The 57,671-nt window shown below is 51.1% G+C and carries 41 protein-coding genes and 1 pseudogene (2 of these 42 running past the window's edge); 7 read left to right on the top strand and 35 right to left on the bottom strand.

Annotated elements, in window-relative coordinates; all coding sequences use genetic code 11:
• The 5 genes from HBA55_RS23260 to HBA55_RS23240 all read right to left on the bottom strand — a co-directional run.
• Window positions 1-2,303, bottom strand: the 5' portion of a protein-coding gene (locus HBA55_RS23260; protein WP_206019939.1) for a TonB-dependent receptor. The gene continues 757 nt to the left of window position 1, outside the view; 2,303 of the gene's 3,060 nt are visible here — the first part of the coding sequence; the start codon lies at window positions 2,301-2,303; its stop codon lies off the left edge, out of view.
• Between the two features lie 52 nt (window positions 2,304-2,355).
• Window positions 2,356-4,512 (bottom strand): polysaccharide lyase 6 family protein, encoded by a 2,157-nt coding sequence (locus HBA55_RS23255; protein WP_206019938.1) that lies wholly within the window; start codon window positions 4,510-4,512, stop codon window positions 2,356-2,358.
• A 288-nt stretch (window positions 4,513-4,800) separates the two neighbouring features.
• Window positions 4,801-5,553: an SDR family NAD(P)-dependent oxidoreductase gene (locus tag HBA55_RS23250; RefSeq protein WP_166996293.1), complete on the bottom strand. Its 753-nt coding sequence runs from the start codon at window positions 5,551-5,553 to the stop codon at window positions 4,801-4,803.
• Between the two features lie 123 nt (window positions 5,554-5,676).
• Complete coding sequence (locus tag HBA55_RS23245; RefSeq protein ID WP_240946234.1) at window positions 5,677-8,619, bottom strand: TonB-dependent receptor; 2,943 nt, start codon at window positions 8,617-8,619, stop codon at window positions 5,677-5,679.
• Window positions 8,620-9,110: 491 nt separating this feature from the next.
• The gene (locus HBA55_RS23240; RefSeq protein WP_166996291.1) at window positions 9,111-9,896 is read right to left on the bottom strand and encodes a FadR/GntR family transcriptional regulator; all 786 of its coding nucleotides are present in this window, start codon (window positions 9,894-9,896) and stop codon (window positions 9,111-9,113) included.
• Window positions 9,897-10,088: 192 nt separating this feature from the next.
• On the opposite strand from HBA55_RS23240, the gene HBA55_RS23235 reads away from it, so the two are divergent.
• Window positions 10,089-13,541, top strand: a complete 3,453-nt coding sequence (locus HBA55_RS23235) for a TonB-dependent receptor domain-containing protein (RefSeq protein ID WP_166996289.1) — start codon at window positions 10,089-10,091, stop codon at window positions 13,539-13,541.
• A 39-nt stretch (window positions 13,542-13,580) separates the two neighbouring features.
• Here the strand turns inward: HBA55_RS23235 and HBA55_RS23230 are convergent, their stop codons facing one another.
• Window positions 13,581-14,588 (bottom strand): AraC family transcriptional regulator, encoded by a 1,008-nt coding sequence (locus HBA55_RS23230; RefSeq protein ID WP_166996277.1) that lies wholly within the window; start codon window positions 14,586-14,588, stop codon window positions 13,581-13,583.
• A gap of 226 nt (window positions 14,589-14,814) precedes the next feature.
• On the opposite strand from HBA55_RS23230, the gene HBA55_RS23225 reads away from it, so the two are divergent.
• Both HBA55_RS23225 and HBA55_RS23220 read left to right on the top strand, forming a co-directional pair.
• Window positions 14,815-15,783 carry an NAD(P)H-dependent flavin oxidoreductase gene (locus HBA55_RS23225; RefSeq protein WP_166996275.1) on the top strand — a complete coding sequence of 323 codons (969 nt, stop codon included), beginning with the start codon at window positions 14,815-14,817 and terminating at the stop codon, window positions 15,781-15,783.
• A 169-nt stretch (window positions 15,784-15,952) separates the two neighbouring features.
• Window positions 15,953-17,098, top strand: a complete 1,146-nt coding sequence (locus HBA55_RS23220) for a GGDEF domain-containing protein (RefSeq protein WP_166996273.1) — start codon at window positions 15,953-15,955, stop codon at window positions 17,096-17,098.
• A 52-nt stretch (window positions 17,099-17,150) separates the two neighbouring features.
• Here HBA55_RS23220 and HBA55_RS23215 read toward each other — a convergent pair whose 3' ends face one another.
• The 4 genes from HBA55_RS23215 to HBA55_RS23200 form a co-directional block, all read right to left on the bottom strand.
• Window positions 17,151-19,442 carry a TonB-dependent receptor gene (locus HBA55_RS23215; RefSeq protein ID WP_166996271.1) on the bottom strand — a complete coding sequence of 764 codons (2,292 nt, stop codon included), beginning with the start codon at window positions 19,440-19,442 and terminating at the stop codon, window positions 17,151-17,153.
• Window positions 19,443-19,512: 70 nt separating this feature from the next.
• Window positions 19,513-20,922, bottom strand: a complete 1,410-nt coding sequence (locus HBA55_RS23210; protein ID WP_166996269.1) for an aldehyde dehydrogenase family protein — start codon at window positions 20,920-20,922, stop codon at window positions 19,513-19,515.
• A 31-nt stretch (window positions 20,923-20,953) separates the two neighbouring features.
• Window positions 20,954-21,838: an MBL fold metallo-hydrolase gene (locus HBA55_RS23205; RefSeq protein ID WP_166996267.1), complete on the bottom strand. Its 885-nt coding sequence runs from the start codon at window positions 21,836-21,838 to the stop codon at window positions 20,954-20,956.
• Between the two features lie 20 nt (window positions 21,839-21,858).
• The gene (locus HBA55_RS23200) at window positions 21,859-22,734 is read right to left on the bottom strand and encodes an NAD(P)H-binding protein (protein WP_166996265.1); all 876 of its coding nucleotides are present in this window, start codon (window positions 22,732-22,734) and stop codon (window positions 21,859-21,861) included.
• A gap of 451 nt (window positions 22,735-23,185) precedes the next feature.
• On the opposite strand from HBA55_RS23200, the gene HBA55_RS23195 reads away from it, so the two are divergent.
• Complete coding sequence (locus HBA55_RS23195) at window positions 23,186-24,154, top strand: helix-turn-helix domain-containing protein (RefSeq protein ID WP_166996264.1); 969 nt, start codon at window positions 23,186-23,188, stop codon at window positions 24,152-24,154.
• A gap of 163 nt (window positions 24,155-24,317) precedes the next feature.
• Here HBA55_RS23195 and HBA55_RS23190 read toward each other — a convergent pair whose 3' ends face one another.
• The 4 genes from HBA55_RS23190 to HBA55_RS23175 form a co-directional block, all read right to left on the bottom strand.
• Window positions 24,318-24,782 carry an outer membrane beta-barrel protein gene (locus tag HBA55_RS23190; RefSeq protein WP_166996260.1) on the bottom strand — a complete coding sequence of 155 codons (465 nt, stop codon included), beginning with the start codon at window positions 24,780-24,782 and terminating at the stop codon, window positions 24,318-24,320.
• Window positions 24,783-25,512: 730 nt separating this feature from the next.
• Window positions 25,513-26,142, bottom strand: a complete 630-nt coding sequence (gene rhtB / locus HBA55_RS23185; protein WP_166996258.1) for a homoserine/homoserine lactone efflux protein — start codon at window positions 26,140-26,142, stop codon at window positions 25,513-25,515.
• Window positions 26,143-26,214: 72 nt separating this feature from the next.
• Window positions 26,215-26,463 carry a hypothetical protein gene (locus HBA55_RS23180; protein ID WP_166996256.1) on the bottom strand — a complete coding sequence of 83 codons (249 nt, stop codon included), beginning with the start codon at window positions 26,461-26,463 and terminating at the stop codon, window positions 26,215-26,217.
• Window positions 26,456-27,481 (bottom strand): AraC family transcriptional regulator, encoded by a 1,026-nt coding sequence (locus tag HBA55_RS23175; protein ID WP_166996254.1) that lies wholly within the window; start codon window positions 27,479-27,481, stop codon window positions 26,456-26,458. Before HBA55_RS23175 ends, HBA55_RS23180 begins: the two co-directional genes overlap by 8 nt.
• Before the next feature lie 179 nt (window positions 27,482-27,660).
• On the opposite strand from HBA55_RS23175, the gene HBA55_RS23170 reads away from it, so the two are divergent.
• The 3 genes from HBA55_RS23170 (at window position 27,661) to HBA55_RS23160 (ending at window position 32,158) form a co-directional block, all read left to right on the top strand.
• The gene (locus tag HBA55_RS23170; protein WP_166996252.1) at window positions 27,661-29,976 is read left to right on the top strand and encodes a TonB-dependent receptor; all 2,316 of its coding nucleotides are present in this window, start codon (window positions 27,661-27,663) and stop codon (window positions 29,974-29,976) included.
• 83 nt (window positions 29,977-30,059) lie between these two features.
• Window positions 30,060-31,247 carry a M24 family metallopeptidase gene (locus HBA55_RS23165; RefSeq protein ID WP_166996250.1) on the top strand — a complete coding sequence of 396 codons (1,188 nt, stop codon included), beginning with the start codon at window positions 30,060-30,062 and terminating at the stop codon, window positions 31,245-31,247.
• Window positions 31,248-31,705: 458 nt separating this feature from the next.
• Window positions 31,706-32,158, top strand: coding sequence for a DMT family transporter (locus HBA55_RS23160; protein ID WP_166996248.1), 453 nt, complete (start codon window positions 31,706-31,708; stop codon window positions 32,156-32,158).
• A gap of 89 nt (window positions 32,159-32,247) precedes the next feature.
• On the opposite strand, the pseudogene HBA55_RS38325 reads toward HBA55_RS23160, so the two are convergent.
• The 21 genes and pseudogenes from HBA55_RS38325 to HBA55_RS23060 all read right to left on the bottom strand — a co-directional run.
• Window positions 32,248-32,655 (bottom strand): annotated as a pseudogene (locus HBA55_RS38325) (GFA family protein); the annotation flags it as partial.
• Window positions 32,656-32,863: 208 nt separating this feature from the next.
• Window positions 32,864-34,186 (bottom strand): FMN-binding glutamate synthase family protein, encoded by a 1,323-nt coding sequence (locus tag HBA55_RS23155; RefSeq protein WP_166996246.1) that lies wholly within the window; start codon window positions 34,184-34,186, stop codon window positions 32,864-32,866.
• An 18-nt stretch (window positions 34,187-34,204) separates the two neighbouring features.
• Entirely contained in the window at window positions 34,205-34,885 is a 681-nt protein-coding gene (locus tag HBA55_RS23150) for a GltB/FmdC/FwdC-like GXGXG domain-containing protein (protein WP_166996244.1), read from the bottom strand.
• 58 nt (window positions 34,886-34,943) lie between these two features.
• Window positions 34,944-35,843: a class II glutamine amidotransferase gene (locus HBA55_RS23145; RefSeq protein ID WP_166996242.1), complete on the bottom strand. Its 900-nt coding sequence runs from the start codon at window positions 35,841-35,843 to the stop codon at window positions 34,944-34,946.
• Between the two features lie 17 nt (window positions 35,844-35,860).
• Complete coding sequence (glnT, locus tag HBA55_RS23140; protein WP_166996240.1) at window positions 35,861-37,192, bottom strand: type III glutamate--ammonia ligase; 1,332 nt, start codon at window positions 37,190-37,192, stop codon at window positions 35,861-35,863.
• Window positions 37,193-37,211: 19 nt separating this feature from the next.
• Window positions 37,212-37,619 (bottom strand): RidA family protein, encoded by a 408-nt coding sequence (locus tag HBA55_RS23135; protein ID WP_166996238.1) that lies wholly within the window; start codon window positions 37,617-37,619, stop codon window positions 37,212-37,214.
• A gap of 36 nt (window positions 37,620-37,655) precedes the next feature.
• The gene (locus tag HBA55_RS23130; RefSeq protein WP_166996236.1) at window positions 37,656-38,090 is read right to left on the bottom strand and encodes a VOC family protein; all 435 of its coding nucleotides are present in this window, start codon (window positions 38,088-38,090) and stop codon (window positions 37,656-37,658) included.
• Window positions 38,091-38,093: 3 nt separating this feature from the next.
• Window positions 38,094-38,408, bottom strand: coding sequence for a non-heme iron oxygenase ferredoxin subunit (locus tag HBA55_RS23125; RefSeq protein WP_206019937.1), 315 nt, complete (start codon window positions 38,406-38,408; stop codon window positions 38,094-38,096).
• A gap of 72 nt (window positions 38,409-38,480) precedes the next feature.
• The gene (locus HBA55_RS23120; protein ID WP_166996234.1) at window positions 38,481-39,773 is read right to left on the bottom strand and encodes an amidase family protein; all 1,293 of its coding nucleotides are present in this window, start codon (window positions 39,771-39,773) and stop codon (window positions 38,481-38,483) included.
• A 59-nt stretch (window positions 39,774-39,832) separates the two neighbouring features.
• On the bottom strand, window positions 39,833-40,849 hold the full coding sequence (locus HBA55_RS23115) for an alpha/beta fold hydrolase (protein WP_166996232.1): 1,017 nt from the start codon (window positions 40,847-40,849) through the stop codon (window positions 39,833-39,835).
• Between the two features lie 69 nt (window positions 40,850-40,918).
• Complete coding sequence (locus HBA55_RS23110; protein ID WP_166996230.1) at window positions 40,919-42,136, bottom strand: NAD(P)/FAD-dependent oxidoreductase; 1,218 nt, start codon at window positions 42,134-42,136, stop codon at window positions 40,919-40,921.
• A 44-nt stretch (window positions 42,137-42,180) separates the two neighbouring features.
• On the bottom strand, window positions 42,181-43,233 hold the full coding sequence (locus tag HBA55_RS23105) for a 2,5-dihydroxypyridine 5,6-dioxygenase NicX family protein (RefSeq protein WP_166996228.1): 1,053 nt from the start codon (window positions 43,231-43,233) through the stop codon (window positions 42,181-42,183).
• An 84-nt stretch (window positions 43,234-43,317) separates the two neighbouring features.
• Window positions 43,318-44,466 (bottom strand): aromatic ring-hydroxylating oxygenase subunit alpha, encoded by a 1,149-nt coding sequence (locus HBA55_RS23100; RefSeq protein WP_166996226.1) that lies wholly within the window; start codon window positions 44,464-44,466, stop codon window positions 43,318-43,320.
• Window positions 44,467-44,501: 35 nt separating this feature from the next.
• Window positions 44,502-45,260, bottom strand: a complete 759-nt coding sequence (locus tag HBA55_RS23095; RefSeq protein ID WP_166996224.1) for a maleate cis-trans isomerase family protein — start codon at window positions 45,258-45,260, stop codon at window positions 44,502-44,504.
• Between the two features lie 49 nt (window positions 45,261-45,309).
• On the bottom strand, window positions 45,310-47,877 hold the full coding sequence (locus HBA55_RS23090) for a TonB-dependent receptor (protein WP_240946247.1): 2,568 nt from the start codon (window positions 47,875-47,877) through the stop codon (window positions 45,310-45,312).
• Window positions 47,878-48,155: 278 nt separating this feature from the next.
• Complete coding sequence (locus HBA55_RS23085) at window positions 48,156-49,259, bottom strand: NADH:flavin oxidoreductase (RefSeq protein ID WP_166996220.1); 1,104 nt, start codon at window positions 49,257-49,259, stop codon at window positions 48,156-48,158.
• A gap of 503 nt (window positions 49,260-49,762) precedes the next feature.
• Window positions 49,763-52,594: a TonB-dependent receptor gene (locus HBA55_RS23080; protein WP_166996218.1), complete on the bottom strand. Its 2,832-nt coding sequence runs from the start codon at window positions 52,592-52,594 to the stop codon at window positions 49,763-49,765.
• Window positions 52,595-52,668: 74 nt separating this feature from the next.
• The gene (locus HBA55_RS23075; RefSeq protein WP_166996216.1) at window positions 52,669-53,727 is read right to left on the bottom strand and encodes a FecR family protein; all 1,059 of its coding nucleotides are present in this window, start codon (window positions 53,725-53,727) and stop codon (window positions 52,669-52,671) included.
• A 2-nt stretch (window positions 53,728-53,729) separates the two neighbouring features.
• Window positions 53,730-54,317, bottom strand: a complete 588-nt coding sequence (locus HBA55_RS23070; protein WP_166996214.1) for an RNA polymerase sigma factor — start codon at window positions 54,315-54,317, stop codon at window positions 53,730-53,732.
• 213 nt (window positions 54,318-54,530) lie between these two features.
• Window positions 54,531-55,223 (bottom strand): sarcosine oxidase subunit gamma, encoded by a 693-nt coding sequence (locus HBA55_RS23065; protein ID WP_206019936.1) that lies wholly within the window; start codon window positions 55,221-55,223, stop codon window positions 54,531-54,533.
• 18 nt (window positions 55,224-55,241) lie between these two features.
• On the bottom strand, window positions 55,242-57,671 hold the 3' portion of the coding sequence (locus tag HBA55_RS23060) for a 2Fe-2S iron-sulfur cluster-binding protein (RefSeq protein WP_166996212.1). Its footprint extends 507 nt past the window's final position; 2,430 of the gene's 2,937 nt are visible here — the last part of the coding sequence; its start codon lies beyond the right edge, outside the window; the stop codon is at window positions 55,242-55,244.

Here is a 57,671-nt window from a genome sequence, read left to right as displayed (position 1 = left end):
TCATTAACGTTGGTAATGCCGCTGTCTTCGTTCGACACGGTGGTGAAGGAACGAGAGAAACCCATGTCGGAAGGATCGGCCCGTGACAAACCTTTAAATACGCCACCACGAACGGTCTTGTCTTCGGCAATATCGGCGACAAAGCTAAAGCTCGGCAACCACTCGGTGTACCCCTCTGATGCCTTGACAGTTTCAGTGACATCGAGCTCGATCAGTGCCAGGTTTTCCGGGTCGCTGTCATCAAGCTCGTAGGCAGACCGAATACCGACGGATTCCACTTCGGTGTCGACCATTCGCAGACCAAACTTACCCCGCACGGGAATACCACCCAGTTCAATTTCGTAACGGGCCTGGAGGTAGGCTGCAAAGGTATCTTCGGTCACATCAATGGTGGATGAACCGGGCACCAATTCCGGGTAAGCCGTGCTGGCACCAAAGAACTCCGCTACTCCCTCGACCATACAAACGGTGTCGAACGAGGCCCAACTGTTACCACTGCTGATCACATTGCCGTCTTCATCAACGGTGGTAAACAAATCGCCACTGCGTTCAGACTCCAGAAACTCATTGCCCTCCTGAAAGTCGATGCGGCAAGCCTCGTTCAGTTCAGCAAGCTTGGCCTCACTCTCCTCCTCGGTGCGAGTCACCCCGTTGGCGGAGTTGCTGCGGCCGTTGCGAATCTCAAACTGATTACGGGCGCCGGCCAACGAATAGTACTCCAGTGTTGAAAATCGCACACCGGCGTCAATACCCGTAATCGGACCTTTATCGAGCGCATAATCCAGATCGAATCGAATGGCCTTGGTGGTATTGGTTCTGTCCAGGTCATTGTCGATACGGGCACGATAGCGGTCAACAAAGAGATCGTGATCGGTCGGATCAGCGTCTTCGATGGTGTAACTGCCGGCATCACTGCTGCCCCGCTCCCACGCCGTCAGGAATCGTGGATCCGTTTGCGTGCGAATCAGGAATTGTTGTTCGGTACGAGTGGTTTCTGAATAAGAAATATCGGTGGACAATGTCAGACTGTCATTGACATCCCAGGATATCGCCAGTCCGCCCCCCAGATATTCTTCCGTCCGATTATAGGTCTCGCCTCGCGCCTCTATCTGAGTTTCTGTGGTTAAAGAAGACGTAGCGCCTGTGTCACTGATATTCAGCGAATCGTGAGTGGTGCCGACGGTATTACGACGCATGTTCACAAAGGCGATATCGTGACGATCCTCTTCCTGCACACGTTCGGACCACTGCATATCCAGGTTGATGTCCAATTGATCATTCGGTCGAATCTGGATCGCACCAAAGAAGGAGTCGCGGGTATCCTCGGTGTCATTTTGACGATAACCGCGCTCGTTGGGCACGATCACAAACGGCTGACCGAGATCCGCGGACCCGACGCGGGTGTCGTAACCGGTACTGTTGTCGCCGTCGTAATTCACCGAGTCGCCGCCGCCGGCAAAGTCCTCACAGTCGTCGTTGGCAACAGACAAATTCGAGAAACCACGACCGGTGTCGTCGTCGGGATCAGTGGGGTCCTGTTGCTGGGCATTGGAGGGATCCGCCAGACAGGCACGGTTTGAACTGCCGGTCGGACTGTTGGAACGGGCCTCCTGCTCCGGCTGGGAGATGTCGCTGCGTTGCAGGCCAATGGCGATACCGATACTGCCCCCGTCACCGAAATCAAACTGGTCGACATAACTGCCCGTCGCCCGATAACCAACATCCCCGGACGCGGAATCATCAAGATCGAACTGGTCGGGGTTGAGATTGCCCTTAATGTCCGCCTGGAATCGGCGTTTACCGTAGTCCAGCGGCTTAATGGTCTCCAGCTGGATCTGGCCCGCAACACCACCCTCAATCTGGGCGGCGTCTTGCGTTTTGTAGATGGCAACCTTGCTCATCAACTCAGAGGGGAACTGAGAAAAGTTAACGGACCGATCGCCCGAACCGTTGGTGGCTTCCCGACCATTGAATACCGTTGAGCTCAGAAAAGGGCCGAGACCGCGAATGGAAATTTCGGTAGCTCCGCCATTCTCTCGGTGAGAGGCCGCCCCCGTAATGGATTCCAGCGCCTCACCAATGGACAGCGCCGGCAGCTCGCCGATATCCGTCGCCGAAAGCCCGTCGACAATCTCCGCCGATTCGCGCTTGATATTAATGGCGCTTTGAATGGTCGCCCGACTGCCTGTAACGATTACTTCCTCAAGCAGCTCTTCTTCCTGAGCGTTTACGGGCATCGCCAATGCAGCGGCGATAGCACTCGCCAGCAGCGTCCTTTTGTGCACCTCTCTGTATTGTTGCATGGGGTTCCACCTTTTATTTTGCTTATGTTTAAAATTGTAGGACCAATTTTCGCTATTTGTAGATAACGTCATTGGCCTGATACTTGTTACTATTGGCTCGGATCTTGCCGGTATCTTTCATCAAAATATCCGAAATGACGGTAATCGGCTCACCATTGGTCAAATGCAGATCCAGGGGTGCACTCTTGGCCCAGCGGGAGTCAGACACGTTTAGCCGCTGCACACCGTGAAACGCCAGAGACGCTCCGCTCTTGTTGCGCTTGCCATGGCCGATATTGACAAACTCGCTGCCGGTGACCGTTACCATGGGGCCGAACGTACTTTCGTCGGTGCCGCCGCGGTAGATATTCGCTACCGTGCCCTTAACATCCGTAAACGTACTGTTCTTGATCAGGACATTCTCGACGTTGTAAATACCGAGATCCTCAGTTTCCTTATCCAGTGCCAGCACAGAGCCGGTGATATTTGTCATTTCGGTGTCGACGATTTCAATTGAGTCCGCAAAGGTGCCCATATACACCTTCAGGAAATCGAAGCTGTGATTCACATCCAGGCCAGTCACCTTGCAATTACGAACGGCCAGGGAATAGTTGTGGGTCATGGAATAGCGGCTGGTACTGACAACGTTATTGCCGGCCAGATCCGGGGACTCCGCGCCGTCAATCCAAAGATTGTCGAGTGCCAGCGCACCGCCATTCTCGATGGTAAAAAAGCTGGCCTTTTCCGAGAGAATCTTTGCTTTCTTGCCTTTTTTCGCTTTGATCGTGATCGGATGGCGAATAAAGGCATTCTTGGTCAGCAAATACTTTGCCCCGTTTTTCAGAACCAGAGTGTCACCCGGCTGGCTTTGCTCCAGAGCATCGAGCAGCGTATTGGTCCCGGCGTTAACAACAATGGTATTGCCGCCGGTGAAACTGGCCTCGGTGTGATTCTTCGAGTAAAACGACGCCCCCGTATCCTCTCGGGTGACCGGCAGCTTGATATCACCGAAGGCAATCTTGTCGGTCAGGGACTGGCTGGGGACCAGCAGGCCGTGCTTGTTTTTGGTAATGGCATAAGGCACCTTGGAGAAGCCGGCATTAATCGGCACCCGGGCCTCATCGTTCAGAATATTGCCCTGAAAGCTGATGCCTGAAATATCATCGTAAACCGTAAACGGATTCAGATTGGTTTTGCTCATCATAATATTGTCATGCATGGATGAGCCAATCGGTGTTGCAGAGCGTTCTTCGTCGCTACCGGCACACAGCTGAATGTAATCACTGTCGATCACGATGTTGCCATCCATCCTGGAATCAACAACCGGATCGTAGCGATTGATCGGCCCGTTGGGCACACCGTTCATGATCACCAGGGCACCGCGGAACCGGTGCCCCGTCAAGCCATAGAGGTAGTTGTTCTTTACGGTTTGGTTCTCATTGATGATTCGAATGCCACCGGTGTTGGGCTTTCGGTTGCCGAGAAAATAGTTATTCTCAACCAGGGTGTAGTGACCATGGCGCATGGTCAGCGTACCTTGGCTCTCAAAGAACACATTGTCCTGATAGGTATTACCACAGGATTTGTTGGATACGATCTCGTGCTCACCGTTCACACGATCGAAAAAATTCTTGCGCACAACGGTGTTGGAGAACTTTCTCGAGTAGTGACTGGTACCTATCCGTAGGGTTTCGCCACCGTTGGAGCCCAGAATCTGTCTTGGTCCAAAGTAGTTGTATTCGATGATGTGTTCGTTTTCACGGCTGGCTTCCGTGTTCATTTTTACCGCCAGGGTTACTCCCCTGTTTCTCTTATTCAACAGAGAATTGCGATCAAACCGGTTGTTTTTGCCGTAGATCGCCACCCAGGTGTCTGAATTGAATCGTTCGGGGTTATTAAAGTCATCAATAACGGTATTGGTCACTCTTGAGTGGTTTGCCAGATCCTTTTTGGAAGTTCTGAACGAGATTACTTCGCTGGTTGGGGTATAGCCATCCTTGAACACCAACCCGGAAACCACCAGGTGCTCCCCGGAGAGACGAAGATTGGACTGACCGGTAATAAACACCTTGCCGGGCTCTTCTGCCCTTAGGGTAATGGGTTTAGCTGCCGAGCCATTGGCCTTGAAGACCAGCTCGACATTGTTCCAGTCGCCGTTGGCGAGAACAACTTCGCCACCGGGTTTTAACGTCGGCACGATTTTGTCGAACTCTTTAATGTTCGCTACCAAGGTCGCGCTGCTATGTTGCGCGTAGAGTAAGAATAACGAAACAAAAATAGGTCTATAAAAGACTGACCAGACTCTCATCAACATTCTTTGCCCTTTGTTTTTGGTGGGTGTAAAGATCAATGACATTTTCTTAATCCAATTTGACGCTATTCCCTGTAGCAGCCCGCTCCGAGGGCGACTGGTTTCGACCACCCTATTTCAGTCTCTGTCGCGGTAGCCGATAAAGCGGGGCGGGCTCTCACAGCCCGCTGCTACGTAGCAGCCCGCTCCGAGGGCGACAGGGGTAAACTACGAAAACAACAAACCACCATTGGTATCCAGATTAACGCCAGTCAGAAACGAGGACTCTGCGGATGCCAGAAAGGCAACAATGTCACCGATTTCTGCAGGGTGCCCCTCGCGCCGCAGTGGCGTCGCTGCGGCAACATTGCCTCGCACTTCGTCTTTGGTAAATGTGTCGTGGAATGTGGTACTGATCATTCCCGGGCACAGCGCATTAACCCGAATATTTTTCGGACCCAGCTCCTTGGCCATGGCGCGCGTAAAGGTCATCACAGCACCCTTGGCGGTCGCATAGGCGGAAGCCCCCGGGCCACCTCCGTCCCGGCCTGCCTGCGAAGCCAAGTTAATAATGGACGAGCCCTCGGGCATAAACGGCACGCAGGCCTTGGTAACCAAAAACGTGCTGTTGAGATTTAACTTGATCACATGATCAAAAAAATCCTCATCCATTTCAGCTATCGTTTTTCTGGCCACGATGCCTCCAGCCACGTTCACAAGAATATCGATTTGGTTACCGAATGCACTTTGGGTTTCATCGATCAAACGCTGTACATCCTGCTGATTGGTCATATCACCCTGGACGAGTATCGCCTCGGCACCCAGCGCCTTGACGGCCTTGAGCGTATCTTCCGCCTGATCGGAGGAGCTGTAATAGTTGATCGCCAGTTTGGCGCCTTCGGCGGCCAGCTTTAGAGACACTTCCTTGCCGATGTCTCGTATGCCGCCGGTGACGATGGCTACTTTGTTTTCCAACTTCATAATATCTCCAGTGTTTACATCTGAAATTTTTGTTCGAGGTGTCGATCAAAGTTTGTTAGTCGGCTATTTACCTTTGTGTTCTACACCTTGTATTACTCGGCTTCATTGGTGGATTACGGCTTGCTAGAATTTCGCCCGCAGGCCCAAATTGAAACGGCGGTCCGTCTCACGCACCTGCCAGGTGGTACCGGTAATGCTCTGATTAACGGTGGGTTCAGCGGTCAGGTTATTAATACTGGCCACAACGCTGAAGTTATCGTTAATATCCCAATTGGCCGACAAGTCCCACTGCTCCAGATCATCCCGGAAATCGGTACCCTGGGTCGGATCACTCGACTCCGGGTCGAGGAAGGAAACCTGCTCACCCACGCGTGCGGTACGCTTTTGGCCCGTCTCATCCAGAAAGTTATCGCGGAAGGTATAGGCCAGACGAACACCGAAGCCACCGTACTCCCAATACAACTGGAAGTTATAGGAGTTTTCGGAAATATCCTGCAGCGGCACACCGTCCGGATCTTCACTGTCAGAATAGGTGTAGTTGGCGTTCACCCCCAATCCGGACCAAAGGCCAGGCAGAAAATCAAACGCCTGCTGGTAACCGATTTCAAAGCCTTCGATGGTACCGCTCTGGCCATTGGTCACCGTGGTGGTCAAAACACCATTGCGGCCCTCGGCGACATAGGCAGCCAGCTCAGCCGGATCCTCGGTAAAACTGTAGGAAGCAGAATCGCCTGAGCCGGAGGGTCTGATACACACGTTACCCGGAATAGAATGGTTCTGGTTGCTCAACACCTCGTCGGGCAAGTCGGCACAATACAGGGTATCTTTCAGGAACGACGACACATCCTTGTAGAAAATGGTCGCCGACACCATATTGCCCTCACCGAAATAGTGCTCCAGGGAAATATCAAACTGCGTGGCCCTGAAAGGATCCAGATTGGGGTTACCCCGGTCAGCCGTAATCAGGTCACTGTTGAACTCAAAGGTGGGGCTCAGCTGATTAAAGTCCGGGCGACGCATCACTTTGGCACCGGCAAACCGCATAAGGGTGCTGTCACTGAGATGAATCGTCGCATTGATGCTGGGCAGGAAGTCGCTGTACTCGCCTTTGTCGGAGACCAGGGCATCGCCGGCCTGGTTATAGGCGGTAGAAGTCAGCTCGGTCTTAACATAGCGCCCCCCCAAGACAATTTGAACGTTTTCGAAATCCAGATTGGCCTGCGCATAGAAGGCGAAGGTATCCTCTTCCACAAACGCGTACTGTGCGGTTGATTCCCTCAAGTTGTCAGACAGATTGCCGGTGGATGCCAGGTTGGTTCCTGCCAACAACTGCTGCACCATGCCGAACGTGCGCTCCTGATTCTGGAGCTGGCGGGCATCGTAAACGGAGAATTCCGTCAGATGACTTTCTCCGGCGATACCCGCATGCTCAAACGCATCGCCGGTAACATCCGGAACAATAATCGCTCCCGGATACAGCGCAGCAATATCGTCCTGCCAGATAACGATGGGATTACCGTCCGCATCCCTCAGGTTTTTGTGGATGTCTTTAACGCGATATTCAGATTCGCTGCGTTCATAACTGCGGTCAGTTACACGCAAACCGGTTTTAAAGGAGGAAAACCACTCAAGATCTCCGGGCTGAAAGTACTCCACATCCAACCGCAAAGCATCTTCTTCATTATCGGTGTCGCGGGTTCTGGCCCGGTATTCACGGAAGGCCAGGTTTTCGGTTTGCAGGTAGGGATTTCCGCCGACATAGACAACGCTCGGCGCGCTGCCATCACTGACGATAATGTCGGCATCCGGGCGGTACTCATTGGAAGCCGATGGGTTGGCAGCTTCAGCCACCGGATCAATGGCTCGCCAGTTGAATTCGGAGCGCGGCTGATTAGATTTGGATTCCGCTGTGGAAATCTCACCGGAAACTTTCAGTTTATCGGTAAAATCCCACTCGCCGCCGAGAGCAAAGCTGGAAGATTCGGTTTCTCGGAACTCACTCCAGGACTTGGGAATAATCACCGGGCTTTCCGCACGGTAGTTGTTCAATGCACCATTGGCGTCTTCGTAACTGTCGGCGGTGGCAACGGGGTTCTCACCCGCATGCAGGATCGAATAGGCCTCCTGACCACCGGAGCGATCTGTTGTATTCAGATCCAAATAGAAATTGCCTTTTTCCGAGGTGGGTGCCCACTGGAAGGACAGATTCAACGCGGTGCGCTCGCGCTCCTCGGTAAAGGGCTCAAACTTATGCTCGGTGGGAACAACGTAGTGGCCGGTGGGAGTGTTCAGTGCAGCGTCGGCGGAGTTGACAACGCCATCCTGGTTAATATCAATATCGTCGAAAACAAACAGCGAAACTTCTGAGGTATCACGACGCAGGGTACGGTCCTGGTATGAGACCATCGCCGTCACCCCCAGAGTACCGGCATCGCCCAGGTCCCAAATGTCCCCGGCGGAGGCGTTAAAGATCGGGGCCCAGTGATCGGCTTTATCCGCGTATTCGGCATCCAGAGACATAGCTGTCACCGGTTCCTTCAGATCCAACGGGCGAACGGTTTTCATACTGATGGTACCGCCAAGTGCACCTTCAATCATTTCGGGTGTTGGCGACTTAACCACCTCCACGGCGGACAAAAAGCTGGATGGAAAATCCTGAAAGTCGACGCCGTTGCGATCATCACCCAGGGTAGAGCGACCATTCAGCTCCACGCGGTTTTGGGGAAGACCACGAATGGAAACCTCGGAACCGACGCCAAAATCCCGGTTGATGGATACACCGGTCACCCGTTGCAGTGCTTCGGCAATATTGTTGTCCGGCAGCTTGCCGATATCTTCGGCCACAATGGCATCAACAATGCGGGCGTCATCGCGCTTCATATCCGCGGCGGCGGACAGACTGCGACGAATCCCGGTAACTTCAATCTCCTCAATCGAATCTATCAATTCGGCTTCGCTCATGGGCTCTGCCATGGCTGACATGGAAATTACCGAAGCGACAGCGGTGGCTAGCAGTGTCCTGGAGAAGCGGGTCACTGTGGCCGTGGTTAGACATCTCTCGATCATGATGATCCCCTTGCGTAGTTAGTTTTATAGGAGCGAGAGTGACTTTACCAATTTGATGACCAATTGCCAAGACAATTGGTAATAACATTATCGAATATTGGAAAGATCTTTTAGTAAGACAAAAAATGAAATTTATAATGTATTGTTTTTATTGGCATTTTTTACAAATATGCCACTCCAGAACGTTGCATTCTGAACAGGCACTTGTCTTTTTAGAGGTACTATAATCCGGAACACCACGAAATCAGGATAGATTACTGGCGAAAATCATGAATCGGGCCGCAATTATTGTATGACCAATTTAGATAGATAGGTGGAATTCGAAGAATCTGAATCCCTGGTATGGAAGATCTGGAAGCCAAGCCCCGTCGCGCTCAGAGCGCGCTGCTACGGTGCGCATAAAGTCATTGAGCCATTGAGTTATTGAAAGTTGCCATAGAATCTTGAGGGCGAGCGGCTGAAGCACCCAGAAGCCGAACCCGCCCCAGAGATTATTCGGCAGAGGAAACCGTAGAGTCCGTGAGTCGATCCACTGAAAAGCGCTCTCTGGCGGCAGAGAGCCTGCGCTTCACTTCGTCAACCGCCTCCTGCTCCGTCGCCGCGTGAAGCGCATTGATACTGCGTGCAAAGTGCTTGCGCATGGCGAGCCTGGCGGCTTGTGGATCTCTATTGGCCAAGGCGTCGTAAATACGGCGGTGCTCCACCATGCGCTCTTGGGGATTGGCCTGACACACCGATTGATGGGCTTTTTTGATATGGGACATATTTTCCTGAACGTCCCACAAACCTTCGATGATAGAAGACAGCACTCTATTGTTGGTGGCCTCGGCAATGACGGCGTGAAATTTCTTATCGGCAACATCGGAAGTCACATCACCGGCCTCATTCTCCCGCCCCATTTCATCCAAAGCCGCCTTTAACGCCTCCAGCTGCTCATCGGTGATCATAGTCGCCGCCAGGGCAGCCGCCTCTCCTTCCACCAAGACCCGGGTTTCCTTCAGTTCAAACGGGCTGACATTCGAATCCAGGTCTTTGGATTTCTTCTGCTCAAGCACATACACGCCAGAGCCAACCTTGACCGAAACCCGCTCTTTCGCCTCCAGGGCAATCACCGCTTCCCGTATGGTGGGCCGGCTGACGCCGAATCTCTCCGACAGCTCTCGCTCAGCAGGCAAGCGGCTTCCCACCGGGTACTCACCGGAATTGATCAGCTGGGAAATCTGATCAACCACCTGTTGATACAGTCGCTTGCCACTACTCTGTTGATCGGCCGCCATGTCACTAACATCTCCAAAATAACAACTTGTAATACAATACTCCAGAATTGGTCTGACCGCAATTTCCCAGGTTGGTTCTGGAGGCAAGTGATGACCAGTCCTGCTTAACGAAACACCGCTAACTGTCGCCAGCTTGAACGGCCTTGACCTTGAACTAAGCTACCAAGAGGACAGAATTCAAGGAATCGGTCAATGCTGGGGATCAGTCGTGGATTGTGGCTATGGATTCTATTCCTTGGCGCTTTGCCGGTCTGGGCCGATGAACCCTTCAGTGCAACCATCGTTTCAGTGCGCGGTAGCGTTGATTACTCCAATGACGGCCATGTGTGGCTTCAAGTGGTAGAACAGCAGCGGGTGGGAGCGAACACCCGTCTGCGCACCGGTGATGACAGCCAGGCTGCCGTGCAGCTCTCCAGCGGCGCGATACTGCGGATCGGAGAACTGAGCCTGGTCAATCTGGTAGCGCCAGCCGAACCGAGCGATTCGATAACCCTGAGTATTGTTGAGGGACTGTTTTATTTTTTCAGCCGCCGAACACCGGAGTCGGTGCAGATTCTCACTCCATCGGCCACCGGCGCCATTCGCGGCACAGAATTCAATCTCAGCGTATCGCGCCATGGGGATACCGCCTATGCCATCGTGGAAGGCGAGGTCGACATTGACAGCCACTCGGAATCACTCAGTGTCAGAGCCGGTGAAGTGGCGACGATCTCGGAGTCCGGACTTGAAAAACACTCCCTCAGCAACGACTACCGTGAGCTCCATCACTGGCTGTATTATCCACCGGTTCTGGTACCCTCCGAATTGGCATTCACTCCAGCTGACGCCGACAGTCTACAAGTTTCATTGCAGTTCTATCGCCGTGGCAATCTCAAACAGGCGGTACAATCTTCTCCGCCGCCAAACAGATTAAACAGCGATAACGCCAGACTCTACGCCGCCAGCCTGAAGCTGATGAGTGGCCGGCTGGACGAGGCTCGGCAACTGATGATGACGGGGCCACCGAACAAGTTGAGTTCGGCACTAACCATAATGATGGCTGCCGTCACGTCTTCGCAATCGTTGCCGATTAAAGCTGAGGAATTGCAATCGGCCTCCCAGTGGCTCGCTTATTCCTACTATTTACAGGCCCGCAGCGATATTCCCGCGGCGCTCGCCGCTGTCAGGCAGTCATTGCAGAAGCAGTCGAATTTTGGGGCATCCTGGGCCCATCTTGCAGAGCTCCAATTCAGTAGCGGCCTGCACCGACAAGCGCAGCAATCCCTGGATAAGAGTCTGCAGCTGGCGCCGGACAATGTTGCGGCCATCACACTGCAAGGTTTTATGGCGGCTGCCGAAGGCGCCCACCAATCCGCATGGCAGGCCTTCCAGCGAGCGCATCAACTGGACAACCACTTTGCCAACGTCTGGCTCGGAGAAGGACTGGGCGCCTTCCAGCAAGGGCGGGCGCAACAGGGATTGGAATCGTTGAAGCTGGCCGTGGTTATGGAACCCAATCGCTCACTGCTGCGAAGCTATCTGGGCAAGGCGCTGGCGGAAAACGGCGAGCAGGCCAGGGCGGCGAAGGAATTTTCACTGGCGCACTCGCTGGATCGCCACGACCCTACCCCGCTGTTTTACCAGGCTCTGCTGGACAAGCAGCTCAACCGCTACAGCAATGCAGCCAGAGCCTTGCACAAAGCCATCGAACTCAACGACAATCGCAGCCTGTTCCGCTCGCGCTTGTTATTGGATCAGGACTTGTCGGTTCGCAAGACCAACCTCGCCACCATCTATGAGCGACTGGGTATGTCGACCCGCGCTGTGCGCAGTGCCGGCATGGCCATACAGGCTGATTACAGCAATTATTCCGCCCATCGCTTTCTGGCAGAGAGCTTAAGTCGCGATAGCGGTACCAACCTGCTGCGCACCGATGCGGCCATTGCCAGCGAATTACTGCTGGCCAACCTGCTGGCTCCGGTACAAACCGGGCCATTGTCCCGATTCGTCAGCAATCAGGAATATTCGGCCTTCTTTGATAACAGATATTATGGTCTCGATGTTAACAGCTCCCTGAATGACGACGGAGAAGCACTGGTTCAAATGGGTGGTTTTTTTGCCGGGCAGCACACATCTGTGGGACTGGATCTTGCCGCCGGTGAATCTTTGCAATTGCTGGACGTCAACCCACTGCAATCAACGTTTGACCTGGGGCTGGCCATTTTTCAGCTAAAACACCAGATCACCTCAGAGCAAAACCTGTACCTGCTCGCCGGAGAAACCAGCCTTGATGGCGAGAGAACCTCCAACTCAAGCTTGTCCGAAGAAGATACTGACTCGGATATTGAACTGCTGACGCTGGGGCTTCGCCAGAACTGGCAACCCGGTCGTGATTCTCTGATTATGCTGGGTCGTTGGGGCTCCGACTCTCTTTTCCAGACACCCACCCTGTCACCACTGCTGAGCCAATTGAACGGCGCCATCATTGACGCCGCCCGGCTCCCCTTTCAGGCTCGTACCAACGTCGAAGAAAATCTGAACTTTTTGGCGGTCAGTCATCTGGATCAAAGTGCAAAACGCCTCTGGATTTCCGGAATACGTCTGCAGGATGGTCAGGTCGATCTGTCTCAACAGCTGGATCACCTACTGGAGACAACACGTCCTTTCTTTGGCGACCCGGCTTGGCTGACGCAATCGGAACAAGACCTGAGGCGTGCAACCGCCTATACCTACTTGACCCTGGGCTTGAATACCAGAGTTCAGACCACCCTGGGGTTGAGCTGGGAATCCCTGCAGCTGCCGACCTTCTCCTCCTCCCCCGCCAGCGCCGGTGAATTGGACAAACAACGCTGGTCACCAAAATTTGGCATCACCTGGGACATGAATTCCCGCTGGCGTCTGCGAGCGGCCTACAGTGCCTCACTCGGCGGCCTGGCCGCTGACCAGAATCTGCGTCTGGAACCCACTCAACTGGCCGGTTTTCTGCAGGCTTATCGCTCGGTGATTTCCCTGGCACCGACCCTGCCGGGATCCGAGTTTGATAGTGTTGGCCTTGGTTTGCAGTACAGTCCGTCGGCGGAGTTCTTTCTCGATCTGCAGTATCAACAGATTCGTCAGCGGGGCAAAGCGCTCCAGGGCGCATTTGTTAACCAACTGGCTTCTGCTCAGATCAGCGCTATAACCCTGCCCAAGCAACTGGACTATCGGGAACACAGCTTCAGCCTGGAGGCTAACCAACTACTGGGTGACCGCTGGTCTGTGGCAGCGCGATATCGATTTGTTCGCTCAACACTGGAGGAGAAGATTCAAGGGCTGTCAGTCGCAGCTACAAACCCTGACCTTGGCAGCCTGGCGGCCACCCGCACCGAAGCGGACCTCCACAGCGTAAAACTCTCACTCGCTTACCATCATCCGGCGGGGTTCTTCTTTGCAGCAAACAGCGCACGCTACAGGCCTGGAGACAGTGGTTTTTATACTCGGGAGCAAGCGTCCGATTTCACATCAAGCGATGTCAAGGTGGGTTACCGATCGCCCGCGCAACGCTGGCAAGTGGAATTGCGGGTCGACAATCTGGAAAACGCCGATCCCCTTATTAATGCTTTAATCCCGCGGGAAAATATCAAGTCACGGCGAACCGCTCGAGTAGCGGTCAAGCTCAATTGGTAATTTTCTGCAACTGGAAATTACCGGTATCCATCAGGCAGATCATCTTTGATTTTTGCGATACGCCGTCGGCGGAACTCCGATCCATTGTTTAAACGTTCTCGTAAACGAGCTGGTTTCAGAAAACCCCAGCCGGACGCTGATCTCCTCCATCGTCAGATCGGTATTGATCAACAGCTCAATGGCGGAGTCGCGCTTAAGGTGGTTTTTGATAGTCAGGTAAGTGGTGCCCTCATCCGCCAGCCGGCGCTGCAACGTATAGGGTTTAACCTTCATGATCGCGGCCAGCTCCGGCAGCGTTGGCAGGGCATCGAGCTTGTCGTTGATTTCGCCGGCCACCTTCGCCGCCCAGCTGTCAGTTTTAAAGTCGAGCAGAAACAGCGCGAAATACGGGTCTTTCAGCAATAGTTCCAGACCGGCCTGATCTTGCCTTACCGGTTTTTGCAACAGTGATCGCGGCAGGCTCATACGAGAGCGATCACAGTCAAACGACATGGACGCGCCGTAATACACCGCTCTAAAGTCTCTGGCAATGGCCGGCTTAGGGTACTCGAACTCCAGATGACTGATGGCGATGATCTCCCGACTCAACCAGCTGAGTATCCGGTGGGTGACAAAAAACAGATCACCGCCAAAACCGTCGGTATCATCGTGCGACAGAACCACCAGGTGGATCAGCTCCTCTTCAATCTCTATTTGAAAACTGACCCCTTTGTCTACAATCTGAAAAAAGCCTGCCAGACGCTCGAGTACCTGCTCCATCGTTTTGGCCGTCACCAGCCAATGCATCAATAATGAGCGGCTCCCCACGGGCAGGGGCTCCCTGGCGCGCCCCAATAATTCATCACCTGAGGCCAATATCAGCAGGCTTGTAAATCGGGCCAGCTGCTCCAGGGTCACCCTGGCGTCGGAAACCTGCAGTAAAGGCTTCGGAATACGGCACTCCCTTAACAAGATATCAATTGTGTTTGCGTCCAGGGTAACCCCTGACAGGGCCGAATGAATAAAGGAAACACTGAATGAAAGTGCCTTTTTATCCGTTTTTCGCATATTTTAACCACACGTTGCTTAAAATTTACCGACATTTTTTGGTTGCCTGCTTTTGTCAGCAGCCCCATAGCATGCCATAGAATTGGGGCCAATTGTGATAAAGTGTCAAATACTCTGTATAACCTCGTCATTCCGCACACGCCTGCCACCACGCATAATACCCCCACAAAACCCGGACATTTGCGGCTAAGGCTATCGCCTTCGAACACTCAATTCAGGAGAAATCATGAAAACACGTTTGACAGAATTACTGGGCATCGAATACCCGATCGTTTGTGGTGGCATGATGCGCGTGGGCACCGCCGAGCTGGCAGCAGCCGTATCCAATGCCGGCGGCCTGGGAATTATGACTGCCCTGACCCAACCCACCCCTGAGCTGCTGAAGGCCGAGATAGAAAAGTGCCAGTCACTCACGGACAAGCCCTTTGCGGTAAACCTGACCGTGGGCGTGGTGGCGACGGAAATCAACTACGATGACTACGTGGACGTGATCTGCGACAGCGGCGTCAAGATCGTGGAGACTGCCGGACGCAGCCCTGAGCCGTTTATGGAAAAGTTTAACGCCCATGACATTAAGGTGATTCATAAGTGCGTTGCGGTACGCCACGCCTTAAAGGCTGAAAAAATCGGTGTGGCTGCGGTCAGCATCGATGGCTTCGAATGTGCCGGTCACCCCGGTGAAGAGGATATTCCGGGCCTGGTATTGATTCCCGCCGCGGCGGACAAGCTGAGCATCCCCATTCTCGCATCCGGCGGCTTTGCCGATGGACGCGGACTGGCGGCGGCCCTGGCGTTGGGCGCCGATGGGGTCAATATGGGCACCCGCTTTTTGGCCACTCAGGAGGCGCCCGTTCACGACAATGTCAAGCAAGCCATCGTCAATATGAAGGAGACCGATTCCACCCTGATCTTCCGCAAGTTCAAAAATACCGCTCGGGTGTTTAAAAACGATGTTGCCCTCAAGGTACAGGAAATTGAAAACGCCGGTGGTGATTTTTCAGAGATCCACCCCTATGTGAGTGGTAAAAACCAGGAGAAAGCCTGGTCCACCGGTGATGTTAATGCCGGTATGGTCACCTGGGGAATGTGTGGTGGACTGATCAATGAAATCCCCACCTGTGAAGAAGTGGTCACCGGCATTGCCAAAGATGCTAAGGCGATCATCACCCAGAAATTGGCAGCAGTGGCCGGATAAATCCGCTCAGCCCCCCATCTTATCCCTCCTTGTGTGCTTCCAGGCCACCGTGGTAACAAACCCGGTGGGCTGCCCCATTTACAGGGGCTTGCAACCTTGCTTGCCATTGAAATTACTGGCCTTTTGTTTGAAAATCTCTCTTCCGGGCGCTTGCACAGGAAGTAACCAAATGCCAGAACAACAGGGATCCATGCTGACTGTGTATTTCAGCCTGTCTTGCCTGTTCGCCATCCTTGGCATGTTACCCTGGCAACCCTCCGAAACCATGCGCATCGAAAAGCGCACCGTAGTCCTGGCGCGGACCTACCTTCTCACTCAATCACTGTGGTTTGTCATTATCTTTCTGAATATGAGCTTCAGCGGCAGACTCTGGGCCACCATCAGTGACGCCCTGATTTTCTTCAGCTACTCAGTTACTATTTTTACCTTCCACTCGCTTGCCGGGGTTAACGCGCCGCGCCGCTCCTGGGCAATGGTCGGGCTGGCATTATTTATCGCCATTCCGGTTACCGTCATGACACCGGGCTACGCCAACAAACTGCATATGGGCAATTTGGCGGCCCTTATCCTGCTGGCGGAAAACGCCCTGGCGATTCGAACCTTTGCCAGCAAGCGTAACGATGTAGCGGCTCGCACGCTGATGCTGATGGCCTTTTTCTTTGTGGCCATGTTTTGCCTGCGCTCCGTCTTTCTCTACATTGATCCGTCCTGGGCCAGGTGGAATGAAAGTTATATCAGCTTCCTGATGCCGCTGATGGCCCTGGCCGTCACCTTTATGGTGTTGGCCTCCATGGCAATGACGGCGCAGGATCAGCTGTTGCACCTGGCGCTAAGGGATAAACTCACTGGCCTGCGCAATCGCCATGCGGTTATGCAGGATTACAAATCGTTTGCCAGCTCGGCAGACCGGCACCGTAAAGCCTTTGCGCTGGTGGTTTGTGATCTCGATTTCTTCAAGTCGGTGAATGATCGATTTGGCCATGCCTCTGGCGATCTGGTTCTGGTTCGGTTTGCCGGCACCCTGCAATCTATACTGCGCGACAGTGATGTGGCCGCGCGAGTTGGGGGTGAGGAATTTGTTATGTTAATCAGCGAGACAGAACAGGAAAGCCTGGATAAATTGTGCCAACGCCTGCTGGATACCACCCGCACCATCGATTTTTCTGATATCGACCCTGCCTGCCAGTTGACCACCAGTATCGGTGCGACCCTGGTGGACAACCCCGGCACCACCTTTGACGATGCCTTCCAGCAGGCGGACCTGCGATTGTATGCCGCCAAGCGCGACGGGCGTGATCGAGCGGTTACACATTAGCCTGCCACGCCGCCATCGACTTGATTCAACCCCTTTCCGGACAGAAGCCGGATCAGAAACGTCGTTTAACCTCAAAGAAAATCTGTCGGCCAACGGTGGTGCTGGCAAAATGATTTCCCTGGAAAATAAACGCATCGCCCGCGTAGCTGAAGGTTTGCTTATCCGTCAGATTTTTGATCGACAGAGCCAACGACAGGGTTTCATTGGCCGAGGTTAATCCGACCCGGGCATTGACCTTCCAAAAGGCGTCCTGAACGTCCAGGGGATCTCGGTCAAATGCATAGTGCACGTCATCAGAATAGTTGGCACCAAAGCGACTGCGTAATTCCCAGCCATCGAACACGGTGCGGTTGTACTCTGCCCAGACATTACCACTCCATTCCGGGGCAAAGGACATCTTGACGCCAGCGCCGTTATTGCTGGCTGGATCACACGCACTAGGAACACCAATGGGCTGTGTGACGCAGCTGAAACCGGGAAAGTCATCAAACTGTGCATCCAGATAGGCCATAGCACCACCGATCGTCAAACCCTCACTCAGGCGCCAGCGCCCATCCACTTCGAAGCCTTCAATCGTCGATTCAGCGGCGTTTTCAATGGTAAAGATTGCCCCATTAAAACTCGATACCTGCAGATTGGTGTACTGCGTTTTAAAAACCGCCAAATTCAACTGGGCAGCACCATCGGCCAGGTTCATCTTGGTACCCAGCTCAATGGACTTCACTTCTTCCTCGTCGAAGCTGAAGTCATTAAGATCCCCCGTGGTGTTTTGCGAGTCGAATCCGCCGGCCTTGGTTGCCTTGGCGAGCGCGGCATAGACCTGAACGTCGGGATTGAGATCCCACTGGATTTTGAGGGAGGGGTCCAGACTCTCTTCGTTACGCTCATCCTCCATTAAGGGGGCAGGAACCCAACCCAGGTTGCTGGCCGCTAGCAAACTGCGGGCACTGGCATTGTCGATAAAGGGGGCACCCAAAACGCTGATGGCGGTCTTTTGCGACGCCTCTTTTTCCTCCTCGGTATAACGTACCCCCAAGGAGACTCTGAAGTCATCGCGGATATTCCAGGTGACCTCGGCGAAGGCTGACCAACTGCGCGTGGTTTGATCAAATTGCCAACGGGGCGAGACCCCGAAAGGGGCCTCGGGGGCGCCGATCATGGCAAACATTGGGTTCAGTGTTGGAAAATTGAGGTCGAACCCGTGAAACAGATCAATTTGCTGATCCAGGTAATTTGCCCCGACGATATAATCAATGGTGTTGCCCGGTTCCGAAGCAAAGCGAATCTCCTGCGAGAATTGCTCAAACGATTCCTCCGAAGCACTGACCATCAGATCCAGGTTGGTCATGTCGGCGTCCAGCCGTTGGTGATAATCATAACCGGAGTAGCTGCTGGCAAAGGTGAAGGTTCCCGCTTCCACCCCATATTCGACGTTAAGCGCGATATTGTCGGTATCGATATCTGTGAATTCATCGGCGTCGGCGGAGCGCGTATCGTCCAGATCCTCCGTCAGATCGCCCCCGAGTGCATGGTACAGAACCGGCGTGAGACCGGTGTCTGCCACCTCCGCCAGCTGAAACAGATTGCCCTCCAGATCCCGCTGGGCCGCCTCCAGCTTCAGCCCGACAATCAAGTCTGTGGTCGGCGCCCATTCCAAAGAACCGCGGATGACATAAGAACCAATCTCTCCGTTATCATCGTCACCCGTGGTGATGTTGTCCATATAAGCGCCTTGCAGATCGCTTTTCAGCGCCAGGCGACCTCTTAAGTTGCTGCTGATGGGACCGGAGACAATCGTCTCCAGGGCATAGCCGTCGTTTTCGAATTCGTAGGCGGCTTGAACCGAAGCTTCAAACTCATCGGAAGGCTTGGCGGATACCACACTCACACCACCGGCGATCGCGTTCTTGCCAAACAAAACCCCCTGCGGACCACGCACCACTTCAATACGTTCAACATCAAAAAAGGGTGTCAGGAATTGATTACTGCGCCCGGCATAGGCACCGTCAATAAACATAGCCACCGACTGCTCGAAGGCTCGGTTTGCGGCTCCGGAGCCCAGGCCGCGAATCGCCAGCACACCATTAAACGGCGACGACGCGGTTTGCAGATTGGGGACGAACTCCCCCAGTCCGGATATCTCAGTAATCGTTGCTTCTGCAATAAATTCGCCATCCATCGCCGAAACAGACAGGGGCACATCCTGCAGAGTTTGGGGGCGTTTTTGAGCGGTGACGATTACCTCTTCCAGTACGTACTGCGCGGCCGACGCTGTATGGCAAGCGGCGGTGCCAATCGCAGCGATCAGGAACTTTTTGCCAATATTACTGCTGTACTTTTTCATTTTTTATGTCTCTCCGGTAAATTTTGTTTTGGGTATTGCCGGTCATTATTTTGCTTGCGTTCTGATAAGATCAGTGATCGGGAATATGCATTGACTGAATAACGGTGTATTCCTCCAAGCCCTCGATCCCAAACTCCACACCGATACCCGAACTTTTAACACCACCAAAAGGCACGTGTGGAGACACCGCTCCGTGGCCATTGATCCAAACCGTTCCACATTCCAGGCGACTGGCAACCGATTTCGCCTGTTCGATACTGCTGGACCACACCGAGCCCCCCAACCCCATCTCCGAGTCGTTGGCTCTGCAAATCACGTCGTCGATATCCGTATACCTGAGGATTGGCAATACAGGCCCAAATTGTTCTTCTTTGACCAATCTCATCTCGTCGGTTACGTCGGCAACCAATGTCAGGGGATAGAAATACCCCTTACCTTGCGGGGCGACACCGCCACAAAGTACACTGGCACCGCCCTGACGGGCGTCCTCCACCAACTCACAGATGTAATTAAACTGACCTTGATTCTGAATCGGACCAAACAGGTTATCTTCGTCCAGACCATTACCCATGGGCATACTGGTAGTCACTTGTGTCAGTGAGCGGCAAACCTCTTCATACTGGGACTCGTGGACGTAGAGTCGCTTCAACGCGCCGCAGGTCTGCCCGCCGTTAATAAAGGCGCCCCAGAAAATACCCTCGATCACCTCTGGAACATTGGCGTCGGGCAGAATAATGCCGGCATCGTTGCCACCCAGCTCCAAGGTCAAACGCTTGAGACCGCCAGCGGCGCCGCGCATCACCGTTCTGCCCACGGGGGTAGAGCCGGTAAACACCACCTTATCAATACCAGGGTGCTCAGGCAGTTGGTATCCGATGTTGCCCGAAACCACATTCAGCACGCCGGCTGGCAGAGCCTGGTTGAGGATTTCCACCATTCGCAAAGTGCTTAGCGGCGTATTGGATGCCGGTTTGACAACAACCGTACACCCTACACGAAGCGCCGGAGCCAGGTGCCAAATGGCGATCAACAGAGGCCAGTTCCAAGGCGTGATGGACGCCACCACCCCCACCGGTTTGCGATACAGGAAAGCTTGAGACTGCTCGCTGGCCTCCAGTATCTTTACCGGCAGAGACATGCCCGCGGTGGCGCGCAACCAGGATACGCATGCCTGGACCTCAAACTCCGAACCACGCCCCTTAAGGGGCTTTCCCTGCTCAAGGGTTAATAAACGTGCCAGCTCTTGCGCATGGGATTCGATCAGATCCGCCATCTGCCGTAGCGCCCGGACACGGACTTCGCCATCGGTTTCGGACCAATGCAGATAAGCCTTGCGTGCAGACGTCACCGCCGCATCCAACTGTGCTTCTGTGCATTCCGGAAAAGTGCCCACTGGTTCCTCTGTTGCCGGGTTGAGGACGGTCCGTGCTCGCCCCCCGGCCTCTTTTTTACCGGCGATTACGGCATGAAAGTCTGTCACTTTTAGCTCCTGTTTACTGTTTGGAATCCGCTCACGCTGAATACGAACCTATGGCAATCGTGCCTTCACCGAATTTAATGTGGCCGTGAGTAAGATCGATCAAGGCTGGGTCCGTCATTGCAGGGCCAATAGTCATATAGATCACACCCTCCAGCTTCCAATCCGGATATTGATTCTCCAATGCCTGAACCATTTCAATTTGGGGACGATATGGCTCGTATTGACTTTGATAGAAACTTAAGTAGTCAATCGCTTCATCAAAGATTTCAGTCCCACCCACATAACCGTGCCCGGGCACCACCACGTCAATGTCAAACCTGGCGCGAACGTCCTCGATGGACTCTATCCAAAGGTCAGGCCGATTCAGTCCTGCTCCGATATAATAGTGGCATTGGTTATACAGTTGATCGCCAGCTATATAGGTTTTGATCTCCGGCACGTAAAACGCAGTGGCATAAACGGTTTCCGCGGGTTTCAAGTCCACCAACTGAATCTCATGCCCGCCAAAGTCGTAGCTATCCCCCTCCAGGGGCTGTATATCAAACAGATCCGTGGGGATTTCGCCCTCGAATGGCCCCACGTTAAACACACCGGTCCAACGCAGCTGTCGAGCCCGGAAGTCCAATTCGATTTCCTTACGAATCAGCGGTCTGGCGTAAATTTTGGCGTCAGGAAAGTGTCTTAGGAGTTCAACACCGCCCCAAACATGATCGGGGTGGCTATGAGTCAGGAAGATTGCCTCCAGAGGCTTGCCGATTTCCTTGATGCGCTTCGCCAGCAATGCCGCATCAGACTTCATAAATAGCGTATCGACCAGCACAGCGCTGTCGTCGGTATACAGAATCGTAGAATTTGGCCAGGGAGGAAGAGTTCCATAAACCACTTCTATAGAGAGCTTCTTTTTCAACATCGTCATACTACCTTTTCGTTTTTGCGTTACATTGGCTGGTTTAGTTGGTGTCGTCCCAGCCACGACTGGGCCGACTCCGGAGACCTTCCGGACAAGTTCAATACATCGGATGTGACATCACTCATCATTCCCTGCCTGAACACCGTTTGAAACAAGGGCGTAACCCGGGCAACATGTTCAATGCCTTCATAGGCAACGCCCCAGATATCCTTCAGGCGATCAGCAAATTCGCTGCAATTGACATTAACGAGCTTGATGTCCGATCCGTGTAACTCGTTGATAAGGCCGGCAACATCGGCGTAGCTCAGAGCTTCAGGCCCGGTAAGCTTGTAGATCCGGTTGCGATGGTGGTCAACTGGATCACGCAATACCCCTACGATAGAAGCGGCAATGTCATCGCGAGAAACGTAAGAAACTCTTCCGCTCCCCGCACAAGTCACTAACTGACCCGTTTTAAGCCAAACCGGGTACTGCTCGGCAAGATTGTCGGTATACATGGAGGTGCGCAGAATCACCGCCGGTACAGGAGAATTCAGCAGGGCTGATTCCATTTCTCCATAGGCCCGAGCGAAGGGCAACGGGGAGTCCAATCGGGTATCCATAATGCCAATGAATAGGATTTGCGAGACGCCTGCGCGCTCCGCCGCTGCAACCACATTGCGGCCTTGCATCGCCCTTCTGTCGGTATCGGCAAAGCTCGGGATAAAGACCACTCTTTCAACCCCCTCAAAAGCTTTCACCATGCCATTTACATCGTCATAGTTGACAATACGGAAGTTCGCATCTACACCTTGAGGGTTGACTCTGGCTCCAGCGACGACTTGATCAGAATTCTCAGAAGTGATCAGGTGCTTTAACACTCGCCTGCCAATACGGCCACTAGCTGCGCAAACCAAAATCATAGCGTCACCATTGGGCTGCCAGGAGAATGAGCCCTTAGACTCAGTTTGATCATTAACATTGCCTCTTTTGACCTCTTTTACTGAAATTGCAAAAATTCTCTTTCAAACCACAGGACTCAGAGTAGCGCCGGACCAGCGCCAAAAATTGCCTGAAGGTGAACTATTTCTTGCTTGTGACCACCGACGAAAAGCTAGGGTCGACGCCTTAACCTCCCCCGTACCTGCGACCGAAAAACAGGCGCTGGGAGCCTTAGGCAGGCCGGTAGACTGTGATCCTACAGAGGTGTTATTCTGGATTTTCTATACCCCTATTCGAGGTCAATTTTGGCCCAAACAATGGCAAAGGAATCATACGGTGGGTTGAGAGCTGCCGGCTGCATCTCCACAAGGAGACCATCAGAGAAACATTCAGAATCGTCACGAGATGTGACGAGAGGCTAAAATCCCGTTTATGAAACAGTCCTATTCAACAAGAAGGATTCCGCTCGACAAGCGACTCAAATTCTGGAGCAACCAGAGCAGTCATCTTCTGTTTCCCCTGGAGATCGATACACACGAATATGGGGGTCAGAAGTTTTTCGGCACAATGGTTTCTAATAATGTAGGGCCTGTTACCATCTACGAGATCAAGGCCCAGGCTCACAACGTGCACCACCCGGAGCCCACGGGCCCGAGTAATGAGCAGACATTTATTGTGGTGATGATTCAAACCTTTGGAACAGGCCACGTTGCGCAGGGGGGGCACAATGTCACTCTCAATCCGGGGGATATTACACTGCTCGATTCGGCCAGAGGCTTCGATCTCAGGTTTCCGGGACCGGTCAAAGTATTCCTTCTGCAAATGCCTTGGGACGAAATTCACAGGGATTTAATTTCTCCCCAACGAATCACAGGGCTCGCCATCCCCGGCAGCGAAGGCATCGGCTGCGTGGCCTCCAGTTTTCTAAAAACCTTTATTCAACAAGCACCGAACCTTAGCCTTCCAGAAGTCAGCAGTTTAACTCGGTCTGTGATTGAAACTCTAAATGTCGCAGCGCTCTCATATCTGGATGTATCCGCTCGAGAATCCACCGACTGCCGCGCGTTCCAATTGCATCAGATCAGACTCTATATTGAAGAGCACCTGAGAGACTCGGATCTATCGATCGAGAAAATTGCCGAAGCCCATGGCATTACGGAGAGGTACATGCACAAATTGTTCAAAGCTGAAGGGATTTCGGCCAGTCGATTACTCTGGGAGCGTCGCCTGGATCGCTGTAAACGAGATATCGAAAACCCCTACTTTTCCGGAAAGTCCATAACCGAAATCGCCTATTCCTGGGGATTCAGCAGCTCTTCCCATTTCAGCCGTGTCTTTAAACAACGCTTCCAAAAGAGCCCGAAGGCATTCCGCCCAGCAGACCCCAAGGCGGGTACGTAAACAAGGCAGCCAGGGTTTTACCGCGAAAACGGCATGAGAAATCGAGTCAGAATAGCGGACCATATGGCGGCTAAAGAGGGCATGTGAGAACCCATTTTTGGGTCGTGGATATTTTGCACGAGTTGAATCGACGCTCTCAAGAGCGCCGACCCATAGCGATCAATCAGAAATGAAAGTTGGCACCGAGGCTGTAGAAGTTAACGTCTTCTTCTACAATGGTGTACTCGGCTTCCAGAGTGACCGCGCCAAGTCTCCAGCCGGCGCCGATACCCGCTGAGAACCCGGTTTCTTCCTCACTGGCGAAGGAAACCTTGAGTTCCTCTCTCAGCACACCGGCTTTCGCCTTTAGGTAGAAATCGCCCTCACTGCGGTAGACACCATAGAGCGCAAAAGAACGAAAATCTGCAGATCCGTATCCGTAATCCACATCGGCGTAGTTGGCCTCGAACTCCGCACCCCAGCTGCCTTTTCGGTAGCCAATAACAGCGGCTTTTGGCGTGGATGCATCCAGACCAGAGACATCGACGTCCAGGGTTCCGGATTTTAGTCCGAGATAGAATTCACCGGAATCGGCGGCAAAAGCGGTGGAACTGGCGATCGCCAGAACAAAGGGTATGATCTTTTTCATGAAAATCCTTTTAAGTGTTTCATCTTGTTTTCGTTTCTTAATTCATTGCGAATTAAGTAGCGGGCATTCTATCCATATTCAGAATTTTCGCAAGTGCTACTTGAAACTGATGGCTGCAGCCCTCTAAAACAACTACCGTCGACACCGAGCTACAGGCAAACCGCACTCAAACGCCGAGATATCGAGGCGCCAAGAGGCCTTTATATCTCTTATACTTTTTGCTATTGTGGAGTGTGGTGAATTTTTGAGATTGCAACGCAATGCGAGGTCTGTAACATCTCATTCAATAAGTTAATAAACCACTACGTCTTCAGCGCCGAGCAGCTTGGAATTATTATGCGATAAATCGTCAAGTATGGCGACTTTCTGGGGAAAAATTCCCAACGCTGGAGGCCGGGACAGCTTTGAGTTTATGTGTAAACTCGCGATGGAAAAAGAGCAGTTATATGACGCCTTGGAGCAGGCATTCTTCTATTTCCACACCGTCCTGAATAGCAATAAATTTTATCTGGAAAAAAGCTACCATTAGCACTCCCATGGACAATGGCAGTCCGCTGCTACGGGAACGAGAAAGCACCGGCTAAACACATTTATTGGCTGGTTTGAGGTTTCAACATGTTTAACAGGTCGTGCTTGGTTATCCAAGCGCCGTTAACCAATACCCCATAATGCACAGAGGTGTCAGGGATATGCCGCAGAGGAACTCCTGCATGCCCCGCCATGTTATGCCTTATGCGTTTCGATAACTGGCCATTAGTCCCGCAACACCCACAAACATGCCACCGAAAACACGGTTTTGAATAACCTGATGGCTGTCGCTTTTCATCCAGCGGGACAGCTGTGACGCCAGGCTGGCATAGCCCACCATTACCACAATGTCAGCCACGATAAGCGTGGTGCCCATGACCAAATACTGAGTGCTCTGAGTCGCTACCTGAGTATCAACAAACTGCGGAAACAGGGCCAACAAAAACACCGTCGCTTTGGGGTTGGTGAGATTAACGAAGGCCGCTTGCCAGAACTGGCGCTGTTTGCTCTCTCGGCGGTTACCATCAATGCCGTCGTCAAAGGCCAATGGCGGCTGCGTCCACTTCTTGTATCCCAGCCAGACCAGGTAGACGACGCCGCACCATTTCACAATTTCAAACGCGAGTGCCGAGGACGCCAACAGCGCCCCAAGTCCGATACCCACAAGAACAATCTGTATACCATACCCCAGTTGCAGGCCGAATATGGCCGGCAGTGAATCTTTGACGCCATAGCGCAGGCCATTGCTCATGGTGTTAACGGCACCGGCACCGGGTGAAATCGAAATCAGCAGTGAGGCAACCACAAAAGCGAGCCAGAGTTCTAATGCCATTGGCGTAGCACCTTAAATCTTAAACATGAATGGTCTGCAATCATAGAGCAGTTGGCCCAAGGAAGACAATGCTCAGCGAACCCGCTTGAGCCTCGAAAGAGCAATTCCATCCAGTTTCATCTCCACGGGGGCCCCTTCATAGAATCCGCCGCCGAAACGAATATGGCCCATGGATTTGTCCTCACGGGTTATCTCAAAGTGACGATATCCTGTGTAATGGAAATGTTCATCCATGACATTGTCCCCCATGCGGGTAACGCCCCAAGGCAGCAATTTGAATAATCGATCGCCTTTCGAACGCAGCTGGCGGAATTCAGGCATATGCCAGGCGCCAATCGTGAGGAGATACTCCGGTAAAGGTTTTGAACGCTCTGGAAAAAGCACTGACATTGTTGTACCCCAGCATGTCGGCAAGATCTACCAGAGTGATATTGGAATTTAACAGATAATGCTCGGCAACCTCCTGACGAACTTCATTGAGCAGATCCCGAAACCCCATCCCCTGCTCCTTCAAGATCCGCTGCAATGCACGCGGGTGCTTATTCATGAGTTGTGAAATACCATCAAGATTACACAAACTGGTTCCCAGGTTAGTCCGAATCATTGCCCTGACCCCACAAATCACATCATCTCCAGGCTCGTCCACAAGTAGACCATCCAGATGCGCCTCTACAATGCTCAGTAATTCGGGATTGGCGGTTTCAATGGGTATCGATAGATAGTCCTTAGGGAAAACATAACCATCATACTCCTGATTAAAATAGACCGGTGCACGATAGTAGCGTTGATAGATTTTGTAGTTATCAGGTTGGGAATGGGAAAAAGAAACCGAAGCCAGAAGATAGTTTTCATTGAGAAACGATTGTGACGCCTTGATCATCAAGGTAATTGCCAATTGGTGCAACTGCACCAGCGATCCAGTGGTGGCGACTCGCTGATGTCGCTTCATGACAATATAGTCACCCTCCTCGCAAACCTGCCACATGGACGCCTGATTATAAAGCTTGGCGTACTTGAAGGTTTTGGCGACAGCCTCCCCCACGGTGGCGCACAATCTGGGCAACTGGGTCAATACACCAAAACGCAGCGAAGGTTGGTGTCTGGCAACGTAAAAACCAAAGTTTGGACACTGATTCCGCGTAGCCACATCATTTAGAAACGTCACAACCTGCTGGTACCCGAGATACGTTTTCGGGCTTAGCAGTTGCTGCTGTCGAATGCCACTCAACCTGAGAGAGTCTCTCAAATCTATTTCCAACTCCTGGGCCGCCTCCCAGGCACCCAACAGGATGTCGCTATCAGCAAATAGTGAAGGGTCCGAATCAAGGGACTTATCCATTGCTTGTCCTTATTGCTCCAATCTGTCGTAAATTGGTATGCCAATTGTCTCAAAATGGTATGCCTGTGGCAATCCAGCCGCGTATTGTTTACTGGCAATGTGCTCTTCAGCTGCCAAGTCTGGACTCGAGCCATCAGCAAACATAACAAGTGTCACTATATTCGAAGCGAGTACGCCTTATGAGCAATTATAAGATCCACACCACCCTGGCTGCCGGTTTGTTGGCCTCGGCGATCAGTACCGTAACCCAAGCACAAGACGACGGCTGGAGATTTGAAGAAATTGTGGTTACCGCACAAAAACGCGCTCAAAGCTCGCAGGACGTCCCCATTGCACTGTCAGCCTACACCGGTGACCACCTTAAACAAATTGGTGCTGCTGACTTTAAGGGCCTGACCAATATGACGCCAGGGTTCAGTGTCAGTGGAGGCAGTGATGCCTTTCCGCGATCCTATATTCGTGGCATCGGCTCTAACGACACCGGCATCGGTGCCGACCCCAGTGTTGGGGTCTATATCGACGGTATTTATGCCTCTCGCAACGGCGGCGCCCTGACCGAGCTGATGGACATTGCCCGGATCGAAGTACTGAAAGGCCCGCAGGGAACGCTATTTGGCCGTAACTCGATCGGAGGTGCGATCAGTATTGTCACCGAGGAGACTTCTGAAGAACTGAACGGCGAAATCTCGATGGAGTTGGGCAAGTACGACAATCAACATGCCAAAGGCATAATAAACCTGCCGTTAATCGAAGATACCCTCTACCTGCGTGCCTCAGGGAGCATTCAACAGCGCGATGGCTGGCAGGAAAACACGGAGGGTGGTGAATATGGAAACTCCAGAGATCGAGCCAATGGGCGCCTCAAACTCACCTGGCTGCCTTCAGAAGCCGTGGAAGTGGATTTTTCCAGCAACTGGAGTCGAATTGATGAAATGTCCGCCTATACCGAAAATATGCGCAAGCTCAGCCTTGCAGCAGGCGTACCGGCCTATGCCCCTTCCACCAGCAAAACCGGCGACCACACGAGCGCCAATGGCAACAGAGATCTGCTCTTCCGGTTGGGCCTTAAACCCTCCGCAAATGATCTGACAGCCGTTGAACCTATTCTGGAGCGACAACTGAGACAACACTCGGTCATCGTTAAGTGGGAGTTCAATGACGAACTGACACTGTCTTCCCTGAGTTCTTATAGAACCTTTACAACCACCTCCGCTTCAGACTATGACGGCACGGAATATCTGCTGGGCAATAACGATAAGTCTATCGAATTCAACGAATCCATCAGCCAGGAATTGCGTCTGACCAGCAGTAGCGACCGCCTGGATTGGTTCGTTGGTGTCAGCGCTGCCCATGAGCGAAACAGCATGGACTTCACCGTTTCCCTTATTGATGCCGGCGCACTCGATCCCTCCCTGGCAGGTGGCCCCCTGAATAACGGCAACCCCTTTTCCGAAAGCAGCTTCGTGTCCAGCTCGGTTGATAGTTATGCCCTCTATGGAGACTTGACCTGGCAAGCTACTGATCGACTGAACCTAACCTTCGGCGCGCGCTACTCGATTGACGAAAAAGAAATCCATTATGACAATCCCATTCAAACCGATGGGGCCGCATTGTTTGGCGGCGCCGGTTTTCTGATGCCATCCGGGCTGCAGTTTGTCGACGCGAATGGCATTCCAGATCCATCCATGCAAGAAAGAGAAGACAACTGGAGTAACTTTTCCCCACGCCTGGTGCTTGACTACGCACTGACGGAAAGTGCCATGGTGTACCTTAGCGCAACCAAGGGCTACAAGTCCGGAGGCTTTAACACCTATCCCACGCCTGACCCGTCCAACTTTCTCTTCGTCACGCCTGCGGCAACAGAAAGCTTCGACCCTGAATTGGCGACCAACTACGAGTTCGGAATCAAGTCAACCTGGTTCGACCAACGCCTGATGTTAAACGCCTCGATTTTTTATCTGAACTATCAGGATCTACAGGTTCGTCAAATCACCAACAATCTGGTCCAGATCAAGAATGCCGGTAAAGCCTCAAACAACGGGATGGAACTGGATATCAAGTACCTGGTGAGCGAAAACCTGACCTTGCTGGCAAATGCCACCTGGATGGATGCGGAATATGTTGAGTACAGCATGGGTGGTGCAGATTTGTCCGGAACCCCGCTACTCTTCTCTCCGAACTTTTCTGGAAGCTTGGCCTTGGATCACAGCTGGATGGTCGAAGGCATCGGTGACGTCCGCAGCTTTGTCAGCTACTCCTACAAGGGTAAACATTTGGTTCATGAGGGTATCGAGCAGGAAGGTTACGCGGTTGTGGATGCACGCGTGGCTTTGACCACCGAAGATGAGCAATGGGAATTCGCCATGTTTGCCAACAACCTGACAGACAAGAGCTATTTGACCAATTACGTGGGACAGATGGAAAGCTTCGGTTTTAGTGCCGGATACCGAAATACGCCAAGAACCTATGGTGTGTCTGCGAGCTATCGTTTCTGATTCCAGAGCCCGTTAGCGGAATGACGTATTGATAATAAAAGAATCCATCTCACATTAACCGGCAATTAATGCAGGAGTCTCCAATGAAGCCAAAACCAACCAGTGAATGTCCCGCCGCGCAAGAAATTACGTCGCGGATCGAAAGCGTGCAACTCAGGATGCAGGCACAAGGCCTGGATTATTATCTTTGTCACGATCCAGCCAATATTTTCTATCTGACCAATTTTTCCAATTTCGTACACGAACGACCATTTATTGTTCTCGTTCCCGCCAGCGGCAACCTTACCTTCCTGATGCCAAAACTGGAAGAACCTCATGTGCGCACCCAATCGGTAGGCAATATCGAGCTTTTGCATTACTTTGAATTTCCCGCCCCTGAGGGTGAAATGTGGTTCGATCGCCTACAGGATATACTGCAACCCAATCATCGCGTTGGTGTGGAAAGCCTTTGCCCATTCGCCGTCGTTGAGGCGATCCCGGGAGAGAGAGTCGCAACGGATATCGTCGACGATGTGCGGATGATAAAATCAGAGTATGAAATTGGACGCATCGCCTATACCTGTGAATTGCTCAACCAAGGACACAAACTATTACTGAGTGAGGCTCGTCCGGGCCAGATGCCGATCCTGATGCACAAAGAAGTCAGTACCCATTTGATGCAAAAGCTGCTAATGGACAATCCCAATACCAATGTCCTGAACAGCAAATTCAATGCCGCCTGCCAGCCTCCACAGATGTCCCATGACCCGCACAACTTTGGCGATTTGTTTGCGACTATTGTCGAGGGAGGACCACATGTGACGGTGGTACAGGGTTTGGCCAATGGTTACGGGGCGGAATTGGAACGTACGTTCTTTGTTGGCCATGTACCCGAGGCCGCCAAAAAGCCCTTTAACGATATGCTGGACGCCAGAGCACTGGCCTACGACCTGGCAGTACCCGGCGCCTGCATGTCAGAGGTTGATCGTCGTGTTAATGATCTGCTGAAATCCCGTGGTTATGCCGAAAACCTGTTGCATCGCACTGGCCACAGCTTTGGGGTAACCGATCACGAGGCCCCTTTCCTGGCTGAAGGTTACCAACACGAAGTTCAGCCCGGTATGGTATTCAGCATTGAACCGGCCATCTATTTACCGGGCACCGGGGGATTCCGTTTCTCCGATACGGTGCTGATCACTGAAACCGGCAACCTCAAATTAACGGATGCCCCTGAAACCCTGGAGGACTTAACGCTGGATATCGCTCAGATGGTTGAAACAGAAAACGACTGAGACGAATAGACAGCCCTATGTCAAAACTGCGATTTACCCTGTCCCTGCAACTTTGGTGTTTGTTCTGCTGTGGCGGGAGCTTGGATTGCCTTCAAAAAGTAGACTTCACTCAAAAGACTATTCTCAGCAATCAACCAGGAACTGTAGCGGTGCCAGCTCATCAGGTTGATTTCCAAAATTGGCAACTGAACAGAACCCGATCACCGTCTATTCTGATATCCATTGTAAACGCGTTTGTCACCATGCTGTAAAAGCGTCAGCCTGCAGGAATCTTTTTTAGGCGATAGTATTGACTGATATATCGATTTGAAGCGGTTCCTCGCTCCTTATAAAAGTATATAATGTCATGACCATAAATATTTAAGGCCATGACATTTGATGCAGCTAATCAAGGGCTAGAAAAACCGCTTACCTTCAAGTACCTCATTGATCGTCAAAACCAATATTAGGAGAATAAAGTGAAGTATTATTTATACTTAGCTTCCGCAATAGCTATCGGTGCAGCTCTTTCTTTACAGCCTTCAATAAACACGACCATGGCACGCGTTCTCGGAAGTCCTTTATTGTCCGCTGTGATATCCATTACGATAAGCTTCGTGGTCGTGGTTTGTTTATGGTTGGCGTTGGGGAGCACCTCGGATGATCTCACGCGAGTCAGACAACTGCCATGGTGGATTTTTGTCGGTGGGATAATAGGGGTTGTATTTGTGGCGGGTGCAATCGTCACAACGCCAGTTCTTGGGGTTGCCTTGTTTTTTGTCTGTGTTGTTGCCGGGCAACTTTTAGGCTCAACAGTAACCGATCACATTGGAGCCTTTGGACTAGAGGTTAAACCCATAAATTCGATAAAGATGATTGGTTTAGGGCTGGTGGTTTTGGGGGCGGCCTTGGTTCAATACAGCAATACATGACCGCTACCTCCTTCCGGCTGGAATCGTGGGGCGCCGACACATCAGCACAAAAATCAACCAGCAGTATCGTTATGACTATATCGTTATGACTATGAGTTCCTCGAATTTATTCGGACATTGGGAATCCAGGCGCTGGCACGACGGGCTAGTCTACAATTGATATCCTCCGAATCATAATTCCGGGATTCAACCGTATAGTCCCAGGATTCCAAATTATCAAAGCTGTGTATATTGACTACACCATACATCGAATTATCGATTTTACTAACAACCGCAGCCATGACGCCGCAATTTTTACATACAAGAAAGTCCGCTGACTTGGTAGCAAATTGATATAAAGTGGTTACGTCCCAGTCATTGATATTGATTTCCAAAGTCGCATCCACATGAGACGTCATTATTCCATTGTGTTTACTGCAGAAGGAACAGTCGCACGCTCTGGCGGCAATCAGATTTGATTCCAGCGGCCAGTGAAGCTGATAGTTGATATTGTTACAGTGACAACCACCCTAAATAGTTTGCAAATCATTTCACCTTCTAAAATTGAGAAAGATTGGATTTCACCGATGGGGCTTGCGATTGACTAAGTCCACCATATTGATCACACCCACGAGCTTTTTCACGAGGCGAGGATAAAAAGCCCCTCCGAAGAGGGGCAAAGATCACTGACGCACAAATCAGTGGAGGAAACTTGCCTATTGATATTTATTGAAACGGGGTTCCAGGTATCCAGTCTGTTCCAGCAAGCGGGACCTTCGCCATAGCAGCCGATTCCACGCTCAATGCAACCAGGTCCTCCGGTTCCAGATTATGCAGGTGAGACTTGCCGCAGGCTCTTGCAATGGTTTGAGCTTCGAGAATCATGCACTGCAGGTAATTCGCCAGCCGTCGTCCACCCAACTCCGGGTCCAATCGAGACATCAGGTCTTTGTCTTGGGTGGAAATCCCTGCGGGACACTTACCCTCGTGATAATCATCATAGTAGCCAGCGTCGGAGCCTATACGCTGATACTCCTCAGCCCATTTGGGATGATTACAGCCAAGTGCCACTAGCGCTGCAGTACCGATCGCTACTGCGTCAGCACCCAGTGCCATGCATTTGGCCACGTCCGCGCCATTTCGAATACCCCCGGAAACAATCAGCTGAACGGTTCGGTGCATACCCATCTCCTGCAGCGCCTTGACGGCTTGTGGTATCGCAGCCAAGGTTGGGATACCCACATGCTCAATAAACACGTCTTGGGTTGCCGCCGTGCCGCCCTGCATCCCATCAACCACAATAACATCGGCACCCGCTTTTACAGCCAGTTTGACATCGTAGTAGGTTCGGGTGGCGCCGACTTTAATATAGATCGGCACCTGCCAGTCCGTTATTTCCCGCAGCTCGTGAATCTTTATTGCAAGGTCGTCCGGACCCGTCCAATCAGGGTGACGACAAGCGCTCCTCTGGTCAACACCTTTGGGCAAGGTGCGCATCTGCGCGACTCGATCGGTGATTTTCTGGCCCAATAGCATCCCGCCACCACCGGGCTTGGCCCCTTGCCCCAGGACAATTTCGATGGCATCGGCCTTACGCAAATCATCTGGGTTCATACCGTAGCGCGAAGGCAGATATTGGTAGACCAGCTTATTGGAGTGCCCGCGCTCTTCAGGTGTCATGCCGCCGTCACCCGTCGTTGTGGATGTTCCCATTTGGGTAGCGCCACGGCCTAACGCTTCCTTGGCATAGGCTGACAACGCGCCAAAGCTCATACCGGCGATAGTCACGGGAATATCGAGATGAATAGGTTTTTTCGCAAAGCGATTTCCCAGAACCACATCGGTAGCACATTTTTCACGATACCCCTCAAGAGGATACCGGGACATGCTCGCGCCCAGAAAAAGCAAATCGTCAAAATGCGGCATCTTTCGCTTGGCCCCGAAGCCGCGGATGTCGTAGATACCCGTTGTTGCTGCCCGATCAATTTCTGCCAATGTGTCAATATCAAACGTGGCTGATTCTCTCAGTCCGGGATTCTTGTGTGTCATTGATCAATACTCCTGAGATTACAAAACCGCATTGTCGATGTTAAAGTTATAGAGCTTTCGAGCGGAACCGTAACGCTTGAATTGAAGCGGGTCGTCGTCAACCCCCGCCCGCTTGAGCAAGTCGGAGAGTTCGCGTATGTGTTCTTCCCGCATATCCTTCTCAACGCAATCGGCGCCTAGTGACTGTACCGAACCCTTGACATAGATATGGACCTCATAAAGGGAATCCCCCAAAGCGTCACCGGCATCACCACACACCACTAGGGTTCCGGCCTGAGCCATAAAGCAGCTCATATGGCCAACGCTGCCTTTCACAACAATATCCGCCCCTTTCAGCGAAATACCGCAGCGCGCTCCAGCATTACCCTCAACCACCAGCAGCCCCCCGCGTGCCGTGGCCCCGGCTGCCTGCGAGACATCCCCCTTGACGCGAACGGTACCGGACATCATGTTTTCCGCCACGCCTACGCCGGCACTACCATGAACGGTAACCTCAGCGCCTTTGTTCATACCCGCACAGTAGTAACCCGCGTGACCTCTGATATCAACTGACAGATTTTGATCCAGACCACAGGCAAGGCTGTGTGATCCCTTGGGATTTAAAACTTCCCAATTTCGTTCGGTGCACTCGCCCCGCTGATCATGCAGCGCCTGGTTTAGATCCCGTGTGGAGGTTTCTGATAAATCGATCGTCTTCATTTCTTTTCCCGATAATCTATTTCAAGTGAATCCGGAGGTCGTCGCCTCCCCTTTCCCGCTAGTCCCGATTCCAAGCGTAGATCCTGGCGGGCTCCGGTTCCCACACCTTGGCATTTTCAATACCCGGCAAGCTCGTCAGTGCCTGATACTCCGAGGCCATGGCTACATAATCGTCAGTTTCTGCCAGTATTGCGGGTTTGCAAGCGATAGCGTCTCGCACTACTGCGAAGCCATCGCGTGTGCCAACGGCAAAGGTAAAGAATCCGTCCAGATCTTCGAGCGCGTTCTCCAGAGCTTTATGTAAGCTCTCTCCCTGCTTAAGACGATGAGTTAAATATCCGGCAGCCACCTCTGAATCGTTCTCTGTGGAGAATTGGATGCCTTCTCGAAGCAGCTCTTCTCGCAATCGGTTGTGATTCGACAGCGAACCGTTGTGCACCAAACACAGATCCATACCCGTTGAGAACGGGTGGCAACCCTTCTCGGTCACTGCTGATTCCGTCGCCATGCGCGTATGGCCAATGATATGACTACCCTTCATGTCCCTAAGGTTAAAGGTGTCAGCGATCTCTTGGGGTTCTCCAACGGATTTTAATATTTCGATGGAACGCCCTGCACTCATCACTGCCACATCGGGGGCATGGGTGGCGAAAACGCTTTCCGCGACTTCCCGTGTGGCCTGCAGTTTGAACACGGCCACCCGACTGTTTTGAAACCAACTCACGGCAATATCGCATTGGCCTTCGATATTGTCGGCCAGACCTTTCCAATCATACGATTCATCTGGGTGGCTCAGAACCAGCTTTACACAGTCCTCTGCGACTTCATCGCCATATATTGCAAAGCCGGCACTGTCCGGACCGCGATCGGTCATGGCAACCAACATGGGCTCGAACAGGCTTCCAATTTGATGCTCCAACGCCTTATTCTTCAAGTAAAGGCCAACAATTCCACACATAAAGATCTACCTCAACACTAGAAAAATTCAACGTAGCGATTGCGTTCCCAGTCGGAAACATGGCGGTTATAGTCAATCCACTCATCGCGTTTGATCTTGATAAATTCGGAAATGATCTCCGAACCTATTTTCTCGCAGAGAATGGTATCCGCTTCCAGGGCATCCACCGCCTCATTAAGACTTTGCGGCAGAATATCAATGCCCCGCGCGGCGCGTTCATCAGCTGTAAGTGCATATAAATTGATATTCTGGGGGTCCCCGGCATCGAGCTGTCGCTCAATCCCGTCCAGACCCGCCGCGATCAGCGCAGCGTGCACCAGGTAAGGGTTACAGCCCGAATCAGGCAGACGGAACTCCAAACGTCCGTACGGAATACGAACCATCGCTGAACGGTTATTGTCGCCATAGCAAATATACGCGGGAGCCCAGGTTGCGCCTGAAGCCGACCCACCAACGACCAGTCTCTTGTAAGAATTTACCGTCGGAGCCGAAATCGCGCACAGGGCTTTGGCGTGATGGAGAAGCCCGGCAAGGAAGTGATAGGCCACTTTGGACAGCCCCATACCTTGTGGATCGCTGTCGTCTTCAAAGATGTTGTTACCATCCCTGTCGGTAATCGACAAGTGAAAGTGCATGCCGTTACCGGTACGGTCCGATGCCGGTTTAGGCATAAACGAGCAAACCATGCCCATCTGATTAGCGATTTCACCGGCAGCCATGCGAACAAAAGTGAATCGGTCTGCGGATGTTAAGGCGTCACTGTAGGTATAGTTAATTTCAAATTGACCGTTGGCGTCTTCATGATCAATTTGATATACATCGAAATCAACTTCCTGTAGGGACTCGACCAGATTCTCCAGAAACTCCCGGGAGCGCGACAAGCCTTTATAGTCATAGCAGGGTTTGTCCAGCACATCGGTTTCGTCCACAACTGACAGATTGCCGTCTTGGTGTCGGGTAAACAGAGAAAACTCCGGTTCCAGGCCTGTGTTTAGAGTCCACCCTCTATCGGCCAGCAACTGTAACTGGCGTTTTAAAACCACGCGACTGTCGTAAGGGTATGGTTCCTCGTTCACGAAGCCATCACAGACCAATCGTGCATAACCGGGCTGCCAGGGAACGAGCGTAAGCGTATCCAGATCACCACGCGCCATGAAATCCGGGCCATTCGGTTCCATACCGAGCCCCCAAACGGCAAACCCCGCAAATCCCGCACCTTTCTCTACGACATCCAGCAAACATTTCGCCGGTACTGATTTCGTCTTGGCTGTACCGTGTATATCCACGAACTGCGCCAAAATATACTTGACGTTGTTATCACTCAAAAACTTCTCTATATTCGACGGCATCTCCCGTCCTCCTGAATTGTTAGTATTCCTGATCAAGAACCGCAGTCACCTCAACCTCAATCAACCACTCCGGATCGCCTAATCTTGAAACCTGCACCCAACTCGAAGCTGGTGGTGCGATGTCCTCTCCCTGAAAGAACCTAGCTCTGACATCTGCGTTTTTAGCCAAGGCATCCAGATCCGTGGTATAGACCGTTTCTTTGACAATATTCCTCAGGGAAGCATCATGTGCCTTCAAGGTTTCGGAGATATCCTGGTAGACATTTTGTATCTGTTTACCCATGTCTCCCGGGTCCATGATATTTCCATCCTCATCCCAACTGACCGATCCGGTAACGTAGAGGGTACTTCCTGCCCTCACAGCCTGAGCGAACCCAAGCTGCTGTTCTAACTTGCGTTTGTGATACACCTGATTTGGTAGTGCCATAGACTCGTCTCTACAGTGTTTATGTTTGTCTCTGTGCTACATTTCACGGTTGATGTCTTTGTAGTCATGACTGTTTTCGGTAATCTCTATTACGTTTTTGTCTGGATCGCGGACGAAGACCGACCTCATCCCGGCAAAAAATCTCAGGGGGCCCTCCGTGATCTTAAAATGCCTCTCTTTTAGGGCAGCTATTGCGTCATCCAGACACTGGACCCTTAACGCCACATGGGTAAACCCTGGATGCTTTTCCCCGATGTCCATCAGAACATTAACGTCTTTGCAACTGTTTGCAGGGCCGAGTAGATTGAGTTCTATGCCACTGGGGTGCTTAATAATCACCGGCCGTCTTTCGAGGTAGCCCGCATCGCATATAATGCTGAACCCCAGTTGTTGATAGAACGCAAGTGACCGTTCTATATCTTTCACTCTGATACCGACGTGGTCTATTTGCATGAGATCCATTGGTTTCATGCACTATTCGTCCAGGCGAATCATGACTATCCCATCTTCAACCAAGACACGATAGGCTTTAAGATTGTGCAAGCAGGGCGAGCCGTTTGCTTCACCCGTTCTGATGTCAAATGTTCCACCATGAAATGGGCAAACGATATCGTTATCGTCAATGAACCCTTCCGCCATTGAAGCATCTCCATGAGTACACAAGTCGTCGGTCGCAAAAAACTCACCATCCAGATTGTAAACAGCGATGGCGGGTAAACCGTCCACTTCGACCTTTGTTACTTCACCAGGCTCGAGGTCACCAGATTTGATCAGCGCTATGTTTCTCAATTGACGCTCCTTAAATATCTTTTGTACTTGGAAAAATCCGAAAATCGATATCGGAACTGCTTAATAAAACCATTAATCTTCGACGCAGAATGTTGAAATTCGATTCATGATTTCTTTGCCAATTGCCAGAAGGTTGGCATCGTCATGACGTCTTCCGATCAACTGCACACCCACAGGAAGACCCTGTGGCCCCGTAGCAACCGGAAGGTTCAAACAGGGAACACCCAGTAGCGTCCAGGTAACTTGAAATATCGGAGAACCGGTGGCCATTCCAGCGGGGGCCTCGCCAGGTGCGCTGGGGCAGAGAATCGCATCATAATGAGAGAAAGTGTCATTGACCTTAGCTCGGAAGCTCTGAACCTTGCCGTATTCCGCAGCGTATGTCTCTGCGCAAATACTTCTGCCTTCGGCCAATATGTCGTGAAGCCCATCGCTCAATTGATCTCCGTACTTTTCGTAGGGTTCCGCGAGAGAGAGCGAAAGCCCCTTGTACAAGACTGTGCGATGGGTCTCAACCAATCCTGCATACTCAGGAGGCATGTCAAAGTACTCTACTTCAACCCCTTGACGGGCAAGCTGTGACATGGTTTCTTCCAAAACCTTGCGACTCTCGCTCTGAGCGGAGTCCCATTGATAGGTTCGGCATATACCAATACGGGGGTTGCGATCTCCTTTCCATTCCCTGGTTTGGTTGGTTTTTGTTGCGATTCCGAAAAACACTTGCAGGTCCTCAATAGACCTGCCCATATACCCCAGGGTGTCGAAAAGCGGTTGCATCTGCATGACGCCAGCGCCTTCGCCAAGCCCGTGTGTTGGTTTAAGGCCATATACCCCACAATAGGCGGCAGGTCGAATGAGTGAGCCTGCCGTTTGATTTCCGTAAGCAATTGGTACCGTATTATCGCCGACCGCAGCACCAGTACCGCTGGAGGAACCACCTGCGGTATGGGCCAGATTATAAGGATTTCGTGTTTGGTTGGGAGTAAACATTGCGAACTCTGTCGTCACACACTTGCCGAGCAGTACGGCACCTGCGTCGCGCATCAGAGTCACGCAATCTGCGTCCCGGGTAGGCTGCCTGCCTTTATAAATCTTCGAACCGTATTCAGTCGGAAAGTCTTTTGTGTCTATAACGTCTTTGACACCAAATGGGACACCATGCAACAAGGATTTGGGCTCACTGGCATCAGCTATCTGGGCTTGAGAGAGAGAGAACTCTTCATCAATATGGCACCATGCTCCAACGTCCTGGTTTCTCTGGTTAATTCGTTCCAAACAGGCTTTTGTCAGTTCTACTGACGATATTTCCCGTTTTCTGATAAGCTCAGCCGCCTTCAGTCCGGTCAATTCTGTGAGATCTGTCACTCTATTACTCCTGCCACTGATTCTGTGTTGTAGGATTTATCGATAAAACTGAGTTCGGTTTAGGAAGACTCCAGCAATTCCCGCAAATTTTCATCAATCACTTTGGTGTCCTCTATATTGCGGCCGGACCCCGCCCAGTGCCCCCACTGGGAGTCAATGATCCGCAACTCTGCATTTTTGATACGTTTTACCTCATAGGCGCTGTCTTCCGGAGGAAAATAGGCGTCATTGGCACATGGCATTACAAACGTTTTCGCCGTTATTTCACTCAATGCTCGATCGAAATCGCCTCCGTATTTCTCATTGGCACTGATATCCGATGTCTGCCAGGTTTCGATCTGGCTAAGCACATTGTTTGCATCCATTTTGGTATAGGTCGCTTCCCAGTATCCAACCAGAAATTCGTCAACACTACGGTACCCAAGATTCTCAAATAACCGATCTCGATAGAAGTGCGCTGAAGGTGGCCATGCCGCCCAGGCTCTGGCCATAGCCTTCAGGCCCTGCATCGGAGCCACGTTATAGTCTCCATCCTGCCAGGATTGGTCAGCTTTCAGAGCCGCCTTCATTCCTTCCAGAAATACATAGTTGTGTGCGGATACTCGCGCAGAACCACAGATCGCCGCTAAGCGCTCTACCTGTTCCGGAAATAGAGCTGCCCAGTGATAAGCTTGCACAGCTCCCATCGAAAATCCCACTGCCAAGGCCAGCCGTTCCACTCCAAATTCTTCCTGTAGCATCTTTTTCTGTAGTCGCACATTGTCTGCCACGGAAACCTTCGGAAACAGAGCGGGGTGGTCAGAATTACTGGGAGAGGTCGAAAGCCCGTTTCCCAAGAGGTTGACGACGACAATAAAATAGCGGTCGGTGTCAATCGATCGACCTTCGCCAAACAAGTAAGTGCTCTCTCGGTGAGTTCCTCCAAAGTGGGTTGGAATAATGACAACGTTGCTTCTGCTTCGATTCAGACTCCCGTAGGTTTGATACTTCAATTCAGCTAAGGGGAGAATCTCTCCGGACTCCAGCTTAAAATCTGGTGCTCTGAAGCTCTTTTCACTTGTTTTTAATGCTTTCACGGTATTTCTCTAAGTCGGTTACGAAAAATGAGCATTAGCTTGCACTCGTGAAATCCAAAGATTTCGGTTCTAGCGCTTCAGTAAAGACCTTAAGTTAGTGGCTGTATCCGAAACTTCGTGAGGATCAACCTGGATGCCTTTTTCGATAAGTTTCTGAGCGATACGGATATCCATTCCTGCATTAAAGGCTACTGCGCCAACAAGTTGACTCTTCCTGAAATAGAACGCCGTAAAGGATTCCGATCCTGCCTCGCCCCGGTAATAAGCGTCATCGGAGTCGAGCGGCAGCCCCGTCGTCTGGATATTGCAACCAAATTGATCGGTCCAAAACCAGGGAACCTCCTCGTAGCTGACTCGTTCGCCGCACATGTTGCGAGCAACAATTTCAGACTGGTTCTGCGCCACCTGCCAGGATTCTGGCTGAAGGTACTGGCGAGCCCATGGATTATAGTGTGATGTTACATCGCCTGCTGCGTATATATTGGGAACATTGGTCTCTCCATATTGATTGACGCGGATTCCACCCTCGATTTCCAGTCCGGCTTCAACGCCGATCTCAATATTTGGAATTCCTCCCACGCCGACAAAGACCGCGTCAGCGGGCACAACTTCACCATCCTCCAAGGTGACGCTCTTTACGTATCCGTTGCCGTTGAGTGCTTTAATTCCCGCATTGAATCTGACCTCCACCCCATTACGACTATGAAGATCATGGACAAAGCCGCTGATTTCCCTGCTCGGAAGTTTTGACAGCAAGCGATCGCCTCGTGCGAGCACCGTTACTTTCCAGCCCATTTTTCTTGCGCTGGAGGCGACTTCCAGCCCCAAATAGCCACCGCCAATAACAACAAGGTGCCCCTTTTGCTGTAAGGCTTCACTGAGAACGCTGGTGTCTACAGTTGATCGAAGGTAATAAACTCCGCCCAGATCGCCACCAGGAACATCCAATTTTCGAGCCCGTAGTCCGGTGGAAATGAGCAGCTTACTGTAGCTTAGGGAGCCAGCCGAGCCCATATCCACTCGTTGATGATCAACATCAATGGCTTGTACGCTGGTCGATGTCAACAAATCAATATTCTTCTCTCTATAGAAATCTCTGTCGAAAATACTGCTGGATTCAGGGCTTTCAGTACCCATCAATACGCCTTTAGACAGCGGCGGTCTTTCATAGGGGATGTCGGGCTCTTCCCCAATCAATGTAATTTTTCCACTGTACCCCACTTTCCGCATGGTACTGGCTGCACAAGCACCGGCTTGCCCAGCGCCTACGATTACAAATCCGCTCATATCATTAACTGCCTAAAAACGTATTGAAATAATGGAAACAATAATCAGAGATAAACAACTTCCAGCTCTGACGCTGCTGCGACCAGGTTATCCGGACCAACAAAATTTCCGTTACTGATAATCTGTTGATCACCGATCCAAAGGGACTGATTTTTCATGACACAGTCGGGATGATTCTCGCCTCCCCCCTCAACCCACTGGGGCAATCCCAACCCAACCGCATTGCAGCCTATGACACGTTGATCCTCGATAAACGATCGCCCTGTGAAACGCGCTGCCGGATGGTAGCCACAAGTAAAGTGCACAATATTGCCGTAGGCCCCATTGCCAGCACGTCGCAATGAGCGGTCAATTACTCTGAGTTCAGGGCCACCGCCTGTTACCGAGGTAATCTTCCCTTCAATTTCGAAAGTCAAGGGCTCTTGATTGAGCGCTGTGTAGTATTCATGGAATACGGCTTCACACACTACGGTACCTTTAACGGTCTCCAATTCCGGTATCACCATGACCGTACCAGGAACGAAATAACCCCCCGGCTTAGTCGCCCTGGCGATATCCAGGCCTTCAGGGTTTGCCAGTGTAAAGCTCACATCCGTTCCGCCAGGAGTTGTGATACGGCATTGTTTGCCCGCCGAAGAGGCAAGCAGGTCGTTGACAATGTCCGATACCGCAAACACCTTGTCCAAGTCTGCGTTTGCGAAGATTCTCACAATTCCTTCCGCCGCAATATCGGCAGCCAGGAAATAACGTGTACGTCCATTCTTCATTGCCTCATCATAAACACTGGCACCGGCAATATACGGCATACACAAGTCAATCCAGGCATCACAGTTTTTGCAGGCAGCCACTACCGGATCTGAAAGGTAAGGGTTTGCCAATCCCCCCTGAAAAGGCAACGCAGGAGACAGGGTCATCGAAGCTGCCTTCGCTCCCAATGCGTATGCTGCGTTTACCAAGGCAACCACAGCGCGCCTTTCTGTGTTGATATCGGCGGTAATTAGAACACTTTCACCTTCCTTAACGCACATCATGTCCCGTAACATAATGAGTGCGGCTTTCGATAAATCAGCCCCTATATCTTTTGGTATATATGCCATTGGTGTAACCCATAACCTAGATAAATTAATGGTGGCCCACAACACAAACCGGTGCTGTGGGGCAGTTTTCCGATACTTTGGATATCAGTCACTGGTACCGATGTCTTCGATATTGTGTTTGATCACACCAGCTACACCCGCTTCAAACGGAGACATTGGGCCTCGACCGTAATATTGTGACTTAAGGCCTTTCTGCAAGGAGAGGATCATCTCAGTGTCTTCGTCCAGGAATGCTTTGTAAAAGTCCTCGTAGACCTTTACCTTCTCCTTAAAGTTAGGTTGAGAGAAGTGCTCTTCCGGGAACATGATGTACGTCCATCCCATGCAACGGTCTACATCGATTGGCCAGTTTACGGAGCAAGAGAGGTTATCAAAGCGTGGGAAGAAGGCCATATTCGGTGGAATGTGGCTGGAGTATCCACCGCTCTTCAATTCTTCGGGCAACCAGGGAATGGGGCCGAACAGAGACTCACCGCCGGGCACCAGGGCACCACCAATAAAGCGCCCGTGATAGCCGCCTTGTGGCGTAGTTTCGAAGCGATAGCCGTCCAGAGGCTGGTGCTTGCCAAATGTATCAAGATGCAATACAGCAATATGATAAATATCCGTCAGGTTTTCATTCAGCAGTTTCCAGTTGCAGTTCAGCTCGGTGGGGAACTTTGCCGCCATCCGCATACGATCAAACTGATACGGGCCGTAAATTTCTTCTACATTACCAAGACAATCCAATAACGGCTTGGGGTTTTTGTTGAAGGTAACGAAGATAAAGCCTGCCCAGGTATCAACATGCAAATGCGGAAGCTGACATTTCTTGGGTTCGAATGTCTCTTTTTCGAGATGAAGTGCGCTCTTCAGATTGCCATCAAGGTCATACACCCAGCCATGGTAGGGGCAGGTAAAGTTTTTGGTGTTGCCTTCACCAAATGCGACCTCAACACCTCGGTGTTTACAAACATTGGCCATGGCCACGATTTCGCCAGCCTTGTTTTTAGTAACGATGATCGGCTCGTCAGCGATTCTGTGAGTAATGTAGTCACCCACGTTTTCTACTTCTTCCACACGACCGACGCAGAGCCAGTCCTTATAGAAGATTTCCTTTTTTTCGATCTCATAAACTTCGGCAGAAGTATAAACGTGTCCCGATTTATGATTGTGATTCATCGCGTCAGCGTCTTTGATAACGCTATAGCCGCGCTCGTTTGGATTAATTTCGAATTCGAATTTGCTTGACATGTATATTCTCCATTTTTGCGGTTAGCAACTGAGTGTTAGTATTGGCCTGAAAGCAGGTCTCCGGCATTGGGAATCGATGTCGATAATCCCAGTGTTTTCAACATCTGAAAGGCGGTACAGGCTGCGGTCGAAACAACGGGGATATCTTGAGTCTTCTGAACAACATCAAGGGCTGGCAGTGAAGGCATCTGCACGCACGCTGATAACACCAGTGCGTCGGCATTTGATACATTCAGTCTTTTAACGACATCCACCAGTGCCAAGGGGTCTCTTCTGCCAACGGCGAGATTGTCCGGGATTTCCAAAGCAATGGCGTCCTGTACCTCGACCCCTTCCGCTTCGATGTAGTCTACGACGAGATCGGTGAGACTCTGTACATACGGAGTTATGATTGACACTTTTTTTGCATCCATTGCTTTCAGGCTATCAACCAGTGCCCCGGCGCTCGATAACACCTTAGTATCAGGTGAATCCACATGGGTCGCTTCCCTGATCTCCTTTTCCGCGATACGGTGATGCCCCCTGCCTTGACACATGATGGCGACAAGGCATGCGGTAGCGACCACATCCATACGAGCGTCCGCCAGCTCCTGGGCACATCTGGCCACCTGCGTGTTCATCTTGGTCAATTCTTCCTTCGACACGGTTTTCATTCGCATTCTGCTGGAGTGAAACGTGAATTGTACGGAGCTTGTGGCTTCAGCCCTGGACAACATCAAAGGAACTTCCGTTTCCATTGTCGTATTAGAACTGGGGACAATTTGCCCCACTCTGACGATTCTTTTATCGGACATCCGATATATCTCCTATTCTTAAATTGGCTAGCTTAGAAACCGCGCGGGGTTAGTCCCAGTTGTAGTAAACCGTGGCACTCGCCCAACGGGGCTTGCCAGATACCGCGTAGTCACTGCAACCACAGATAGAAGAGAATTCAAAGGCAATTTCGCTGTAGCGTTCGTCTTCTACGTTCTCCAGTACCAAATCAACACCCCAGCTTCTGTCTTCCGAGGTGTAACCAAGTCGGAAGTTGTGGACCAGATGATCCTCCATTTCCGTAGCCTCATAATTGGTGACAAAGGTGTAATAGGAGTCTGAATAGAAGAAGTCATACTGGACGTATAGGCTTCCGTCGGAGAAGGGTGAATCCCATTCATAGCGGGCCAGCCCCGAATAGCTTATCTTCGGTGTATACGCTGGTTTTTTGTCAAGCAATCTGACGTCGTTGCCTACACCATTTGGACCAAATTCTCCGGTGGCAAAAGGCACATCTTCCAGGGTGGCATCGATGTATCCGACATTAAACATCAGATCCAGGCCGTCGATGGGATTGGAAGTAATGTCGAATTCCACACCTTTGTTGACCGCATCAACGTTGATCACGTAGTTCTGAAGTCCAAAATACTGAAAGGACTGATTGTCATCGTAATCGTAGTAGTAAGCTGAACCATTAAAGCGTGTAGTACCACCAAAGATCGTTGATTTAAAACCAATTTCATAGGCGGTTAAAATTTCCGGATCGTATTCAAATGCAGGTGGTACCGGAGGAGCTGTTCCCAGCTTGGCATTGAAGCCGCCGGCCTTCACACCTCTGTTCACACCGCCATAAACAAGTAAGTCTTCATTCGGGGTCCAGTCCAGTTGGATTTTTCCAGACCAAAGTGTTTCCTCTGATTCCTCTCCATCAACCAGTGTGTCAAAAAGAAAACCGTTTTCGATAGAAACCAGATCGTTAACCAGCACGGTGCCATCCAGAGATCGCATCTGGGTAATATGATCGTATTCTTTTTCCTCGCGAATAAGTCTGGCACCCGCCGTCAGAACCAGGGTATCAGTGAGGTCGTAGTCCATCTGTCCGAAAATGGAGTAGGATTCGGTCTCCTGGTCAATACTACTGTTCTGTCCGGGATTTGGCAGTAGGCTTACAGGAAGCAGCCCTGCATTCACCAGGTCCGAGGTATTTTGAAAACGGTTAACCGCATTTCCATTTGCTGTAGTCGGAGGTAGCAGCAAGCCGGTGTTTACGTCGTAATTCTTGATGTGCAGATAGAATCCGCCTGCAACCCAACGGGCGCGATCGGTTTGACCATTAAGGCGGATCTCTTGAGACCACTGATTTCCCTTCGCCAGCGCGTAAAAAACGGTGGAGTTGCTAGGCGAGCCTTCTGTATCCAGATAGTCTACTTTGGTCGTATGTTTAAAATCGGTAATCGACGTTAGAACGATATCTGTGTCAGCAATATCCCAGGTAAACTTCGCTGTAGCTCCAGTCAGAGAATAGCTGTTGGCGTCAGCAACTGAATAGTCACTGCTAATTCTGAGATTTTCGATATCAGAGTCTCTATAGCCATCGATGTCTGCACCCGGAACAGGTCGAACACCGACACCGATATCATAACTGGGTGATCCAGGCCCAAGTGCACCCGCCGGCAAAGAGAGGAAATTCCCTTCACCCGGAGCAACATCCAGAAAATTGATAAAACAGCCTGCATTGTTGAAAGGGCATGCATTAATGTCGCCAGCCGGTGTCTGCTGAATGGCAACTCTTGTCTCAGTAGAGCCTTCAGGAAGACGATAAGCTTCTATCTGATTCCCATGCTCATCGAATACGGCGATACTGGGAAAACTCTGATAGTGTGCGGATGAAATCTCTTCCCGTCCGCGATGAAGCGTAAAAAGAGCCGTCACATCGTCGCTTATGTCCCACTCCAAGTGAGCTCGGATCCCCCAGGTATCCTCATCCCAGGTATCGTCCGCGCCCGGAAAGTCATTTTTGTAGATGGGGTCATGGCCTTCATACATCATTGCGAAGCGACCTTTCAGATTATCGCTGATACTGCCGCTTACCGATCCTTCCAATTTGGATTCATTGTATGATCCGTACCCTACGCTTAACTTCGCTTCGAAGACGTCGGTCGGTTTATTGGTAATGAAGTGACCGAGTCCCCCGGTCGCATTTCGTCCAAACAGCGTACCCTGCGGCCCCTTAAGGACTTCAACACGCTCCATGTCGAACATACCAAACCGCTGGAGGTAGGTGGCTGCCAAGTAGGTTTCGTCAATATATACAGCATTAGGTGACTCTGAAGTATCATTGTAGTCCTGTTGAGCAACACCGCGGATGTTGAACATCTTGTGTTGTCCTGCCGTCGACCCCGTGAAGTTGACTCCGGAAGTGAAGTTGATGACGTCCGTTGTTTCGCTAAATCCCAGTGCTTCCATCTGCTCACCGCTCATAGCACTTATCGCGATACCCACATCCTGGGAATTCTGTTCACGTTTTTGAGCCGTAACTATAACTTCCTCTAGCACTGAGCTTCTTGATGCAGCGTTAACATCCAGACTCATTGTCGCCAATGAACTAATAGATGTAAAAAGACCCAATACCAATTTACTTTTATTAAAATGAACCATCACATCCTACCCTCTCAATAGACTCTCACAAAACAACGATTTTTCTGATCTTGAACTGACTTTCTTTTTGTCTTCAATAACTACAACACCAAGAATTGTAATTACCACTACTCGATAATAATTTTTTTTTGATGTGAAAAAACTTTATTGAATGAGTTTTTGGATCGGTGAATTGCAATGGAGGTTATACGCGAGTACATCGCATAAGCAGCCGGAGATCAGCTGCTCGGAACAGAAACTCGGCGGCGACAGGAGAATTACATTCGAATGCGATTGAGCTAGTAAAGAGAATTTAACAGTGATTTTCGGTAGGGCAACAGATCAGTGTATCTTCCTTCCTTTACTATATTTGCCCAGGAGGGATTGGCAATAACAGGTCTTCCGACAGCAGCAAGGTCGAATTCGTCACATTTTAGTCGATGTACAAGATTTTTTAGATTTCGGTCTACGTCCCGCTGCAATTCCGATTCGTCCTCGTGAAGTTTGTCCCCCAACCCTATACTACCGACCGTAATAGTGGGTTTGCCTGTGAGTTTCTTTGTCCACCCGGCCAGATTTAAACTACTACCGTCAAACTCCGGCTCCCAGTAGCGGTGGGTAGAGCAGTGAAACATATCAACGCCAGCATCAACCAGTGGCTGAAGAAAAACGGCCAGATCAGTCGGGCTTTCTACAAGTTTGGTTGTAAGATCCTGTTCCTTCCACTGTGACCACCTGAAGATGATTGGGAAGTCAATTCCAACAGAACGACGAATTTCACTGACAATCTCGGCGGCGAATCTGGCTCGATTAAGCAGGCTTCCTCCATATCTGTCTTCGCGTCTGTTGGATTGGCTCCAAAAAAACTGGTCGATCAGATATCCATGCGCGCCGTGAATCTCAATGGCGTCGAACCCGATTTCCTTCGCATCCACAGCGGCCCGACGGAAGGCCTCGATAACATCTTCAATGTCTCTCGTCGTCATCTCATGTATATCATTGCCCTCGGGCATCTCGATACCTGAGGGAGCGATACCCGGCGCCTGGGGGTAAGGGGCGACGCCCTTACTGCGAACGGCCCCTACATGCCAAAGCTGGGCAGCGATGGCAGCTCCCCCGTGGTGCACCTCGTCAACGACCGCCTTCCAGCCAGCCAGAGCGTTGCTTCCATACATAAAGGGTACGTTTTCCGATGCATTTGCGGCTCGATGCCCAACGCAGGTCCCCTCCGTAATAATCATCCCTATGCCACCCCTGGCTCTCCTTCCATAATAGGCTGCCACCTGATCATCAGGTATATTGTTGGGGGAGTAATGTCGAGTCATTGGCGCCATGACCAATCGATTTCTGAGCTCAAGCGATCCCATTTTGAACGCTCGAAATAGTTCCTGATATTGAGTCAAACCTGACCTCTGTACGGTTAAATTCGATTTAGGTTGGGGTCTAAGATATTTGCTTATCGCAGACTTTTCTTGGACTGAATCTGATTTCTCTTTGTGTCGAAACCTGGGTAAAGTATGATCAAAACACCATCTTTAGAGAGCCCTCCCTGAAAATCCGTTCCCTCGAACAGTACCTCGAGGACTTCAGGTAAGGTATACAATCCATTTACCGACTTGGCATTCAATTGCCTGGCAACTGTGTATGGAAAGATAAGAGCCACATCCAATTGCTCGGATAGGTCTACGAGAGACTCAGCCACAGATTGAGCAGGAAGAGAGATATGGTGAACTACATGATTGTCTGATCTGGCGCCTACTGTTACCAATAAACCTAGAATCCAAATTATCAGGTTAATTCTCACGCCAAAACCCTGCTGTTGAAGTATGAAAAAGCTGTATCCTTACTTACTACAACACCGATGCTTGTGGTAACCACTACTCGTATTTCAATTTTTTCAAGAACATCAATTCCAACGATAGTAAATTGATGCACTAGCCCATCGAGGCTTTCCTGATACCGCATAGTCGCTACAGCCACAGATGGATGAATAGTCGAATGATATCTCCCCATAGCGTTCATCTGCGACATTTTCCAGTGACAGGTCAATTCCCCACTTTTCATCACCGGAAAGATAACCCAGTCTCAAGTTGTGCACCAAACTATCGTTCATTTTGGTGGCGTCATAGTTGGTAACGAAAGTAAAATAGGAGTCTGAATAGAAGAAATCGTATTGCCAGTAGAATTTCCCGTTGCTAAAGGGGGACTCCGATTCGTATCTCATTAGACCAAAATAGCTTGTTTTTGGTGTATAAGCGGGTTCACGATCCAAGAGCCTGACTTCAGCGCCAATACCCGTAGAATTGAAAGCGCCACTTGAAAATGGTACATCCATTAATGTCGCATCTATGTAGCTCGCGCTAAACATTAGCTCGATCTGACTCGTTGGGTTGGATATCAGTTCCAGCTCCACTCCTCTGTTAACAGCGTCGACGTTAATCACGTAGTTTTGTTGACCGAAATATTGAAATGATTGATTATCCTTATAGTCATAATAATAGGCGGACGCATTAATTCGGGTACTACCTTTGAAAAGAGTGGACTTAAATCCAATTTCGTAGGCGGTCAATACTTCGGGTTTATACTCAAACTTGGGCGGTACAGGAGGCGCTGTGCCGAGTTTAGCGTTAAACCCACCGGCCTTGACGCCACGATTTACTCCCGCATAAACCAGTAGATTGTCGCTGGGTTTCCAATCCAAGTGTAGCTTGCCCGACCACAGAGTTTCCTTTGACTCTTCCCCTTCGACTCGCGTGTTGAAGTCGAAGCCGTTGTCAATTGATACCAGGTCGTTGATCAATACATTGCCGTCTAGATCTCGCAGTTGCGTGATGTGATCATAACGCTTCTTTTCCAGAATACTCCGCAATCCAGCAGTGAGAACCCAGGAATCCGAAAGTTCGTATTCAAACTGTCCGAACACTGAATAAGATTCTGTATCCTGTGTGATATGACTGTTTTGACCAGGACTCGGCAGTGAGCTGATTGGTAAATAACCCTGATTCACCAGTACAGTTGTATTTCGAAATCGACTGATCGCGTTGCCGCCAGCTGTTTCCGGCAGGAACAGAAGCCCTGTATCAACATCGTAACTTTTTACTCCCAAGAGAAACACACCAGCGACCCATTGAAAATCATCACTCTCGCCATGTAGTCGAAACTCTTGAGACCATTGATCTGATTTCGCCAAAGCATAAAATACTGTCGAATTACTGGGTGACCCTTCGGTATCCAAAAAGTTGATTTTGGTAGCGTGTTTATAATCAGTTATTGAGTTTAAAACCCATCCCTCGTCATTTAACAACCAGATAAACTTTACCGTTGCGCCGGTCAGAGAGTAGCTGTTTGAGTCTGCTTGCGAAAAATCACTTCTCATTGTCAAGTCATTGAGATCCGGATCACGATATCCATCAATATCTCCTCCTGGGACTGGCCTATGCGAAATGCCTATGTCATAGGCCGGAGACCCTTCACCAAGTTCACCAGGTGACAGAGAGAGAAAGCTACCTTGGCCCGGTTGGGCGTCCAGAAAATTAATAAAGCAGCCGGCATTATTGACAGGACACCGATTTATTTCGCCGTCATCTGTTTTTTGTATTGCCACTCTTGTTTCCGTCGAACCACTCGGTAAACGCATCGCTTCGATCTGGTTTCCGTGTTCATCGAAGACTGCAATACTGGGAAAGCTCTGATAATGAGCTGAAGAGATCTCCTCCCTGGCTCGGTGGAACGTAAATATTCCGTTTAAGCTGTCATTGATTTGCCAATCAAGATGCGCGCGATATCCCCAGATGTCTTCATCCCAGGTATCATCCGCCCCTGCAAATTCGTTGTTATAGATGGGGTCGTGGCGCTCAAACATCATCGCCAGACGGCCGTTGACTGAGGTAGATAGCTTGCCACCCACGGCGGACTCTATTTTTGCCTTATTATGAGACCCATACTCAATGTCTACATAGGCATCAAAGTCATCTGTGGGTTTTTTGGATATGAAATGCCCCAAACCTCCGGTTGCATTTCTTCCAAAAAGCGTACCTTGTGGCCCTTTGAGTATTTCCACCCGCTCCAAATCGAACATACCAAACCGCTGCAAATAGGTAGCGGCATAATAGGTTTCATCCATATACACCGCATTTGGCGATTCGGCAGTATCGTTGTAGTCCTGCTGGGCGACACCGCGAATGTTAAACATCTTGTGTTGACCGGCGGTTGATCCTGTAAAATTAACTCCGGACACATAGTGAATAACATCGGTAGACTTACTGAAACCCATGGTTGAGATTTGTTCGTCATTGAATGAGCTTATGGCGATACCCACATGCTGTGCGTTTTGCTCTCTTTTTTGCGCGGTAACGATAACTTCCTGCAATATGTAGGTAGAATCTTCATCTTCAACCCGCTCGCCAAATGACTCGTTATTTTCCCCAGAGGATTTAGAAATGGAGACGACCAAAACGCCCTTATCCGACAGTTCGCCGATATATCCCGTCCCATCCAGCATTATCTCTAGTGCTTTAGCCAACGTATAGCGGCCATCAATCGCATTGGCAGGGAGTTTACTGGCCATTTCGTAGGGAAAGAGCAGGAGTATGTCAAGTTGATCCGATATGTCTGCCAATGACTCGGCAACTGTCTGGCTTGGCAATTTAATTCGAAACTTTCTTTCTTCGCCGGACTTTGCACTGACAGCGAAAAAAAATCCGATAATCAGTGTGATTGCCAAAAGAGAATCTTTCATAAGCCACTATTGTTGGGGACAGTGTCAGTCTCTTGTGAGTCCCTGTTTTGATGACCTTTATCTTTTAGAATAGTTCATTGCAGCGTTGATGCTTGTAATTGTATATGAGAGTCGTCCACGTAACTGACCTCTACGTTGAAGCCCAGCGTTAGCGCATCAAAGAGCGCATCCAGTTCACCGATTCTAAAACGACCGCCTATGGCCAGATCCCGAAGTTCAGGATCCGATATTTCAATAGTAACGTCAGTATAGCGGTTGACCTCTGATATAACCTTGTGAAGAGGGTCTCCGGCGAAGATCAATAAACCCTTCTTCCATGACATTTCCCGATCCAGCTCTTTGTCCTTCAGATTACTGAGTTGTACCTGGCCTTTATTCAGGGTAGCGCTCTGACCTCGTTCCATAGAGAGAAGTACGCGGCGAGGAATGCTCTCAGGCGCCTTTTCAGTCACATCAGAGGCATCGATACGAGCTAACTCTACAATACCTTCCGTTACCGTCACTTGCATTTCTCTATTGGATAGATACACCGAAAAGGCCGTTCCCACTGCCCGGGCGCTACCTCCACCGGCATAGACGTCAAACGGACGGTTGCTGTCTTTTTGTACTTCAAAATGAGCCTTACCACGAAGCAACCGGATTGCCCTTATATCATCACTAAAGTTTACCTCTATCTTACTGTTTGTATCCAGGTGCATCCTGGAATTGTCAGGCAGGAGCACTACCTGCTGCTCACCTATCGTTGTTTCATAGATACTGCTTTCGTTGATAGAGGGTGTTTTGAGTAAGAGCAATGCTACGGTAACAACGATTCCCAAAGAGGCCGCAATCGCCATCCCCCCTCCTGAACTGAGAGACCTAATGGGGTTTGATAGGACTCCCCATGGGTCAAAGGCCCTCTTTGTCTCCCTTTTTGGTGTGGGTACCGCCAGCTCGGACAGCAGGTCGGCGTCGACCCAGCATTGCTCAGCAAACTCCAACTCAGCCCGATGTACCGGGCTGCGTTCAGTCCACGCACGCAGATTCAGAATATCCTCATCCGTGGGCGCTATGTCCTGATTGAACTTCAAGACCCAGGCTCGGGCTTCTGATCTGATGGTTTCCTTACATTGGAAATTGTGTACGTTATCCATGATTAGGCTCCCCGTTTCCTTACCGGCTGTTCGCGACGCACTGCTCCATCACCCATTCTGTGGCGGACATATTCAGTGCAACGAGCGAAGCCTTTTTCGATATGTGTTTCTACAGTACTGACTGTAATCCCCAGAGTATCTGCTATTTCTTTATGACTCATCGCATAGACTTTACGCATCAAATAGACCTTGCGGCACTTTTCCGGTAGTGTCGCGACCGCCTCACAATGAATCCCCAACTTCTGTTGGGCCATTACCTCATCTTCCAATGTGAAGTCACTAATAAGAGCTTCCGACGACTCTGCGCTGTCTTCCAAAAACTCCGTAGGACGGCGAGTTGCCTGACGCAGGTGGTTTAAAGAGACATGCTTGGCAGTCCTGAACAAATAGGATTTAGGCTGGGCAATATCCTTGCCTCTCTCTGCGTTGTAGGCAAGGAGAAAGGCCTCTTGTACGATATCTTCCACATCACTTTGATTCTTTACGAGGCGTGAGACAAACCGTTTTAAAGCTCGCAGGTGCGCTTCGTAGGCAGATAGCAACGCTGACGGCCTGGATCTCTTAGGTTTTTCTTCGTTCGATTCTGACATTGTTTATGCCCACATGAACACAACCACTTTGACTATTGCTTACAACACCAGCCGGCAGCCGAACCACTACTCGAACCGTTATATCGATTGGCAATATCCTGACAGGCCTTTATATCCAAACTGGCTTGTAGTTTCATGCAGGACTATAGAGGCATTTTGAAGTACGTTCTAAAGAATAGGACAGATCTTCCTATAGCGTTAACCTCTGTTGTCCTAATTCTTACCGCTTAGGTTCTGAACAAGGCATTCGATACCCACAGCTTCCCCACCAAACTCACCCATCGCATCGAGCAAGCAGTCCCACAAGTATTCTGCGGCTGCGCTGTCACACAACAGCGAAAAGCAAGGAATGTTGTTCACTTCGTGATGGACCACTATCACATTAATCCGAGCCACGGAGGTCTGTGCAATAGCACCGACGGGAAAGGCTTCATCACTTAGATCCACACCACATACTTTCGCCAACGTTTGAGGCAAGTGTTCACCCGTCATCACTAACCATGCATGGCTGTCCTGACAGTATAGTGAGTAGCAGTCCGATGTGGGCAATTGCCGGCGCCGTAGCGCCTCAATATTTTCGCCCTCATCACGCAAGGCAGATAACACCCAGAATTCCTGCGGGCTCAGACGCAAAACCAATTCACCACCGGACGCCTGTAAAAATTGATTTGGCTTCGACGGCACGGGTAAATCAACAGTTTCCAGAAACGACGCCGCATTCCCCCCGCGATACCCCACACGCGGTAACGTTGACAAATCCAGCAGGCCTGACCTTGTTGCCTTGTCACTGCCATTATTGTTAGCAGCTACAATGGCGCTGCCTGCCATCTCTTTGAAACGCGCGCCGGTCAGATTTCGGTATACAGCGCTGCGTTTTAGGAACGATTCCGGACTTATTGCACTCATGGGTCTAGTTCTCTCTGCTTAAAGCGTTTGGCGATCATTGTTGGGATCAAAGAAAGGCAGATCAACCACCTCGGCTTCCACCTGGAACCCGTTATCTACCCGAATGGGAAAACGGCTTCCAGTCTGACACTGGTCCTCTCCAACATAGGCCAATCCGATAATGGCATCAACGGTGGGTGAATACTCACAGGAGGTGACATTGCCACTGATATCCTTACCCTTGAGCACCAGATGCCCTTCTTCCGGTTTAATGGCATCTTTTGGCAAGGTAAATCCCACCAGCTTTCGAGTTTGCGGTTGAGCCATGACTATGTCGACTGATCGACGACCGACAAAGAAAGGCTTTTTACGATTTACCGCCCACTCCAGTGACAGTTCACCGGGGTGACTCATGCCATCGGTGTCCTGGCTGACAATGATGTGTCCCTTCTCCAGCCGCAGCAATCGTTGGGTTTCCACACCAAAGGGACGGATATCGAACTCTTCTCCGGCTTGGAACAGTGCGTCCCACAGTGCCTCGCCGTAGCGCGAGGGTACGTGAATCTCATATCCCAACTCGCCGACGAATCCAACACGTAACAAGCGAGCGGGAATATTGGCGATATGTCCCTCGCGGTAGGCGAGATATGGGAATGCTTCTGAGCTCAGATCCACATCAGCTGTCAGTTTCTCCAGAACTTTGCGAGAATGCGGCCCCGCCAGATTGACCGCGGAGAAGGCGGATGTCACATTGGCAATATCCACATCCAGACGCCACTGCGCGTTCCACTTCAACATCTCGCGATAAACCCGCTCTACACCTCCGGTGGTGGCTGTTACATAGAAATGATCGTCGCTGATGCGACAGGCCACTCCATCGTCAATCACCACACCGTGCTCATTGGTCAGTACCGCGTAGCGAGTTTTGCCGACCGGCTGCTTCAGAAATGCGAAAGTATAGATACGATTCATGAACTCGGCGGCATCCGATCCGCGCAACTCAATACCGCCCAAGGTACTGACATCGATCACACCCACCTTGTTGCGAACGTGTGTGGATTCGGCCTGCATACAGCGGTCACGGTCTTGCGCTGATCCGTAGAACGCCGGGCGTTGCCAATTGCCCGCCGGCATCATTTTAGCCCCTAATGCGTTATGACGGTGGTGCATGGTGGTGCGTCGATAGGGATCAAAGATTCTGCCGGCGACATGAGCCAACTTCTCGGGGGAAAATGGTGGTCGAGCGGTAGTTACACCGGTTTCGGTAACCGATCTGTTGGTGGCCTTGGCCACCAGTCGCGCTGTTGGCAGCGCCGAATGACGGCCCTGTGAAGGCCCCATGCCCACGGTGGAGAAGCGTTTGACCAGTTGCACATCCCGATATCCGAGACGGGTCGCGTTGACGATGTCCTTCAATTGAAGGTCTTCGTCAAAATCGACAAAGTCTTTACCTTTGGGATGACTGAAGATAGGCCATTCAAAGTTAACACGACGATCACAATTTATTTTTGGCACTTCGACATCCTGCACCAGCCCCAGCGCTTCAAGGGCCTGAAGGGCGGCGCGTTCACCGTCTGCCATCACATCGCTCAGCCCATGCACACCATTGACGGAACCCGCAACGTGGAGATGCTGGGGCAGCTTGCTCAGTGAGAACTCTGCCGCCTGATCATTGTAAGACAGCTGACCACCCGCCTGACACAGTAGCTGGTACACCGGCATGTAACCCGCTGACATACACACCAAATCACAGTCAATGGTGCGACCATCGAGTTCGACGATGCCTCTGGCGGCAATTGCCCGAACCTCAACCGCTCGCACATGCTTATTGCCTTTGGTGGGTATGGCCTCGTAAACGGTATGACCAGTCAGGATTTCAATGCCTCGTCCTTTCACTGCGCTTGCCAAAACTTCGGATTCAACAGACGCACGCATATCAACGATAGCAGCAACTTCAACGCCCTGGTCGTGCAGATCCAGAGCCGCAAGATAGCCATCATCATTGCCGGTCAAGACCAGCGCGCGCTGACCCGGCTTCACTGCATAGTGCTTCATAAGTCGCGTAGCCGAACTGCTCATCATAATGCCCGGCAGGTCGTTATTGCGGAATACCACATGCTGTTCAAAGGAACCGGATGCCACAATGCACTCCCTGGCCCGCACCTTGTACATGCGCTTTCCCTGGATGATCGGGAGGTAGTTATCAGCAAACCAACCGTTGCAGGTTGCGTTTTTCAGCACCTTAATATTGGAGTTACATTCGACCTTACTCAACAGTTGCGCGCGCAGTTGGTCGGCCTGAATGCCCTCCGCATCGAAGCGATGGTAACTCAGCGCACCGCCAAGCAATGGTTGCTCCTCGACCAATAACACACTGGCGCCACCCTCGGCCGCTTTCAGTGCCGCGCTCAGACCCGCAGGCCCGGAGCCCACTACCACCACGTCGTGGAACAAGTAGGCTTTGTCGTA

Source organism: Pseudomaricurvus alkylphenolicus (assembly GCF_011683955.1).
GTDB classification, from domain to species: Bacteria; Pseudomonadota; Gammaproteobacteria; order Pseudomonadales; family Cellvibrionaceae; genus Pseudomaricurvus; species Pseudomaricurvus alkylphenolicus.
This window is presented reverse-complemented; position numbering and strand designations above follow the sequence as displayed.

Bases quoted from the DNA above. Each gene is read 5' to 3' on its own strand.
- HBA55_RS23180 (WP_166996256.1), bottom strand. From the start codon at position 26,463: ATGCCTGAATTCCGCCAGCTGCGTTCGAAAGGCGATCGATTATTCAAA.
- HBA55_RS23240 (WP_166996291.1), bottom strand. From the start codon at position 9,896: ATGGCGGCCGATCAACAGAGTAGTGGCAAGCGACTGTATCAACAGGTG.
- HBA55_RS23220 (WP_166996273.1), top strand. From the start codon at position 15,953: ATGCCAGAACAACAGGGATCCATGCTGACTGTGTATTTCAGCCTGTCT.
- HBA55_RS23235 (WP_166996289.1), top strand. From the start codon at position 10,089: ATGCTGGGGATCAGTCGTGGATTGTGGCTATGGATTCTATTCCTTGGC.
- HBA55_RS23200 (WP_166996265.1), bottom strand. From the start codon at position 22,734: ATGATTTTGGTTTGCGCAGCTAGTGGCCGTATTGGCAGGCGAGTGTTA.
- HBA55_RS23155 (WP_166996246.1), bottom strand. From the start codon at position 34,186: ATGACACACAAGAATCCCGGACTGAGAGAATCAGCCACGTTTGATATT.
- HBA55_RS23080 (WP_166996218.1), bottom strand. From the start codon at position 52,594: ATGAAAGATTCTCTTTTGGCAATCACACTGATTATCGGATTTTTTTTC.
- HBA55_RS23205 (WP_166996267.1), bottom strand. From the start codon at position 21,838: ATGACGATGTTGAAAAAGAAGCTCTCTATAGAAGTGGTTTATGGAACT.
- HBA55_RS23250 (WP_166996293.1), bottom strand. From the start codon at position 5,553: ATGAAGTTGGAAAACAAAGTAGCCATCGTCACCGGCGGCATACGAGAC.
- HBA55_RS23190 (WP_166996260.1), bottom strand. From the start codon at position 24,782: ATGAAAAAGATCATACCCTTTGTTCTGGCGATCGCCAGTTCCACCGCT.
- HBA55_RS23090 (WP_240946247.1), bottom strand. From the start codon at position 47,877: ATGGTTCATTTTAATAAAAGTAAATTGGTATTGGGTCTTTTTACATCT.
- HBA55_RS23075 (WP_166996216.1), bottom strand. From the start codon at position 53,727: ATGGATAACGTACACAATTTCCAATGTAAGGAAACCATCAGATCAGAA.
- HBA55_RS23150 (WP_166996244.1), bottom strand. From the start codon at position 34,885: ATGAAGACGATCGATTTATCAGAAACCTCCACACGGGATCTAAACCAG.
- HBA55_RS23135 (WP_166996238.1), bottom strand. From the start codon at position 37,619: ATGGCACTACCAAATCAGGTGTATCACAAACGCAAGTTAGAACAGCAG.
- HBA55_RS23100 (WP_166996226.1), bottom strand. From the start codon at position 44,466: ATGTCAAGCAAATTCGAATTCGAAATTAATCCAAACGAGCGCGGCTAT.
- HBA55_RS23195 (WP_166996264.1), top strand. From the start codon at position 23,186: ATGAAACAGTCCTATTCAACAAGAAGGATTCCGCTCGACAAGCGACTC.
- HBA55_RS23225 (WP_166996275.1), top strand. From the start codon at position 14,815: ATGAAAACACGTTTGACAGAATTACTGGGCATCGAATACCCGATCGTT.
- glnT (WP_166996240.1), bottom strand. From the start codon at position 37,192: ATGCCGTCGAATATAGAGAAGTTTTTGAGTGATAACAACGTCAAGTAT.
- HBA55_RS23230 (WP_166996277.1), bottom strand. From the start codon at position 14,588: ATGCGAAAAACGGATAAAAAGGCACTTTCATTCAGTGTTTCCTTTATT.
- HBA55_RS23215 (WP_166996271.1), bottom strand. From the start codon at position 19,442: ATGAAAAAGTACAGCAGTAATATTGGCAAAAAGTTCCTGATCGCTGCG.
- rhtB (WP_166996258.1), bottom strand. From the start codon at position 26,142: ATGGCATTAGAACTCTGGCTCGCTTTTGTGGTTGCCTCACTGCTGATT.
- HBA55_RS23145 (WP_166996242.1), bottom strand. From the start codon at position 35,843: ATGTGTGGAATTGTTGGCCTTTACTTGAAGAATAAGGCGTTGGAGCAT.
- HBA55_RS23165 (WP_166996250.1), top strand. From the start codon at position 30,060: ATGAAGCCAAAACCAACCAGTGAATGTCCCGCCGCGCAAGAAATTACG.
- HBA55_RS23095 (WP_166996224.1), bottom strand. From the start codon at position 45,260: ATGTCCGATAAAAGAATCGTCAGAGTGGGGCAAATTGTCCCCAGTTCT.
- HBA55_RS23170 (WP_166996252.1), top strand. From the start codon at position 27,661: ATGAGCAATTATAAGATCCACACCACCCTGGCTGCCGGTTTGTTGGCC.
- HBA55_RS23065 (WP_206019936.1), bottom strand. From the start codon at position 55,223: ATGAGTGCAATAAGTCCGGAATCGTTCCTAAAACGCAGCGCTGTATAC.
- HBA55_RS23070 (WP_166996214.1), bottom strand. From the start codon at position 54,317: ATGTCAGAATCGAACGAAGAAAAACCTAAGAGATCCAGGCCGTCAGCG.
- HBA55_RS23105 (WP_166996228.1), bottom strand. From the start codon at position 43,233: ATGGCATATATACCAAAAGATATAGGGGCTGATTTATCGAAAGCCGCA.
- HBA55_RS23110 (WP_166996230.1), bottom strand. From the start codon at position 42,136: ATGAGCGGATTTGTAATCGTAGGCGCTGGGCAAGCCGGTGCTTGTGCA.
- HBA55_RS23175 (WP_166996254.1), bottom strand. From the start codon at position 27,481: ATGGATAAGTCCCTTGATTCGGACCCTTCACTATTTGCTGATAGCGAC.
- HBA55_RS23245 (WP_240946234.1), bottom strand. From the start codon at position 8,619: ATGATCGAGAGATGTCTAACCACGGCCACAGTGACCCGCTTCTCCAGG.
- HBA55_RS23130 (WP_166996236.1), bottom strand. From the start codon at position 38,090: ATGAAACCAATGGATCTCATGCAAATAGACCACGTCGGTATCAGAGTG.